The organism is Klebsiella sp. OBRC7 (assembly GCF_000293135.1).
GTDB lineage: Bacteria > Pseudomonadota > Gammaproteobacteria > Enterobacterales > Enterobacteriaceae > Klebsiella > Klebsiella michiganensis.
Genome location: NZ_ALNJ01000085.1, coordinates 282753 through 330885, shown reverse-complemented (window position 1 = coordinate 330885; position 48133 = coordinate 282753). Strand labels below are relative to the sequence as shown.

The window sequence follows — 48133 nt, the reverse complement described above, 5'->3', positions numbered from 1 at the left end:
CCCGCCACGTCAAACTGAACGCCGCCGATATCAAAGTTCTTCACCCCGGCGCCCTGGCCGTCGTGGTTCATCCAGAAGTAGTCGTTGATCCCCTGCTGCGGGCGCTGATGGAAGTCGCGGCCGGCCCAGATATAGGCGTTGGGGTTAGACTCCAGCACGTTGGTGACGCCGACGTAGGCTTTTTTCAGGTTAACTTCATCGCTCCAGTGGTCAAACATGACGTTGATATCCCAGATAGCGCCTTTACTGCTCTTGAAGGCTTTGGTTATCTGGAATTCGCCGCCGTTGCCTTCGTTGCCTAAACGGCCGATCGCCGAAGCGCCGTTATAGGAGCCATCCACGCCGACAAACTTCTGATCGCCGGTCTGGAACTGCGCGCCGTAGCGGGCGTAGCCGCTGAACTTCAGGCCGAAGGGGATCGCCATATCCGGCGTGGCCGCGGTGGTCTGCGGATTGGTGATAACATCCACTTTTTTATCAGCCGCGGCGTCGATTTTCGCCTGGCGTTCGGCCAGGGCTTTATCGACGGCTTTCGCCACAATGGCGTCTATCTGTTCTTGAGTGAACTCTTGGGCGACTGCAGAGGTAAATGGGAAAAGCGCGGCGATAACCGCCATGGGTAATGGAAGTTTTTTTATCATTGTCATAATTATCTCAATATAGGTTAATTTTATTCAGATAATAACAATCCCATTCTGGGCAATCAGAATATGTCGCTATCATAAGAACAATTTAATTTTTATTTTGTACGTCAACAGAGGCTTTACACTATTAGGGTTATCCGATCTCCATAGTTGTTGTTTAAGAATTAGCGCAGCCCGGGTGAATTATCACTTTGGATAGTTTCCCGGCCAGCAGTGAATTCGTTGAATGCGCTGGGGCATACGCCGAAATTAACGCCGTGGTTTAAAACGATGGCGACGTCCTCCCTACTCACAGCATCACGTTTTGCCCCCCAGACGGTGGGTAGCGTTCAGGGCGCTAACGCTTTGCCCTGCATCCCCGGTACACAGGGTCCGGCCGCTGCCAGCTGCCGCCCCGGCACCGCCGCATGGGTGAGTCAAACCGTTGGCAGCGCCCCGCTCAGCACAAGATGGCATGATGAATCCCATAATTTATGAAGCGAAAAATTAACAACTGTGACACATCCTGTATTCTCCTGGCCGGTTGCTCAATTACGTTATTTCACTCCGTGATTAAGAAAATGCTCAAACGTGAGCCATCTCGCAAATATTCGCGCCATTTACTCAGCGCGCGGATAACCCTGTAGAGTACATTTTCTGGAGTGGCCAGAGTAAAAAAACAATAAAACAAAATGCCGGTTTTGCGGCGTTTTAAATCTACCGGGGTATAGCTTGTAAAGCGTTAATCAACAAGTGAAATGGAGGGTCCGGAGGAGGCTTTGCTTCGATGATCACAGAAGTAAAAAAACATAATAAATTAATTTAAAAACGTAATAGATTCTTCGAGATCATTTATGTCAGAAATTGTTACACATCCACACAACACACCGGAGTCTGCTCAGAATGAGTAAAAACATAATGCAAAGCCGCCATGATGAATATCATAAATTAACGCGTGGAGAACGTATTGGTTATGGTATGGGCGACTTTGCTCAAAACCTGGTTTTTGGCACAATAGGCGGCTTTCTGGCTCTTCACATGCTGACGGTTAATACCATCAGCACGGCAACGGCAGGGTTTATATTTCTTTTTGTCCGAATCATCAATGTCTTTTGGGATCCGATGGTCGGCACGTATGTTGACAAAAGAACGTCAAAAGCAGGTAAATATCGCCCCTGGCTGTTAAGAGCCGGCGTACCGCTGGTGATTCTCTCCGCCTTACTTTTTGCTCCCATTCCTGGGGTCAGAGGCTCGGTACCTTTTGCCTTCATCGTTTATTTGGCTCTGGATTTAGTTTATTCCGTAGTGAATATTCCTTATGGTTCGCTTAATGCGTCCCTGACCCGGGATCCGGAATCGATTGATAAACTCACCAGTACCCGAATGATGCTGGCCAATAGCGCCAATCTTCTTGTCTATACCCTGTTCCCGATGTTTGTACAGATGGCTTCACCAAAAGATCGCAGCCTTAAGGACACCGGTTTTTTCGGCATTGAGCTCAATCTGGGAAACTATACCGATCCATCAGCCAACTACGCCTGGTTCGGTGTCTACTCCGTGTATATGCTAATCGGCGCGGTGGCGCTTTTCATCTGCTATAAATTTACGAAAGAACGCGTTGTCGCGACGGCAGAACAGACCGCCAACGTCAAAACGACCGATCTGTTCCTTGAACTCAAACATAACCGCCCGCTGGTTATTCTCGGGCTGTTTTTCATGCTGGCCTTCACGTTCATGTTTTTCATGAACACGGTTAACGGCTTTTTCAATCAGTACGTTGTCGGTCATTCAGAATGGATGGGCGCCGTAGGCCTTGTCGCCTCCATACCGGGCATCGCATTCCCTATTTTTTGGCCCAAACTCAAGAAAATTTTTGGTAAAAAAGGCTTCTTCCATATTTTTCTGGCCATGTTTATTGTCGGCGAGCTACTGACTTACGTCTGGTCACGCGAGGGCATGCACGATGCGCTTTGGCTTGCTTACATCGCCACCTTCATTAAACAATGGGGCTTAACGTCCGCGACCGGCTTTATGTGGGCGCTGGTTCCTGAAGTGATTGCGTATGGCGAATTAAAATCCGGCAAGCGAAATGCGGCAATCATTAATGCGATTATGGGCCTCTTTTTCAAAATCGGCTTTACCATCGGCGGCGCGATTCCCCTGTGGTTACTGGCCGTTTATGGCTTTAATGAAACCGGCGCCCAGCAAAGCGCCAGCGCTATCGACGGGATCATTATGACCGCGGTGTGGATCCCTATCGCGTTAGCCATCGTATCGATGATCATCATGCAGGTTTATCCCATCTCTGACAAAAACGTGACCGATATCAACCGTCAGCTTGATGAAGTCCGCGTGTAGTTAAAAATATAAATTAAATGCATTTGGAACATTTAAATAAAAAGGTGTAATGATATGTCACTTATTCAAAACCCTATTTTACGTGGGTTTAATGCCGACCCCAGCATTATCCGTGTCGAGGACACCTACTATATCGCCAACTCTACGTTTGAGTGGTTCCCTGGCGTTCGTTTACATGAGTCAAAAGACCTGGAGCACTGGAATCTTCTCCCTGCGCCCCTGTCAACCACCACCCTGCTGGATATGAAAGGCAACCCCTCATCAGGCGGTATTTGGGCGCCGGCGCTCTCTTATGCCGACGGTCAATTCTGGCTAGTGTATACCGACGTCAAAGTCACCGAAGGCGCCTTTAAAGACATGACAAACTATCTGACCACCGCAACCGATATCCGCGGCCCGTGGTCAGACCCCATTAAGCTTAATGGCGTAGGTTTTGATGCTTCTCTCTTCCACGACGATGATGGCCGGAAATATATCGTGCAGCAAACCTGGGACCATCGCGAATATCACCATCCCTTTGACGGCATCACGTTAACTGAACTGGATACAAAAAACCTGAAATTAATGCCAGAGACCGCGCGTACCGTTTATCGTGGGACCGCCGTTGGGCTCGTTGAAGGGCCGCATCTCTATAAACTGAACGGATATTATTATCTTTTTGCCGCCCAGGGGGGCACCGTATTTACGCACCAGGAAGTGGTTGCGCGTTCTAAAACCTTAGACGCCAACAGCTTTGAAACGGAGCCGGGTGAGGTCTTCTTAACCAACGTCGATACGCCAGACAACTACATCCAAAAGCAAGGGCACGGCGCGTTGGTTTCCACCCCCGGCGGCGAATGGTACTACGCCTCACTCTGCGCGCGTCCGTGGAATCGCCCGGGTGAGTCAGTCTACGATCCTCGCGGCTGGTCAACGCTGGGCAGAGAAACGGCTATCCAGAAGGTGTACTGGGATGAAGGCGGCTGGCCGCGTATTGAAGGCGGTCACGGCGGAAAGACGTTTGTCGAAGGCCCGAAAGATGCCATTGATACCGAAAGTCCGGAAGACCGTAGCCAGCACGACGAATTTACAACGGCGACACTCGATGGTAACTGGAACACACTGCGGGTGCCGTTTACAGAAAAAATGGGTACCACCGGCGATGGCAAGTTAACGTTAATTGGCCAGGGATCTTTAGCGAATACCCATGACCTGTCGCTGATTGCCCGACGCTGGCAAGCCTTTTATTTTGATGCGAAAGTTAAAGTTAAATTTAATCCATTTAACTACCAGCAAATGGCCGGATTAACGAATTACTATAACGATCGTCACTGGAGTTTTGTGTTCATTACCTGGAATGAAATTAACGGTAAGGTCATTGAAATAGGTGAGAATAACCGAGGGCGGTATACATCATATTTAAAAGATGAAGCCATCAAGGTCCCGGAGCACGTTGAATATGTCTGGTTCCGGACGAAAGTCAGGAAGGAAACGTATAGCTATGAATATAGCTTTGATGGGGTTGAGTTCACTGAAATCCCTGTGAAGCTAGATGCTGCGATCCTTTCGGATGATTATGTCCTGCAAAGCTATGGCGGATTCTTTACCGGAGCGTTTGTTGGCCTTGCGGCAGTCGACTACTCCGGTTATGGCGCCCGCGCTGAGTTTTATCATTTCGATTATCAGGAGCTTGGCGACACGTTAATCGCCAGGGACGCGTATAGCTGGGAAGCCAGTGAATTACGGCGTTATTAGATAGCCCTGTCTGGGGAAATTAAACGCTGAAAGGAAGCACCGGCGCGACAGGCGCGCCGGTGCCGGGTGTGGCGGGGTTATTCCGCCGTTTTTTGTTTCAGCACAGCATAGCGGGCAATCAGTTGTTGCAGATGCTGCTCCGTCTGGTTCTGCTGTGCCGCAGACCCTGGCTGATTGTGCGGCTGTGCGGAGAGTTGCCGCAGCTGCTCTTCCGCCGGAACGGTACGGCTGAGCGACTGCGTTATGGCAAACACCGCTGACTTCAGCTCACTCACCGTGATATACCGCCCCTTCTGTTCATCCAGCGCGTTAAGCCGGTTCGTCAACTGCTGTAGCTGCGTCATTCCCTGGTGCCAACCGCTGAGATTCTCCACGGGAAGCGCGGCGGCGCTGACCTGCTGTTGCCATTGTTGCGCCAGCGGTTTCGCCTGTTCTGGCCATAGTGTCAGCGCCTGCTGCGCCAGATGAGTGCCATAACTCAAAGCCCAGTCCGGTTTTAGCTGTAAAAGCTGCGCCAGCTGCTGCTGAGTCTGTTTTATCCCCGTCTCGGCCGAGGGGGATTGTTGTCGCAGCATCTGTAACTGCTCAGCGGAAAGCACCGTAGGTAATGTAGAGAGCCGGGCGGGAAACCGCATCTGCCCCGAATCGGACGGGTGCGTTGCCCGCCATCCTCCCGCCGCGGCCCCGGCCAGCGCCAGCATAGTCAGCATCCCGGCGACAAACGGCCTCCAGGGCTTCGCGGGCGCCGGGAATGCCGTCACAACGTCAGTATTCGGCCGCGATGCCGGTTCGGCGACATAGACCCATTTCACCTGCGCGGTCGGTTCAGGGAGGCTGGAAGGGGCCGGTTCAGGCGCGGGCGGTTGCGGCGCGGTCTCCTCTTTATTTTCGCTGCTCTCCAGCCGCACCGCCGCGTTGTGCAGTAGGATAGACAGGGCATCAAGCTGGCCGGCATGTTTGAGTTCCATACGCTGCAGGACGTCATCCAGCGCCGTCAGATGCGCTGCTGCCTGGTAAAGCTGGCTCAGGTCGATATGGGTCAGCGACAGCGTGCGCATCGCCTGCTGCAGCCGTTTACTGAGCGAACTGAGTATTTTGATTCGCGCAGTCGTCGGCTGCGGCCACACATTGCCCCACTGCCGGGAGACCAGCGCGACCAGTATGGCCAGCCCTTCATTCATGCCGTATAGCCCCGCCAGATGCGTGCGGATAAGCGTATACCAGGCGGCAGTTTGTAGCTCCACGCCGTTGTGCTCAAACAGCGACAGGCAGAGTTTTTCCGCGAGCCGCCAGTTGACATCCGGGCGCGCCGGATGGGTCAGTTTGTTCATTTCATCGCGAAGGCGCGCGTAATCCGCAAGCGTACGCGGATCGCCGCCGGTTTTCAGGCAACATTTAGAAGGAGTCGTCATGATAGTTTCAGCCAGAATAAAAACTAGATTGAGGAGCGGACTTCCAGGTACTGCTGCTGTTTGAGGTGGCGGATAAGCACCCTGCCCTCGGGCATAAATTCGGTGCCGTAGCGCACCAGGCCTACGCCCTTCAGCTCCGCGTCAATGGCGTAACGCAGCTCTCCGGGAATAGTCTGCTCGAGCAGAACCACGTCAATTTTCTGCAGCCGCGGTTCATATTTAAGCAATACGGCCGACAGGATGCCCATCAGCTCATGGGCCGTACCCGGCATCCCCTGGAGGATTTTAGTCATATCCGGCAGGCCGTAATCGGGCAGGTGCGCCAGCGTCCCGGCGCGACAGTTGAGGACGCGCTGCATATTATCCAGCACCGACAGAATAACCTGGTTTTCCTCACTGACCTGATGCAGGTCGAGTCTGCCGGTAAAGTTGCCGTACAGCATTTCATACAGCGAGGGGGCGTTATGGCGTGTGGGCATCTCAGTCATCCTTCAGGGGTTTCAGCGTCAGGCGGTTATGGCTGGCTTCAATAATGCGCGGTTTGTCGGGATCGAGATCATCGCGCCTCAGCACCAGCTTCCAGTCATTCTTCACCATATCCGGCGCCCGGAATAACCCCACCACCGCGATAAACTGCGCCTTCTCGTCCATCGGCATATCCAGGCTGACGTCAGCGCCGGGTTTTACCACCAGGCTACGGCTGGCAAGCCGTTCGTCTCCGTCGGCCTCCTCGCTTTCCGTGACCAGATGCTGATAGACCCGTTTATCGAACGCCTTGCGGTCACTGAGCTGGTAGACCCACACCATCACCGGCTGGGAGAGCGAGCTGTTCTCCCGCTCATCGGTGTTCAGTTCCGCCCGGGCGGTAACGTTCAGATGCAGGACGTTTACCTGCTTATAAAACACCGATTTCACCGCCGATGAGGTGCTGTCGCTAATTTTCTGCGTCAGGCCACAGCCTGTCAGCAGTAAAGGCATAAGAAGTAAACTCCATCGTTTAGTCGAAGTGGTATGCAACACGCTGGTTTCCTTGTTGTAAAGTTGCAGACGGCATTCCGCAATAGCCGCCAGGCTCAATAGTAAAGGTGGAGGGGATATCGGGCGGGCTCTCCTCTCCCTCCACGCCCAGTATCCCCGTCATGCCGAGCATAAAGGGTGATTGCCCATCACCCCGGCACTGATATCGCCCACGGCGTTAACGGCAACGTTTTTCGACGCCGTCATCTGCAAATGCTCCCCGCTGGTCAGCGCCATCCCTTCCGGCGCCGAGAAAAGCACCGCTTCATTAAGCAGTTTCAGCCGCTGCTCAAACATCTCTAGCTGGCTGTCAACATCCGGTACGGCAGGTCAATATCACCGTTGCTGTACGCAATCGCCACTTCGGTGCCATCGATGAGCGGCGTATGCCAGCCCAGCGTTTCACCGGCATACGGTTTCGCCATCCGCAGCTACAGATACCCGTAACCGGGTTCCGTCCCCTCCCGGTCGAAGTCGAGCCTCACCCGGTAGCGACCCTGCTCGTCCTGATGAGCGTAGATATCGTTTTTCTCCCGGCTCTCACCCCGGGCCGGAAGCGTGCCGTGAATTTTCGGACGCAAGATTTCCGCCAGGCGGAAACAGTAACGTTCGGTGTATGGCAGGCCCCAGACCGACTCTGCCGCGCCGTCAAACAGACCCGATGGCTCGCGGTACGGCAGGCGCACGTCAAACTGGTAGTTAAGCTGGCTGTCGGCAAAAATGTACGTATCCAGACCGCGCACATCGTCCATCATCGTGCGCCAGTAAATTCCCACCTCAGACAGAATGCGCCGGATAAACTCAAGGTCCGTTTCCCGCCACTGGGTGATAATTTCACGCGGCGGGTAGGTGCGCTCCAGTCTGAATTCAAAATCAGGACCTTCCAGACCGTGTTTACGCAGCACCGGCTCAACCACCTCAGGAACGGACTGGTTCTGAAACACGACGCACTGCCGGGTGTATCCCAGCAGCGCCAGGCGCGAACTGAGCGTAAGCCGGTAGTGAAACTGGTCCTTTGAGGTGGAAAGCCATTCCAGGCGGGTCACCATGCCGTGCACACTTTTACCGCTCCGCATCCGGAAAGAGGCATATTTCATCAGCACCTCTTCCGGGGGGATGTTCGCCTGCAGCGTGGTGAACTCGATGTCCCAGCTGAAGGGTTCGCTCAGTGCTTCCCTGCCGTAAAAGCGCAGAACATCCGGCTTCACCGAGCTGTCATTGATATCCAGAAAGTATCGGGTCTGTCCGTCGAAAAGCGCTGACCAGTTATCCATTACGTCACTCCTTTAAGCCTTGCTACCGGGCAGACTTTCCAGGCATCATTGCTTTCATGGGCAAACCGGATAGTGAAATTAAACCGGGCAACGGCCATGGATTCTTCTTCAGAGCCAAAGGCATCCTGCAAAGTCACCCATTCTTCACGATAACGAAGCGGCCGGTCTGGAGTGACGCCTTCCTGTTCCACGTTGGCAACACCTGGCTGCATGTGAGGCAGTGCGATAACGACGGTTACCGCATCACGACCTGCCAGCTGGCCGGCATCTCACTCACGTGGTGCCGGAGGCAGATCGCTCCTTTGCGCGTCGGAGAACGAGGCGCTGGTCCACAGGTATTTCTCATGGTCCGGGCCTTTCACCTGCTCGACGTAGTTGAAGCTGCGCACCGGCACGGTGTCCGGACCATACGGCAGGCGGCCCAGCACGCGCGGCATCACCAGGCCGATATAGCGTGCGTCGTCGGTGTCGCGGAAGGATTTCCATTTGATGTACTCTGCGCGGTCGAAGTAGTTGCCGATATCCTTGATGGCGGCAACCTCTTCCATGGACTCTTTCAGAAAGAAGGCAGGACCCACGGCGCCGATAAACGGCATATGGGCCGCGGCGGAGACGCCGGAGATATTGCGCAGCAGCGCCACGTCCTGCGGGCTGGCGTCGAACTCATACGCGGAAATCACCGAGCCGATCGGCTCGCCGCCCGGGGTGTCGTACTCGGCGGTGTAGGTGTGCCAGTAGAGGCCGCTCTGAATCAGCTCCGGCGCGTCTTCGAAGTCCTGGCGCAGATCGTCTTTGGAGACGTCCAGAATTTCGGTTTTGACGTTCTGGCGGTAGTCGGTGCTGTCCACCAGCTGCTTCAGGCCGCGCCACAGGGATTCCACCTTCTGGAACTCAGGATGGTGCATCACCGCGTCCAGCTGGCGGCTGATTTGATAGTCCAGCTCCGCGATATGGTGGTCAATCAGGGTCTTGTCGAGCTTCTCCACGCTCTTTCCGGACTGACGGATGCAGTCCATAAATACCTGCATCGCCGCCGTCAGTCGTTCGCCCGCCGGGGCGTCGGACAGCGCGGCATCATCCAGAAAGTCGTTAATATCGCCCAGGCGGGACGCCGGGGTCAGGTTGATTTTGGCAAACAGGGAGGCGTAAACGCTCTCTTTTTCCAGTACAGCGGTCTGCCCCTGCGCGGGGGTGGTTTCAGTATTTACAGACATCAGCATATTCCCGGTTAATCCATTAAATAACGCACGCCGTTTATTTCGGGGCCAGCGCGCTCATTTCGTCGCGTAATTCCTGCGTCAGCGCCGGATCTTTCAGGATTTTTTCGAGCTCTTTTCTGAAAATGGCGTTATCAAGCAGGTTGGATTTGAGGTCGCGTAATAAATTCCGCATCGCCAGCATGGCGCGGAGCTGGGGGATTTGGCGGGCCACCTGCTCCGGTTCGAAATCTTTCATATCGGCGAAGCGGAGCTGAATATTTTCTTCGGCGCCATCGCCGGCCAGCGTGTTCTGTACCGTGAGGCTGATTTCCGGACTGAATTCCGAAAGTACGCTGTTGAAGTTATTTTTATTGACGTTGATTTTTGCACTTTCCGATAATGGCCGGTCTTCTTTGCCATTACTGAAATCACCGATGGCGAGGAGTTTCAGCGGCAGCTCGACTTTCTTCTGCACGCCTCCAGTATGCAGAGCCAGCTTTAAATTAATGCGTGCCTTGGGCACCTCATTCTGGAACGTATCAGCCATAGCAGTCCCTTCCCGTGAGGAATAATGTGTTAAAGATAACGGTGTGTGATGACCAGAATATAGTAGAGCAAAGCGCTAAAAAAAATATCAGCCTGCCGGTTGCAAAGTCCATTATAAGACTTTCCTCAGACATCTTAAGGCAAATGTAAAAATGAAACGCATCAGACAAACAAAGCCGGTATGTAATAACAACCATTTGCTTACAATAAAGGCAGAATGTATACCTCATGAAGCAACACGAATTAAATTCATATCTGAATACACAGAGTTGATTGATGCAAATCAGTATGAAACGCAAATACTTGTCATTCCGGATACTGAAACGTGCGCGAACAGGGGCGTAAGAAATAAATTATTATTTACTCTTCACAGAACATGAAAAATCCCGGTGCCAGGCATGGATATGGTTATAATTAATGACTGACAGGATTAATATAGAACTTACAAATAATACGTTTCATATATCCGGTATCGATGGTTAAACCGGACCACGTATAGCCTTGCGCTGAGCGTAAAAGAAACAGCGGCATTTCATTCAGCGGATATATTAAAACGGTGCTTACAATAATACCTCTCGCTCATTAATACCTGCCTGGCGCCGGGTAAAGCGGGTTTACCGGTTAAAGGTCCGGCCGGCAGAGATTGCCAGCGCCCGTTCGAAAGCAACGCGTCCTGTTCCCGTCAGCCGTCCATCATCCACAGGTTCGCTTTCCCTCTCCCGCCAGGCTATATCTTAGACACCTTTCTTCATACAGGAGTGAATAAGATGGGCAAAAAGATTCTGATGCTGGTGGGCGATTACGCCGAAGATTACGAAACTATGGTGCCGTTTCAGGCATTACAAATGATCGGTCATCAGGTTGATGCGGTCTGTCCAGATAAAACAAAAGGCGACTTCATTATGACCGCGATCCATGATTTTGACGGCGCCCAGACCTACAGTGAGAAACCCGGGCACCGCTTTGTTCTCAACGCCGATTTTACAACGGTGAAAGAACAGGATTACGACGCACTATTAATCCCCGGCGGCCGGGCGCCAGAATATCTGCGCCTGAATGCGGAAGTGCTTAAACTGGTGCAGGCATTTGATGCAGCGCGTAAACCTATTGCTGCCGTTTGCCACGGCCCTCAGCTGTTGGCGGCTGCGGGGGTATTAAAAGGCCGCACCTGCAGCGCCTATCCGGCCTGCGCGCCGGAAGTGCGGCTCAGTGGCGGACATTTTGCCGACATCGGTATCGATCGGGCGCATGTGGATGGCAATCTGGTGACTGCCCCCGCCTGGCCCGCTCATCCGCAATGGCTGGCGAAATTTGCTGAATTGTTGCAGTAGCAAGCCTGACAAATATAAAAGGCCGGAACGGATCATCGGGGACTACCGTCTGAAGGCGATGCTGGCGCTAAAAATCGCGCCAGCATCGGTTTTAATGGCAGTTAAAAAAGATTATCGGCAATGCCATACCATCAGTGCTTCACAATATACATTGTGCGGCTATAGGCCACGTCCTCCGGATTGGCTATCGGATACCCTTTCAGCCACGGTTTAATCAGACGCCCGTTGGTGTACTGATAAATCGGCGCGATGGGCGCTTTCGCCATAATAATTTTTTCCGCCGCGTTGTAATCGTCATTGCGCGCCTTTTCCGACGTTTCCAGCGCCGCCTGGGTCAGAATTTTGTCGTAGGCCGGATCGTTGAAACGGGAGATATTACCGCTGTGGGTCGAGGTGAGCAGCGACAGGAACGTCGACGGCTCGTTGTAATCCCCGACCCATGAGGCGCGAATCACATCGAAGTTGCCGGTATTGCGGCTGTCGATATAAGTTTTCCACTCCTGATTTTGCAGCTTCACGTCGACGCCCAGATTTTTCTTCCACATGGAAGCCACCGCAATCGCGATTTTCTGATGGTTCTCCGAGGTGTTGTACAGCAGCGTCAGCTTCAGCGGACGGTTCGGACCGTAGCCCGCCGCCTGCAGCAGCGCTTTGGCCTGGGCATTCAGCTCGGCCTGGCTCATGCTCTCGATTTGCGTCGGCTGCGGGGTAAAGCCTGCGGTCACGTCCGGGGTAAAGCGCCAGGCCGGTTTCTCGCCGGTACCCAGAATTTTCTCCGCCATCAGACGGCGATCGATAGTCATGCTGAGCGCCAGGCGGACGCGCTCATCGGCGGTTGGCCCTTTCTGCGTGTTAAACGCGTAATAATAAGTGCCCAGCTGCGGCGGGGTATAGACCTGCCCCGGAATATCCTTCAGCAGCTTCTGGTACAGATTTTTCGGGAACGACTCGGTGATATCGATATCGCCGGCCAGATAACGTTTGGTGGCCGCCGATTCCTGGTTAATGGGCGTAAATGTGACCTGCTGGATCACCGTTTTACCGTTATCCCAGTAGTGCGTATTGGGAACCACCACCAGCTTTTCATTCACCACGCGATCTTTTAAGACATACGCGCCGTTGCCAATCAGGCTTCCCGGACGGGTCCAGTTGTCGCCGCTCTCCACGTTAGCCTTCTGCACCGGATAGAAAGCAAAGCTCGCCGTCAGATTGCTGAACCACGGCAGCGGTTTATCCAGCTGCACGCGCAAGGTACGCGCGTCCACGGCGGTAACGCCGAGGGTATCCGGCGCGGCTTTACCATCAATAATATTTTGCGCATTAGCGATTCCGGCCAGCGCAGCAAACCAGGCAAACGGGGACGTGGTTTTGGGATCAACCAGCCGCCGCCAGCTATAGACGAAATCCTCCGCCGTTACCGGCGTTCCGTCGGACCAGCGGGCGTTATCGCGCAGGGTAAACGTCCAGACGCGATTATCATTGCTCTGCCAGCGAGTCGCCACACCAGGGATCAGATTGCCTTTCTCATCCTGATTGACTAAACCTTCAAAAAGATCGCGGATAACCTGAATTTCAGGCAGACCGACGGCTTTGGCGGGATCTAAGGAGGCGGGTTCATCTTTAATGTGCCGCACCAGCACCTGTTTTTCGGCTAATACGGTGCCCGGCGGGACATCGGCCGCCCAGGCAAGAGAAGAGACGCTGGCTAACCACAGCGCGCCGCATGTCAATGTGACAGGATACTTCATAAGATCCCCTTTAAAATAAAAAAACCAGAGCTGGCAGTGCGATAATTATTTGTTTCATCACCTGAAATTGCAAACGGCTTGTGAAAGAAAGTTGACATATATGCTGATTTCGTCCTCGCTGGAAACTATTTGATTCCGGGACGGTTTTACACAACACTGCTGAAAAATAACCTGACAACAGGATGCCCTATGCCCGTTTCTCGTCCTCGCCCTCAGCGCGGTGATTTTCCGCCCGGCACACAACGCTATGGCCAGTCTCACCTCGGCGCGCCGCTGCTGTGGTTCCCTGCACCGCTGGCCGACAGCCGCAGCGGCCTGATCCTTGCCGGTACCCACGGCGATGAAAACGCATCGATTGTCACCCTCTCCTGCGCGCTACGTACGCTCAAACCCGAGCTGCGCCGCCATCATGTCGTGCTGGCGGTCAACCCGGACGGTTGCCAGCTGGGGCTGCGCGCCAACGCGCGCGGCATCGACCTGAACCGGAATTTTCCGGCGGCAAACTGGAAAGAAGGTGAAACGGTTTATCGCTGGAACAGCGCGGCGGAACAGCGCGATGTGGTTCTGCTCACCGGCGAAAAACCCGGTTCAGAACCGGAAACCCAGGCGCTTTGCCAGCTGATCCACCAGATCCATCCCGCGTGGGTGGTCTCGTTTCACGATCCGCTGGCCTGTATTGAAGACCCCGGCCACAGCGCGCTGGGGCAGTGGCTTGCCGGGGCGTTCAGCCTGCCGCTGGTGGGCAGCGTCGGCTATGAAACGCCCGGCTCCTTTGGCAGCTGGTGCGCGGATATCGGCCTGCCCTGCATCACCGCCGAATTCCCGCCGATATCCGCCGACGAGGCGACGGATAAATACCTTCAGGCGATGACGGACCTGCTGCACTGGCATCCTCAAAGATGAAGCACGCCGGTGCTGAAATGCAGCGCCGGCTCAACGTCTACCGCCAGCCAGGTCGGGCCATCGAGGTCGGCAAAACGGGCCAGCGGCGCCAACGGCAGCGCCGCGCTGATGGCTCTTGAGGTACACAGCATGCAGCCCAGCATCCGCGCAAATCCCAGGCGCTCCGCCTCCTCAGCCAATAACAGCGCTTCGGTCAGACCGCCGGTCTTATCCAGTTTGATATTGACCATCTCATAGCGGCCGCGCAGCGCCGCCAGGCTGTCGCGCGTATGACAGCTCTCATCGGCACAAATGGGCAGCGGGTGGATAAAATTCTCCAGCGCTTCATCGGCCCCAGCCGGAAGCGGCTGTTCCAGCATCGCCACGCCGATATCCGCCAGCAGCTGACAGCGTTCGGCCAGGCCATCGCTGCGCCAGGCTTCGTTGGCATCGACGATGAGCGTTGCCTGTGGAACCGCTTCACGAATGGCAATCAACCGCTCGCTAATCAGATGATCGTCGAGCTTCACTTTCAGCAACGTGGCCCCTTTTTCCCACAGCGCCGCCGCGCTGGCCGCCATCTGGTCCGGCGTGCCGATAACCACCGTTTGCGCCGTAACCACCCGGTTGGGCAGCGTCACGCCCAACAGCTGCGCGATGCTCTTACCCGCGCTGCGCGCCTGACAGTCCCAGAGCGCGCAGTCCACGGCGTTACGCGCGGCCCCGGGGGGCAGCAGGTGCTGAATCTGCTCACGAGAGACGCCGCGTTCAATCTGTTCGCCAATCGCCATAATCTGCGCCATCACCGAGGCTATACTCTCTCCGTAACGAGGATAGGGCGTGCACTCACCTGTCCCCTTGACGCCATTCTCTTCAATCTCCACCACCACGACTTTTGCCTCGCTGCGGCTGCCGCGGGCGATCACAAACGGAGTATGTAACGGCCAGGCTTCTTCATAGACTCGCAGATTTCGCATTCCCTGAACCTCGCAGGTAAGTATTAAAAGGATTTGCCGTGCTGATGACGGATGTCATACACTAGCCGCGACGTTAACTATATGTAAACAGGAAGATAACCATGTCACAAACCGTGCATTTCCAGGGCAACCCCGTTTCTGTTCAAGGCACCATTCCGCAGGCAGGCGCTAAAGCGCAGCCGTTTACGCTGGTGGCCAAAGATCTCTCTGACGTCGCGCTGAGCCAGTTCGCCGGCTCCCGTAAAGTGCTGAACATTTTCCCAAGCATCGATACCGGCGTTTGCGCGGCATCGGTACGTAAATTTAACCAGCTGGCGTCTGAACTGGACAACACCGTCGTGCTGTGCATTTCCGCTGACCTGCCGTTCGCGCAGTCTCGCTTCTGCGGCGCTGAAGGCCTGAACAACGTTGTCACTCTGTCCACCCTGCGCGGCGCGCAGTTCCTGGCCGACTACGGCGTCGCTATCTCCGCGGGCCCGCTGGCCGGTCTGGCGGCGCGTGCTGTGGTCGTCATTGATGAAAATGACCAGGTTGTTTACAGCCAGCTGGTGAATGAAATCACCGAAGAGCCGGACTACGACGCAGCCCTGGCCGCGCTGAAAGCGTAATTTCCCCGCCAGGTAATGTAAGCCCTCGTTAAATGGGGGCTTTTTTTATTGCCGCGCCGCATAGCGGGAGATGAAGCGCGCAATCGCCGGGCCGGTCAGCAAGATGGTGAACAGGCGCAGCGTCTGCATTGCCATAATAAACGATATATCCGCCCGCGTACCGGCGGCGATAATCGCTACCGTGTCCAGTCCGCCCGGACTGGTTGCCAGATAGGCGGTCATAAAGTCCAGCGGCAAAATCTGCGTCAGCCCATAAGCCATCAGCGCGCACAGCAGGATCAGGCCGATAATCGATGCCAGGATCTGCGGCAGGGTTTTCAGCGCCAGCAGGAAAATCTGTTTATTAAACTTTAGACCAACGCTCCAGCCAACGGCGGCATAAGCCAGCGCCAGCAGCCACTCGGGGAGTTCAAGCTGCAGCCAACCTTCTCCCTGCACCAGCGCGCCGAGCAGCATCGGGAAAAGCATCGCACCGGACGGAAAGCGCAGACGCAGCCCCAGCCATCCCGCTGCCGCCGTCACCAGCAGCGTAAGCGGTAGCTGCCAGCTTATCGGGGGAAACCAGGCGACCTGCTGAGTCATCTCCTGGGCTTCGCCGCCGAGCGCAACGCGAACCACCAGCGCCGCGGCGCCGGCAACAAAAAGTACGCGCAAATACTGCATCAGCGCCACCAGTCGAACGTCGGCGCCGTACTCCTGGGCCATAATCACCATCGCCGAGGCGCCGCCCGGCGAACTCCCCCACGCTCCGGTGGCGCCGGGCAGATCGCTGTAGCGCCCCAGCAGCCATCCCGCCAGCGCGCTGATAGCGAGCGTGGAAAAGAGAATCAGCAGCACCAGCGCCCAGTTTGCCAGCAGAACGCCGAAAATGGAGGGCGTCAGGCTGCGGGCAATCATGCAGCCGATAATCGCCTGGGCGGCAATAAAAAAGGGACGGGGAACGCGAATTTCCGCACCGCGTAGGCTCAGGCTGATGCCGGCAATCATCGGCCCCAGCAGCAGCGCGGCGGGAAGGTGAAACCAGAACAGCACAAAAGAGATCGCGCTGGAGAGCGCCAGCAGTTTCATCCATTGAAAAAAATGACTACGCCAGATCCACATGCGTATGCCTGCCATAAAGAGGGTAAAAACGCAGTATATACCGATTCATTTGACGCCAGCCCCCCTCCCTTTTCTGGAAATGCCGGCCGGCGGCGCAGGCAGCCGGCCGACGGGCATTACTCATCGCCCTTTTTCTGGCTCAGGCCATATTCACGCAGCTTGTTGGCGATGGCGGTATGCGAGACGCCAAGACGCTTGGCCAGCTTACGCGTGCTGGGGAAGCTGCGATAAAGCTGGGTGAGCACCGAGCGTTCGAAACGGCGGGTAATATCATCCAGCGAGCCTTCCATCGCTTCTTCGCCTACCGCCAGCGAGGAGACATCGTGATCCGGCAGCAGAATATCCTGAGGGCGCAGCTCGAAACCGTCCAGCTGCGTCAGCGCGCGATAGATCGCATTTTTGAGCTGGCGCACGTTGCCCGGCCAGCTGTAGCGCATCAAAACGCTGTTCAAATCAGCGGAGAGTTTCGGCCGCGGGATGCCCTGCTCATCGGCAAAACGCGCCACGAACAGCTCGGTCAGCGGCATGATGTCCTGCGGGCAATCGCGCAGCGGCGGCAGATACAGGGTCAGGACGTTAAGACGATAGTAGAGGTCCTCGCGGAACAGCCCTTTTTGCACCAGCTCCACCAGGTTTTTCTGGGTAGCGCAGATCACCCGGACATCAACGTGGACTTCATGATCTTCACCAACGCGGCGGAAAGTTCCATCGTTAAGGAAGCGCAGCAGTTTAGTCTGCATGCGCGGCGACATTTCGCCAATTTCATCCAGCAAAACCGAGCCGCCGTTAGCCTGCTCGAAGAAGCCTTTCTTGCCCTGAACGGCGTCGCCGAAAAGCTCGCTTTCCACCGCGTCTTCCGGGATGGAGCCGCAGTTCAGCGCCAGATAAGGTTTCCCCGCGCGCGGGCTGGCCAGATGGCAGGCGTGGGCCAGCAAATCTTTCCCTGTGCCGGTATCACCGACGATCAGCAGCGGCGCGCTGAGCATGGCCAGCTTACGGGCCTGCTCGACAACGTGGCGCATTTTCGGGCCTATGGCGAGGATCTGGCTAAAGGCGCTGGTGTCCTGAATGGTCATCGTTTGCAGCTGGCGCCCCATACGAACCGTCGAACGCAGCATCGCTACCGCGCCGGTCAGTACCTTCTCGCCGTGTTCGCCTTCGAGATAAACCGGGGTGATCTCCAGCAGGAAGTTTTGTCCGTTAACCACCACGTGCTCGGCGTGGGACTCCTGCGGACTGTTTTCCAGCCAGCGCTGGACGTTAAAATCGGTAATCAGCTGCGCGACCGGGTGGCTGCGCAGCTTCTCCTGACTCTGGCCAAACAGCTGGCAGCTGGCCGGGTTAGCCAGTTCGACTTTTCCTTTGGTGTCGAGAGACAGCACCGGCTCAGGCATCGCCACCAGCAGCGCGCTGAGCGCCAGATGTTCGCGCTCTGACGGCATCCACGCCACGGTGCGCACGTCGGTGACGCCGGCGATACGACGAATTTCCGCCATCAGGCTGCTGAAGCTGGCGAAATCCAGCTCGGCGAAGTTGAGATAAATTCGGCCAATAGGGTCAATATCGATGCCCCGCAGGTCGATACCGCGCAGCACCAGTAAATCGAGCAATTCACGAGTCAGACCAAGACGGTCTTCACAAAAGACTTCAAGACGCATAGGCGTTTTCACCCTAAAGAGGCCAATAACCGATGAATAATAGGACAGTTATTTGCTGGCGTGAAGATAGCTGTCAACAATTATTGACAGTATGGCGGAAAAATGGCCTTTCTGCCGTAAAGTTAGGCGCTCAGAGGAAAAATGACGATGAGATAAGCGGCTATCATCGCTTCTGCTTTTCTCCCCGGCTTGCGCTTCGCGTAGCCGGGCTACAGGTTACAGCCTTCTGTGAAACGGTAGCCCGGCTAAGGCGTTCACGCCGCAAGCCGGGAATGCTTAAACGACTTATTTTTCCGCGCCGCTTTTGCTCTTCTGCAACGTCTCTTTTAGCTGGCCGATCAGCTCGCGGCGAAAATCCCCCAGCCGCGGTTTATCGTCGGCGATCCACGGCAGCGGACGGCACAGCTCCATCGCCTTAATACCCAGCCGCGCCGTCAGCAGACCGGCGCCAATTCCCTGCGCCGCGCGCGCCGATAGCCTGGCCGCGAGGTCCTGCGACATCCAGTCCATCCCGACTTCCCGCACCAGCTCGCTGGCGCCGGCAAAAGCGATATTCAACAGCACCAGACGGAACAGGCGCAGGCGGCTGTAATAGCCCAGTTCAATACCGTACAGAGTGGCGATGCGGTTGATCAGACGTAAATTACGCCAGGCGATAAACGCCATATCCACCAGCGCCAGCGGGCTGACGGCAATCATCAGCGTCGATTCCGCCGCCGAACGGCTAATCTCACGCCGCGCCTGCGCATCCAGTACCGGCTGCACGATCTGCGCGTACAGGCTCACCACTTCACGGTCGTTTTGCGTTTCATGGATCGCCGCATACCAGCGCTGCAGCGCCGGGTGCGAGTGATCCAGCCCCGCCTGCCGGGCCAGCTTTTCGCAAAAGGCGCGCCCTTTGCCAACCGCATGGCTGTGCATCAGGTCCCGCGCCTCATCGCGCTCGTGGGCGCGCTGGCGTAGCCGCCACAGCCGGCGCCATTCGGTCGCCACCGAACCGACGCCCGCGCCGACGATCAGCGCGCCGGCAGCACAGCCGCCGAGGGCTATCCAGTCCTGCGTTTGCCAGGCGGTCATCGTCCACTGCACCCCCTGCGCCACGACGCTGACACCAAAAATCGCCAGCCCGGCGCTGACCATCTTTCGCCACAGGCTGCGCTTAGGTCGCAGCACCGATTCCACCACCGCTTCCGCCGCACCCTCTTCTTCTTCCAGCGCGTCGAGCCGCACAGGAGCGAACTTCTCCGCATCGGCGCCGTCAAAAGCGCGCGCGGATTTCAGAATTTGCGCCTTTTCCACCTCCAGCGGGCCATCGAAATCGATACGCGGTTTTAAAGGTTCGGTCATCGCAATTTATCTCCGATCAAAAATTCCAGCGCCGCGTCGAGGCGAATATGCGGCAGCGGTTTATCAACGTCCATCACCTGCGGGCGAAAGTTTTCAAACTGAAAGCCCTGCTGCTCCCAGAAGGTCTGACCCGGCAGGCGCGCGGGCACTTCGCCGGGATAGACGGTCAGCGGCTGTCCGTCGCTTAGCCGATGCCCCCGCAGCGCAGGGATCTTCTCGCCGTTCACCTCGATAAGGCCGCTCTGCGTCGCCTGAATCGACGCCAGCCCCAGACAATCCATGCTGATGCCTTCAAACGCCGCGTTCTGCCAGGCATCCTGAATCAGCTGCTGCAGCAGCGACACCATATTGCTGTGCTGATCGACGGTGACGTGATCGGCTTTGGTCGCGGCGAACAGCAGCTTATCGATAACCGGTGAGAACAGGCGACGAAACAGCGTGCGCTGCCCGTAGTGGAAGCTTTGCATCAGCTGCGTCAGCGCGAGACGCATGTCGTTAAACGCCTGCGGCCCGCTATTAAGCGGCTGCAGGCAATCCACCAGCACGATCTGCCGATCGAAGCGCAGGAAGTGATCTTTGTAGAAGCCCTTAACCACTTTCTCGCAGTAGTATTTAAAACGCTCGCGCAGCATTCCGGCATTGGTCTGTTTGTCCGCCTGCGCCAGCTTAGCTTCACCGGCGGCATCAACGTCCGGCCAGGGGAAGAACTGCAGCGCCGGCGCGCCGGCCATTTCGCCGGGCAGCACAAAGCGCCCCGGCTGAATGAAGTGCATCCCTTCGCGCTTACAGGTATGCAGATAGTCGGTCCACGCCGCGGCGATCTCTGCCAGACGGGTTTCATCGGCGGGCGCCAGCGGATCCAGTCCTTCGCATAGCTGCCGCCAGCGCGCTGACCACTCCGCCCTCTGCCCCTGCAGTAATCCGGTCATCTGCCGTGACCAGGTCAGATAGTCCTGGGCCAGCATCGGCAGATCCAGCAGCCACTCGCCGGGATAGTCGACAATCTCCAGGTAGAGGGTCGAGGTCTCTTTAAAATGGCGCAGCAGCGAATCGTTGGAGCGATAGCGCAGAGCGAGGCGGATTTCGCTAACGCCGCGGGTGGGCGTCGGCCAGACCGGCGGCTGACCGTACAGCTGGGCCAGCCCTTCGTCATAGGTAAAACGCGGAATGCCGAAATCCCGCTGCGGGACGCGCTTAACGCCCAGCAGGCGTTCTTCACGCGCTGCGCTGAGCAGCGGCAGCCGCGCCCCGGCGTGAATATTGAGCAGTTGATTCACCAGCGCGGTGATAAAGGCGGTCTTGCCGCTGCGGCTAAGGCCGGTGACGGCCAGGCGGAGATGCCGGTCAACCCCACGATTCACCAGCGCATTAAATTCTGTTTTGAGTCGCTTCATCGCCATCCTGTTGAGCCTGAAGAACGAGGGAAATAGACATGAGGGCTAATTATAAAGTGCAATAGCCCCGCTGCGACGGGGCTGAAGATTATTTGCTGGCGCTTTTCGACCTGGCGATCTGACTGAGGCCGCCGGCATTCACCACCTGCGTGTAGCCCATTTCGCTCAGCATCTGCTGAGCCTGGCCAGATTGCCGGCCAACGTTGCAATAGACGTGAATGGTATCGTTTTTATCCGGTACTTCAGCCGCAATCCGCGTTTTTAAATCCGCCAGCGGAATATTCACCGCCCCGTCGACGTGTTCTTTTTGGTACTGCTGCGGAACGCGGACGTCAATCCAGTGCTCCGCCGCGAAGGCGGGTAAGGCCATGGCCAGCGCTAAACCCAAAAGCAGTTTTCGCATTTTATCATCCTGATAGAGTGAGTTTTTAGGCACTCATAACATACGCCATCCGCGACGTTTAGAAAACCGCTGCGCCGCCCGGCTGAGTATCGGTTCCAGAACAAGCATCAGCAGCATTTTCAGCGGCCGACGCGCGACGGATTTTACCGCCCAGCCAGCGACGCCCGCCGGGCCGTAGCGCAGCGCGGTGAGCAGCACCAGCTTGCCTGCGATTTTCAGACCCGGTTTGACTTTTTGCCCGGCCTGCTGCCATTTCATGTTCATCATTAACCTCAAACCTCAATTTTCAGTTATAGCTGGCGAAAACGACTGCGTAGCGAAAAGGTGTCGGAAGTGACGTAGCGCTCCATTTCACGCAGACGACGCTCCCCTGCTGCCAGCTCCTTATCCGCGGCGGCCAACAGCTCTCCGCTGCTCGGTGTTTTTTCACCATACAGCTCGCTTTCCGGCATCGGATCCAGCGCAAACGAGAGAATGATGTAGGCCACCACCACAAACAGGAACAGGCCAAAAATCATTGCCAGTACGGTAATCAGTCGCACCAGCTTAACCGGCACGTCCAGGTACTGCGCAATGCCGGCGCAAACCCCTTTCACCATGCCCTGCTGCGGAATGCGCCACAGTTTTTTACTCAGATCCAGTCCGCTCATTATTTCTCTCTCCAGTTCGGATGTTCAGCGTCAAGAATCGCCTCCAGCGCCTGAATACGCTCGCGCATGCGCTTTGCGTCATCGGTCAGCTGCAGCAGGCGCTGCTGTTCATTCTGCGATAAGCTGCCGCTGGCGGTGCGGTTGTTGTAATGCAGCCAGAGCCAGACCGGCAAAACAAACAGCACAAACAACGTCAAAGGGATGGCGAGAAAAAGCATGCTCATGTGAACTCCTTGCTGATGGCGGCGGCACGTCTTGGTGCCGCCCGAAGACATTACTGGTTATTTTGATTCATTTTGGCTTTCAACGCCGCCAGCTGCTCGCTGATTTCATCGTCCGCTTTCAGATCGGCGAACTGCTGATCCAGCGATTTATCTTTACCGAAGCGGTGGCTTTCGGCTTCGGCTCCCATATGATCGATACGGCGTTCAAACGATTCAAAACGCGCCATCGCCTCGTCAATCTTGCCGCTGTCCAGCTGACGGCGAACGTCGCGGGAGGAGCTCGCGGCCTGATGACGCAGCATCAGCGCCTGCTGACGGGCGCGGGTTTCGCTGAGTTTGTTTTCCAGCTCGCCAATCTCTTTTTTCATCCGCGCCAGCGTTTCATCAACCAGCTGCGCTTCGTTTTCCAGGCTGCCGATAAGGTCGGTCAGCTTCTGCTTTTCGATCAGCGCCGCACGGGCCAGATCCTCTTTCTCTTTACGCAGCGCCAGTTCGGCTTTTTCCTGCCATTCCGCCTGCTGGGCAACGGCCTGTTCAATACGACGGCTCAGCTGTTTCTTTTCAGCCAACGCCCGCGCCGAGGTCGAACGGACTTCAACCAGCGTGTCTTCCATCTCCTGGATCATCAGCCGAACCAGCTTCTGCGGATCTTCCGCTTTCTCCAGCAGAGAGTTAATGTTGGCGTTCACGATGTCGGCAAAACGAGAAAAAATACCCATAATTTCAATCCTCATAGTTCTGGTGTCAGGCACCGGCCTGTGCCATGACTAATACAAATGCCGTGCCAAGTTTTTATCTTATTGATTTTAATGGAAGTGGTTGTTATCTGGCCAGCGCATTGCTAAAGTGACCTGGTGAATCACACTACTAAATGGCGAAATTCATCATGGCGGATTACAAGGACAACCTGCTCGGCGAGGCCAATAGCTTTCTTGAGGTGCTGGAGCAGGTCTCAAGACTGGCGCCGCTCGATAAACCGGTGCTGGTGATTGGCGAGCGCGGAACCGGCAAGGAGCTGATCGCCAGCCGTCTGCACTTCCTCTCTTCCCGCTGGCAGGGGCCGTTTATCTCCCTGAACTGCGCGGCGCTCAATGAAAATCTGCTCGATTCGGAGCTGTTCGGGCATGAGGCCGGCGCCTTTACGGGGGCCAGTAAACGTCACCCGGGGCGCTTCGAGCGCGCCGACGGCGGTACCCTGTTTCTCGATGAGCTGGCCACCGCGCCGATGCTGGTACAGGAAAAACTGCTGCGCGTGATTGAGTATGGCGAACTGGAGCGCGTCGGCGGCAGCCAGCCGCTACAGGTTAACGTCCGCCTGGTGTGTGCGACCAACGCCGATCTGCCGCAAATGGTGGAAGACGGACTTTTTCGCGCCGACCTTCTCGACCGTCTGGCCTTTGATGTGGTGCAGCTGCCGCCGCTGCGCGAGCGCCAGAGCGACATCATGCTGCTCGCCACCCAGTTTGCTATCCAGATGTGCCGCGAGCTCGGACTGCCGCTGTTTCCCGGCTTTAGCGAACGTGCCGCCGTGACGCTGCAGAACTACCGCTGGCCGGGGAATATCCGTGAATTAAAAAACGTGGTTGAACGCTCGGTCTACCGCCACGGCAGCAGCGAGCGCGAGCTGGATAATATTATTATTAACCCCTTCCGCCAGCAGCACACGGCAACGCCCGTCGAAGTGGAGAAGACGCCTGGCCCCACGCTGCCGCTCAATTTACGCGCTTTCCAGCAGGAGCAAGAAAAAAGCCTGCTCGAGAGAAGCCTCGAACAGGCGAAGTACAATCAAAAGCAGGCGGCCGAACTGCTGGGGCTAACCTACCACCAGCTGCGGGCGCTGCTGAAAAAGCATCAGCTTTGACCTGTACGCGGAAGCAGCAGCGCGCTCACCGCCATTGAACCCAGGCAGAGCGCGGCGTTAAACCACAGCGCATACCGCGCCGCGCTGGCCATGCCGAGCGGTAAAAACAGCGCAAAAAGTGACGCTGTCACCGCAATGCCCATCGCCCCGCCGAGCGAACTGCCCATCTTATAGATCCCTGAGGCCACGCCTACCTTATTCTCGGGAGCGTTAACCACCGCGGTATCCGTGGACGGGGTGGCGTAGCAGCCCAGGCCGAAGCCAAACAGCACGTTGCTGAAAAAGACCGTAACGATATAGGTCGATTTATCGAGAAAGGTGCAGGAGATAAGAAGAATACCGACCGCGGTAAAGACCGGGCCGCTCATCATCGGCAAACGCGCGCCGTAGCGTTGCAACAGCTTCTCGCCCACCCGAATCATCGCCAGCACGGTAACCAGATAGCCGAGCGTCATCATTCCGCTCTCCAGCGGGCTCAGATGATGCCCCTGCTGGAGCCAGATGCTGGCAATCATCATCGTACCGATGGCGCCGTTGAGCATAAAGTTCGACAACACCGCGGCGCTGTAGGCCCGGTTGCGAAACAGCGCGAAATCAATCAGCGCCGCGTCGCCCTTACGCTGGCCGCTGCGGATAAAAAACAGCCCCGATGCCAGCGCGCCGGCCAGCATCGCCAGCGAGGTTGCGCTGGTCCAGCCCCAGCCGTGGCCTTTGCTGATAAACAGATTTAACAGCACCAGCGCAAGGATCAGGCTGAGCAGACCGCTGATGTCCAGCTTATGCTGCTGCGCGCTGGCGCTGCGACTTTCCGGCGTACCGCGCAGCAAAAACAGCGCCGCCAGCGCTACCGCGATGGAGAAAACAAAGATCCAGCGCCAGCCCAGACCGGTGGCGATCGCCCCGCCGACAAACGAGCACAGACCGCTGCCGCCCCACGAGCCGATGACCCAGAAGCTGACCGCCCGCTGGCGCGCTTTGCCTTCATACCAGGTTTTAATTAACGCCAGCGTCGCCGGCATGATGCAGGCGGCCGACAGCCCCTGTAAAACGCGCCCGGCCAGGAACAGCGCGGGTCCCTGAGAGAGCACCAGCATTGCGCTACCGACAATGCTGAGGATCAGGCCCAGGGTAGTCATGCGCATGCGGCCGAATTTATCCGCCAGCCCGCCGCTGACGACCACGAAGCAGCCGCTGAATAAGGCGCTCAGGCTCACCGCCAGGGTCAGGGTTTCCAGCGAAATATCGAGGCTGCTCTTCATCGCCGGAACCACGTTAATCACCGACTGGGCAAACAGCCAGAAGGTCAGAACGCTCAATACAATACCCGCCAGCAGACGATCGGTGCCGACGAACTGCGCTTCGCTTAGCGATACAGAACTCATAGCAGGGTCCTCTTCGTTGCGGACATTAACGCAAATAGTGTTCCGTCAGAGCGCACCACAGCGCGGCACCTTTCAGCAACAGCGCATCGTTGAAGTCGTATCCCGGGTTATGCACCATGCAGCGATCCGCTTCGTCCCCGGCCCCGATGGTGAAATAGCAGCCGTTCGGATTGCGCTCGAGCATAAAAGCAAAATCTTCGCTGCCCATAAACGGCTTCACCTCGCCGACCTGCGCCTCGCCAAACAGCGCGGTCGCCACCGTGCGGACCATCTCATTGGCAGCCGGATCGTTCCTTAAAACCGGGCTGCCGTTAACGTGGGTTAAGGCGGCGCTGGCGTTAAAGCTCTCGGCCTGAGCAACGGCGATATCGTGAATGCGCTGCAGGACGGTCTCGCGAACCTGTTCGTTTAAGGTGCGCACCGTGAGCTTCATTAACACCTTGTCGTTGATAATGTTCGGGGCGTGCCCGGCCTGAATACTGCCCACGGTTACGACCGCTGGTTCAAACGGCGTGATGTTTCGGGAAACAATGGATTGCAGCGCCAGGGTGATATGACAGGCAACCAGCGTGGCGTCGACGGTATGCTCCGGTACCGCGCCGTGTCCGCCCACCCCTTTGACTTCAATATGGAGAGTGTCCGAGGAGGCCATCATCGCCCCATCGTGCAGGCCGATTCTGCCTAACGGCTGCCCCGGCATATTATGCAGTCCAAAAATGGCATCGCAGGGGAACTGGTCAAACAGGCCGTCTTCCAGCATGACCCGACCGCCGTAGAGCAACTCCTCAGCAGGCTGAAAGATTAGCTGCAGGGTGCCGTTAAACTGCCGGGTGCGCGCCAGATATTCCGCGGCGTACAATAGCGTGGTGGTATGGCCGTCGTGGCCGCAGCCGTGAAAACGACCGTCGACCCGGCTGGCCCACGCTTTGCCGCTCAACTCCTGCATCGGCAGCGCGTCCATATCCGCCCGTAGCCCCAACCGTTTTTTACCCTCGCCGACGCGTAAAGTACCGACCACGCCGGTGCCCGCCAGACCGCGGTGAACCTGATAGCCCCATTCGCCGAGCAGGCGGGCAACCTCTTCGCTGGTTTTATGCTCTTCAAAACCAATTTCCGGCTGCTGATGGAAACGTCGGCGAAGCGCGACAAACTGCGCCTCGTTAACCTGTAATGCCTCAATAATCGGGTGTGTCATTTTTATTATTCCTGTGTTGTGTTTGCACGACACTTTCGAGTTTATGCATCCCTGTTGGCTTTAAAATGCGCTTTTTTGTTTTATAGTGACGGATTATTAATGAGTGTTTTTCATACAAAACGGTTATGACAAAAAATGACGTGCTGTTTTTTGTCTTCAGGAGGCGACGGTGGAGCATCATTCAGGCGACTTTCAGGTTGTGGTTCGCGATATCCGGCAGCTGAGCCAGCAGGAAAACGATGCTCTGACGCTGCTATGGCTGCTTGAGGGCAGCGTCGAACTCCGCGATGGCGAGATGGGTCGGTACCTGCAGGCCGATGAACTGGCGATCGTAAATCGTCATCGCCGCTGGAGCCTGCACAGCAAGACGGCGAACGTCGTGATGGCGCTGTCGCTGAACGCCGGATGGCTGACCCGCCTCGACGGCGATTTTTTTGCCTCCGCCTACCAGAGCAGCAGCGAAACCCGCGATGCCGAAGACACCCTGCGCTACCTGATGCGCCAGCTGCTGGTCCTCGGTCTGGTCAATCCGCAGGCCCACTACCGGCTTGAGGCCAACCGCTGGCTTAGCGAAATTGCTCTCCTGCTGGCATCACGCTTCAGCCGTCCCCTCAGCGCCCAGGCGCCTCGCGGAGCCGAACGCTGGAGCCAGCGAATAAACAGAGTGGTGGCGCGAATCGACGCCAACTATCAACGGCGCCTGTCGCTGCAGGAGATAGCCGCCGCGGAGTTTGTTTCTGAGGCCTGGCTCTCGCGTCTGTTCCGCAAAGAGGTGGGAGTCAGCTTTATGCAGTACATCACCGGGCTGCGCCTGCGCAAAGCCGCGGAGCAGCTGACGACGACGCGTCAATCGATACAGCAGATCGCTCAGCAGCAGGGCTTTGCGAGCAGCCGGGTGATGAGCGACCTGTTTAAACGTGAGCACGGCCTGACGCCGCGCCAGTTCCGCCAGCAGCACCCACAGACGGCGGTCGAATCTCCCCGCCCGCACCTACAGCAGACCGAACGATGGCAGCCGGTGTCAATCGATCGGCTGTACGCCCGGCTAAACGCGCCGCAAACCTACGGTCTGGATAGCCCGCCTCTGCGGCTCAGCCCCCAACAAACCCGCCATCTCGATGTTCGCGAACTCCCGGCGCGCGGCGCGCCGCTGCGTCACACCCGAATGGTGATTACCGTTCGTGAACTGGACGACCTGTTGCGCGAGGATGTCCGCCGCGAACTTGAACAGCTGCACGACGCGCTGCCGATATTCGCCATCGATATTCACGATCCGTTTCTCAGCAGCCGCCTGTTCGGCACCGGCTGGGACGATCCGCAAATGGCCGGGTATGCCTGCTGGTATAACCTGCAGCGCATTTTTAGCTGGCTGGCGACCCAGGGCTGGGCGGTGATACTGCATACCGGACTCACCACCCGCGGCGACCTGCTGCAACGTTTTCTCTCTCTGTCCGCTAACCATTTTCCGCCGGCAACCCTCGCCAGCTGGCACTTCGTCTGGCACTGGTCCCCTCAGGCCAGCGACGAGGCCCGCCAGCACGCCTGGCGGCAACAAAAGGCGATCCTGCAGAGGCTATCGCCGCAGTCGGCGCTGGGGATCTGGCACCGTTTTCCTCAACAGGTGGAGGACGATCCCCTTCTGCGTTCACCGCTGCTGGTCGAGGCGGATTTTCTGGCCTGCCAGGCCGATGCTAATGAACTGCTGGATCTCGCGCAGGTGGATAGCCAGAAACTGGCCGCCAGCGAAAACTATCCGGTACACAAATTGCGCAAACTTCATAGCGCGCTGCGCCAGCGGCAGCTCCTGCTGCCGCTTTGGCTGCTCTCGTGGAATACCCTCACCGGCGATACCCGCGAAACCAACGGCCGTTTCTTTCGCGGCGCGCTGCTGATGGAAAATCTGCTGGGACTGGCGGATCAGGTTTGGCTCGCGGGGTTCTGGCTGAATTCAGGGCTGCAGGGGGAAGCCCGCGCCAACGGCAAGCTGGATACTTCCAGCCTGGCGCTGCACTATCTCCACGGTCTGCCGCGACCGGTCTACTGGGTGCTATGGCTGTGGCGAAGGCTGCGGGGCGAGGTGGTGATCAACGACAAGAACTTGCTGCTGCTGCGCCATAACGGCCATTATCAGCTACTGCTGCGCAATACCGTGGTTTTCAATCCCTGGCTTTCCAGCGAGGAGGCGTTTATCCAGCGCTTTAGTCAGCCCTGGAGCGTGCGGCTGCTCGGCCTTGAAGGACGCTGGCGAATCAAACATCATCTGTTCGATCGGCACCATGGCGCGCTCTTCCCGCTGTTTGAGGCCTTTCGCAGCCAAAGCGGGCCGGACGATGAGGACTATCGCTGGCTGATGCACAGAGCGCGTCCGGCGCTGCGCGTCAGTGAAGAGACGCCCGATAGCGACCGCTGGCAGCTTGTCGATTCCCTGGAGAGCAATGCGCTGGCGCTTTATGAATTCACGCCGCTCGGCGATTAAAAAGTGACAGCGTCACCGCCCTGCTTCTTTCTGCAGGCGGCCTGTGCCGTGAAAAATAGCTTTTGCTTGCGCGGCAGCCCGTTCGCATGCGGTTAAAAAATTGTAACTAGCAAGATATCCTCATGTGAACTATCATCAGCGCATCATGACTCAATGGACTGAAAATAAAGATGATTCCGGTTAATCCTTCAACGCTCGGCCGCTATGCGGCGCACGTCAGCCTGGTCCATACCATGAAAAGCCACCGCGCGCCGGCGCTCTCGGTCATGATGATCTTTTCGGACCTGCTTATCCGCTCAACCGAAGATGCATATCGTCAACAGGGCTGGACAATTACGCCGCAAAACAGCGGCCTGGTACTGCGTACTTATGTTGCCCACCATCACGATGGCGAAAAGCTGGAAATTAATCCCAAAGATTATATCGCCCGCTATAACCGACTCCTTCCCCTGTAGCGCCTCGACCCCAGCCAGCATTGCAGCCACGGCTGGCTGGAGAAACCGCCAATAAAAAGATACCATGTGGCGGATATCGGGGCTTCGACGCAAATAAGCGCCATGCTCAACACCCATAGCTTCCTCAAGCCGTGCGGCAGATGAATCGAAAATACGCTTTGCTCAACCCCTCGCTTGCCTGATGACAAACGTCGGATGATTTACGAGGTATACTCGAAGTTAATAAGCGGTATGAATTTGAATCAGTTGGTCAAATAACCGACGCAGCCCTCGCTTATATTATCTCCATGACCAAGAAGGTGGTGGTAAATGTTATTTAATATTAATAAGATAGAGCCTTGCTCTATAATCAAAAAGAAACTATGCGCCTGAAATTGTCTTCTCTCCTGGCAGCGGTATGTATGCTGTACGGGCAAGCTTTTGCCGCGCCAGCGCTGCCTGCGCATGCGGATATTCGCGATAGCGGCTTCGTTTATTGCGTGAGCGGTCAGGTCAACACTTTCAACCCGCAAAAGGTCAGCAGCGGCCTGATTGTCGATACCCTGGCCGCCCAGCTCTACGACCGGTTGCTTGACGTCGATCCCTATACTTATCGCCTGGTTCCCGAACTGGCAGAAAGCTGGGAGGTGCTGGACAACGGCGCAACCTACCGCTTCCACCTGCGCAACAACGTGCCTTTTCAGACCACCGCCTGGTTCAAACCGACCCGCAATTTTAATGCCGATGACGTCATTTTCACCTTTGGCCGAATATTTAATCGCGACCACCCGTGGCACAACGTTAACGGCAGCAGCTTTCCCTATTTCGATAGCTTACAGTTTGCCGACAGCGTGGAAAGCGTGCGTAAGCTGGATAGTCACACCGTCGAGTTTCGCCTCAAACGCCCGGACGCCTCGTTCCTGTGGCACCTGGCCACCCACTACGCCTCGGTGATGTCGGCAGAGTATGCCGCGAAGCTGGCGCAGAACGATCGCCAGGAACTGATAGACCGGCAACCGGTCGGCACCGGTCCGTTCCAGTTGGAGGAGTATCGCAGCGGTCAGTACATTCGCCTGCAGCGCCATCCGGCCTACTGGCGCGGTAAACCGCTGATGCCACAGGTGGTGGTCGATCTTGGCTCCGGCGGTACCGGCCGCTTGTCAAAACTGCTGACCGGCGAGTGCGACGTGCTGGCCTGGCCCGCCGCAAGCCAGCTCTCTATTCTGCGTGACGACCCGCGTCTGCGCCTGACCCTGCGCCCGGGAATGAACATCGCCTGGCTGGCGTTTAACACCGCTAAGCCGCCGCTCGATAATCCTGAGGTACGCCATGCGCTGGCGCTGGCCATCAATAATCAGCGCCTGATGCAGTCGATCTACTACGGCACGGCGGAAACCGCCGCGTCTATGCTACCTCGCGCCTCCTGGGCCTACGATAACGACGCCAGGATCACCGAATATAACCCCACGGAAGCCCGAGCCCGGCTGAAAGCCCTGGGGCTGGAAAATCTAACGCTTAAGCTGTGGGTGCCAACCAGCTCGCAGGCCTGGAATCCCAGCCCGCTGAAAACCGCCGAGCTTATTCAGGCGGATATGGCGCAAATTGGCGTGAAGGTGATTATTGTGCCGGTCGAAGGCCGGTTCCAGGAGGCCAGATTAATGGATATGAGTCATGACCTGACGCTGTCCGGCTGGGCAACGGACAGTAACGATCCGGACAGCTTTTTCCGTCCGCTTTTGAGCTGCGCGGCGATTACCTCGCAAACCAACTATGCTCACTGGTGTCATCGCGAATTCGACGAGGTGCTGCAAAAGGCGCTCACTTCGCAGCAGCTGGCCTCGCGCATTGAGGCCTATAAAGAGGCGCAGCGCATTCTAGCCAATGAACTGCCGGTGCTGCCGCTGGCCTCCTCCCTGCGTTTGCAGGCCTATCGTTACGACATGAAAGGCCTGGTGCTGAGCCCGTTTGGCAACGCCTCTTTCGCAGGCGTCTCGCGGGAAAAAGAAGACGAGGTGAAAAAACCATGATTATTTTTACTCTGCGTCGCCTGCTGCTGCTGCTGATTACCCTCTTCCTGCTGACCTTTGTCGGATTTAGCCTGAGCTATTTTACGCCCCACGCGCCGCTACAGGGCGCCTCGCTGTGGAACGCCTGGCTATTCTGGTTTGAGGGCGTGCTGCACTGGGATTTCGGCGTTTCCAGCATCAACGGTCAGTTGATTTCCGAGCAGCTTAAAGAGGTCTTTCCCGCCACCATGGAGCTCTGTATCCTCGCCTTCGGCTTCGCGCTGGTGGTCGGGATCCCCGTAGGTATGCTGGCGGGCATTATGCGCAACAAATGGCAAGATACCCTGATCAGCGCCCTGGCGCTGCTGGGCTTTTCGATTCCCGTCTTCTGGCTGGCGCTGCTGCTGACCCTGTTTTTCTCCCTTACCCTGGGCTGGTTTCCGGTCTCCGGGCGTTTCGATCTGCTGTATGAAGTGAAATCGGTCACCGGCTTTGCGCTGATCGACGCATGGCTATCCGACTCCCCGTGGCGCCATGAAATGATCGTCAGCGCGGCGCGTCACATGGTGCTGCCGGTGCTAACCCTGGCGGTAGCGCCGACGACGGAAGTGATCCGTTTGATGCGTATCAGCACCAGCGAAGTGTACGACACCAACTATGTCAAAGCCGCCGCCACCCGCGGCGTATCGCGGCGGACGATTTTACACCGCCACGTCCTGCACAACGCCCTGCCGCCGGTGATCCCGCGCCTGGGATTGCAGTTTTCCACCATGCTAACGCTGGCGATGATTACCGAAATGGTCTTTAGCTGGCCGGGGCTGGGCCGCTGGCTGATTAACGCGATTCGCCAACAGGACTACGCCGCGATCTCAGCCGGCGTGATGGTCATCGGCGCGCTGGTGATTATTGTGAACGTGATATCCGATATTCTGGGTGCTATGGCTAACCCACTGAAACATAAGGAATGGTATGCCCTACGATAACACTTATAAAAGTCAACTATAAACCATTTAAAATCATATTGTTAAATGGGAAAAGTTTCGGTTGTTAATTGGTTTTAATACACAAATTTGTACACATTGTTTTAGTTGTTCGCTCCGACAGTCGTTTGTTATGTGACTGTCGGAGCTATCCCCTCCATTTGAGCCATACCTTCTATACTTTCAGTCTGAAGACCGGAGGTAACCATGTGCGGACGCTTTGCTCAATCACAAATCCGTGAAGTATATCCGGGCTGCCTGGCCGAAGAGTCCGAGTGCGATCTCCCCTTTAACCCGTATCATGACAACGTGGCGCCGGGTACTAAAGTTTTGCTGCTGGGGTAGCGGCACCGGCTTAAATCGGCCGGAGAGCTGATATGAAATTTGATTGTATCAAACGACCGGCCAATCTTAATTTAATAGTGAAACATCAATATTCACGGCTTGATTCATCACTCCCCCCATGACTGACGTACAATATAAAGTCACAGGCAATCCTGAACTTTCAGCACCTGAGTAAATCATGGGAATGTTTTCCCGTAAATTTGTCGTTGCAGGTCCCGATACCCATCCGCCAGCACCGACAATGGCACGTGTTACTCGCACATCGTTAGTATTATCCGTTATGCTGAAACCATAGCTATGAGATTGATTACCCGTCGCATCCGTTACCATTATTGAGAATAAATGCTCACCAGCCTGCCTTCCTCCAATGGTGAAAGGAAATACAACAGTCTGGCCACTTAAAATGGCTTGAGAGTTCCACGTTCTTGAGTTTGAATTTTGAGCAACGTCTACCACGGCTACCCGATTGGTCAGATTTTGAAAACGAATATTCAGGCGAAGAGAGTGTGGAGCCGGAGCTCTATCTGCTATTGTTCCGGCAAGCGACAAAGTGCTACTTACAATCCCCATTGCGGCAGAAACAAGTGAAACTAGCGGCCCAATAATCATCGGATTTTTTTCTGCAGAAACTCTGGATTTATTCAAAAATCGCCATGCAGAGCGAGCGACCTCAGCCGTTCTATTCCTGTTATTTGCAGCAAAAAAAGTTTCAGGTTTCATTTTTAACTCCATTACATCGATTAACTTTACAGATTTTCATGAGCGGACATTTAACGGCGTAAAAACTATTTTTGTACTCATCGTTGTGGATGCCGCTGTTGCAATCTGCGTTTCCATTAGTGCGATACCAAATGATGGTAGATTGGTTCCCGCTGCCGCGCGAAAACCAACGTAATTCAATGAACGTCCTGACACGTTATTGACGCCAACGTTCAGTTCGAAAACCTCATGATTCGTTGAGATAAAACCATGGACTCTTTCCAGGAAAACGGTGTTAGCATTTCTGCCAACAAACACTTCGAAGTTAAAGACCCCGGCCTGTGAAGCGTTTGTAGTTACTGGCAGAATACTTTCATCAGTAGATATTGCGCTAAAGGAAAAACTCAGCCTTTGTGTACTATTTGCATTCGGTAAATGACTTTCACTAAATGAGCTGGACTCTCCGGGAAACATGATCTTTGGCACTTCATTATAATTGTAAGCGTTTGGAACGTTTACCTGCCCAGGTACAACTATCATATCCGCGTCATTTTTGAACATTATATTATGTTTAACGCGCCCAGGTACTGCAGTCGCAAAAGACAAAGCTGAGTCAGCTATATCGATGATCCCACCGATCAAATCTAAAACCCCAGAAACCCCCGCTATTGCTACTCCCGGTGGAATTTTATGAGTTTCAGCATCTTCTAAACTCATTGGTTCAATCATACCAATGGTATTTTGGCGAAGCGCATATCCCTGGCCAATCTCTCGCGCCGCGTCACTGGGAAAATGAAATCGATATAGCAGACCTGTATTAGGAATAATTCTTGAACCAATGAAATTATTATTTACATTAGCAAGGTTATTTTTCTTTTCACTCATTTAGATGAGGACCTCTCTGGTTAACAAAAAAAAGCCATCCGTCACTTTTCAAACGATGACATTAATAATAAAATTAGCCGACGCACCATGATTCATTCTTGCGTCAGGGTTGTTCAATAACTATAAATACCAGAACTTCAATAAATGCTTTTCAATAAAATACAAGTATCATCGCTTAGAAATCAAAAGTGAACTTAAAGTGCCATAAAAATAACGGGCAGTGCAATTGTTAGTTTCTATGGTAGTGAACATTTCAATAGGGTCGAGCTATGGCGCAATAATAACTGGCGGGCAAAATTGACTTTAGTCAAAGTTATTTTCAAAAGCGTTAAATCAAAATTAAACGCGGTATCAAAAATAATTAATACCACCAGAGATAAATATAGAGTTCCTTACAAAACAAAAGGTTTATTCTCGCGAAATATCCAACAAATAGTGGATGGCAACTAAATCAATAAACTCTCGACCTCTTACCAGTGGCCGCTCAGATAATCAAATTTCTATCAACCCGCAAAAGTCGTCTTAAAACGTACGCACCTGAAGCAGGGGGATATCAACCGGCCAGACATCTGAAGCGCCAACGAGCAGAACAGACTAAGTTGAAAAGTCCCGTAACCTCACCTCTTTTAAAATCAGGTTTACAATCCCTTCAGGGATGCAGTAAACGATGGCATCTTTGGCGGTGAAAGCATCGTTTTTTTCTGTTGCCTGAAGAGCGCCTGGCGTCCTGAGTCACCCCCTTCCGCCAGCCAGAGTCAACATTGCAGCCCCTGCTCTCTTGAGTAAGATAATGAAGCGAACGGATAATCGCCAATCGCCAGCTGTACGGCTTTGCCGTTCCATCTGTACCAATAAAAGAATGTTATACTGCCGTTTATGGATAGTCTGACGGCCCGTCCATGAGAATCTGAAATAACTTCAACTTTGTTTCTTTTCTCACCAAGAGCTTTCATACCTGGTGTCAGTCACCATGCGTACATTCCAGGGCGATATGCGCCTGAATGTACACATTTTGGTAAATTGGGTATCTTCAAGGCAAGTCGGATTAGACAGTTTGGCAGCTTGAATGAGCGGTAAACCCGCACAGTGAGCGGATACATTAAAAAGAAGTCAGCATGATTAACAAACATAAAACAGGTTCATATGCCCTACGATAGCGTCTATCTGGAGAAGCGCCCGCCGGGTGCGCTGCGCACCGTATGGCGAAAATTCTACGGCGATACGACCGCCATGATCGGCCTGTACGGCTGTGCGGCGCTGGCGCTGCTGTGCGTTTTCGGCGGCTGGTTCGCTCCTTACGGCATCGACCAGCAGTTTCTCGGCTACCAGCTGCTGCCGCCGTCCTGGTCGCGGTACGGCGAAGTGTCGTTCTTTCTCGGTACCGACGATCTCGGTCGCGACGTCCTGAGCCGCCTGCTGAGCGGCGCGGCGCCGACGGTCGGCGGCGCGTTTGTGGTGACGCTTGGCGCCGCCTTGCTGGGACTGGTGCTTGGCGTGATTGCCGGTTCTACCCACGGCCTGCGGTCGGCGGTGATGAACCATATTCTTGACACGCTGCTGTCGATCCCGTCCCTGCTGCTGGCCATTATCGTGGTCGCCTTCGCCGGGCCGCACCTCAGCCACGCGATGTTCGCCGTCTGGCTGGCGCTTCTGCCGCGGATGGTGCGTTCGGTCTACAGCATGGTGCATGACGAACTGGAAAAAGAGTACGTTATCGCCGCCCGCCTTGACGGGGCCTCGACGCTGAATATTTTATGGTTCGCGGTGCTGCCGAATATTACCTCAGGCCTGGTCACCGAGATCACCCGCGCGCTGTCGATGGCGATCCTGGATATTGCTGCGCTGGGCTTCCTCGATCTCGGCGCTCAACTGCCTTCCCCCGAATGGGGAGCGATGCTCGGCGACGCGCTGGAGCTGATTTACGTGGCGCCGTGGACGGTGATGCTGCCGGGTGCGGCTATCATGATAAGCGTCCTGCTGGTTAATCTGCTGGGCGACGGGATCCGCCGCGCCATCATCGCCGGGGTGGAATAATGCCGTTACTCGACATCCGTAATTTAACCATTGAATTCAAGACCAACGAAGGCTGGGTGAAAGCCGTCGATCGCATCAGCCTGACTCTCGCCGAGGGGGAAATACGCGGCCTCGTTGGGGAGTCCGGCTCCGGCAAAAGCTTAATAGCTAAAGCGATATGCGGCGTCACCAAGGACAACTGGCGGGTAACCGCCGACCGCATGCGCTTTGACGACATCGACCTGCTGCGTCTGTCGGTGCGCGAGCGGCGTAAGCTGGTGGGCCACAACGTCTCGATGATTTTTCAGGAGCCGCAATCCTGTCTCGATCCTTCCGAACGCATCGGCCAGCAATTAACGCAGAATATCCCCGGCTGGACCTTTAAAGGACGCTGGTGGCAGCGCCTGGGCTGGCGCAAGCGGCGCGCCATCGAGCTCCTGCACCGCGTGGGGATTAAAGACCATAAAGATGCGATGCGCAGCTTCCCCTACGAGCTGACGGACGGAGAGTGCCAGAAGGTCATGATCGCCATCGCGCTGGCTAACCAGCCGCGGCTGCTGATCGCCGATGAGCCGACCAACGCCATGGAGGCCACGACGCAGGCGCAAATCATCCGCCTGCTGACGCGGTTAAACCAAAACAATAACACCACCATTTTGCTGATCAGTCACGATATGCAGATGCTCAGTAAATGGGCGGACAAAATCAACGTGATGTACTGCGGGCAGACGGTGGAAACCGCGCCGAGCGAAGAGCTGGTGACGATTCCTCATCACCCTTACACGCAGGCGCTGATTCGGGCGATTCCCGATTTCGGCAGCGCCATGCCCCACAAGAGTCGGCTCAACACCTTGCCGGGGGCGATCCCCTTGCTCGAACAGCTGCCCATCGGCTGCCGGCTCGGGCCGCGCTGCCCCTATGCCCAGCGCGAATGTATCGAAACGCCCCGGCTGGTGGGCGCCCGTAACCACCTCTATGCCTGTCATTTCCCGCTGAACATGGAGAAAGAGTGAAATGGTCGAAACATTGCTTGAAGTGCGCAATCTGAGTAAGACCTTTCGCTACCGCACCGGCTGGTTTCATCGACAAACGGTGGAAGCGGTTAAGCCGTTAAGCTTTACCCTGCGCGAGCGCCAGACGCTGGCGATTATCGGCGAGAACGGCTCCGGCAAGTCAACGCTGGCAAAAATGCTCGCCGGAATGGTCGAACCCAGCACCGGCGAACTGCTGATTGACGATCGCCCGCTGGCGTTTGGCGATTACTCTTTCCGCAGCCAGAAGATTCGCATGATCTTTCAGGATCCGTCGACCTCGCTCAATCCGCGGCAGCGTATTTCGCAAATCCTCGATTTTCCGCTGCGCCTGAATACCGACCTTGAACCCGAGGCGCGGCAGAAGCAGATTATCGAAACGTTGCGAATGGTTGGCCTGCTGCCGGACCACGTTAGCTACTATCCGCATATGCTGGCACCGGGACAGAAACAGCGTCTGGGCCTGGCGCGCGCGCTGATCCTGCGTCCGAAGGTCATCGTCTGCGATGAAGCGCTGGCGTCGCTGGATATGTCAATGCGCTCGCAGCTTATAAACCTGATGCTGGAGCTGCAGGAAAAACAGGGTATCTCCTACATTTACGTGACTCAGCATCTGGGCATGATGAAGCACATCAGCGATCAGGTGCTGGTGATGCATCAGGGCGAGGTGGTCGAACGCGGCAGCACCGCCGACGTTCTGGCGTCTCCGCTGCACGAGCTGACAAAACGCCTGATTGCCGGCCATTTCGGCGAGGCGCTGACTGCCGATGCCTGGCGTAAAGACGGTAAATAAACGGAGGCGTAAATTGCACGGCGCTAGCGCCAGGTCGCCGTCATATCCGATGGTATACTCTTGTATACACGGTAGCCAAAGCGCGATATGACGTGGCGAATGGCAGAAAAATATCGTGACACAAGGGGTCGTCAGTGGGATATAATTCCCGGCTAAATTTGAGTTATTTTGAAATAACAATGCTAACCAAATGATTGTTAAAGTAAAAATACGCAATAACGATAAGGATTAAAAGCTATGGGTTTTCTTTCCGGTAAGCGCATTCTGTTGACTGGCCTTGCCAGCAAACTGTCCATCGCCTACGGCATCGCGCAAGCCATGCACCGTGAAGGGGCTGAACTGGCGTTCACCTATCAGAACGAAAAACTGAAAGGTCGTGTGGAAGAATTTGCCGCCGCGCTGGGCTCTAATATCGTCCTGCCGTGCGATGTCGCGGAAGATGAGAGCATCGAGTCTCTGTTCACCGAACTGGCAAAAGTGTGGCCGAAGTTCGACGGTTTCGTCCACTCTATCGGCTTTGCGCCGGCAGACCAGCTGGACGGCGACTACGTTAACGCGGTGACTCGCGAAGGTTTCAAAATTGCTCACGATATCAGCGCCTACAGCTTTGTGGCGATGGCGAAAGCCTGCCGCGGTATGCTGAACCCGGGCTCAGCCCTGCTGACGCTCTCCTACCTGGGCGCAGAGCGCGCCATCCCGAACTACAACGTGATGGGTCTGGCGAAAGCCTCTCTTGAAGCTAACGTGCGCTACATGGCGAACGCCATGGGCCCGGAAGGCGTTCGCGTTAACGCCATCTCTGCCGGTCCGATCCGTACCCTGGCGGCTTCCGGTATTAAAGATCTCCGTAAGATGCTGGCGCACTGCGAAGCGGTTACCCCGATTCGTCGCACCGTCACCACTGAAGACGTGGGCAACAGCGCAGCATTCCTGTGCTCCGACCTGTCTGCCGGCATCTCCGGCGAAGTCGTTCACGTTGACGGCGGCTTCAGCATCGCCGCCATGAACGAGCTGGAACTGAAATAAGTTCGTTACCCTCCTCGCGCCCGTGAGGAGGGGTATTTCCCCCGCGCTTTCCTTCTGTTATTCCAATCCGCTATTTGTTAGCACGGATCAATATTTTCTCCCACTCCAGGGTTAAGCCAGGATAGTTCCGCATAGCATGACCGCGAAACGGCGGTTTGCCACATACCGAACAAGGAACGCCCATGGAGCAACGCCGCGTTAACGGCAAAAACCACTGGTATCATGAGACCCAGTCAACAATCTGCCCGGTGGATGTATTGCCGCTCGTCCCTGAAGCCGCCCATGTCGAAGATCGTTTTCTACTCGATCTGACTCTCCCCCGGGAGCTGCTCGAGGCGCATGCGCGCTGGCTTACGCCCGCCCGTCGGCTGGCAGATGCCCTCTTTCCTGCGTCAGTGACGGTTAACCGTCTACAGACATTTAGCGCCTATGACCGGCTAAGTACGGCGCTGACCGTCGCCCAGGTTTATGGCGTACAGCGCCTGTGTAATCACTACGCCGCCCGCCTGGCGCCGCTTCCTGGCCCTGACTCCTCGCGTGAGAGCAACCGTCGTCTGGCGCAAATTACCCAGTATGCGCGTCAGCTCGCGAGCTCTCCTTCGCTGATCAACGCGCTCGCCCGCAGCCAGCTGGACGAAGTCGGCCTGACCAGTCGCGATATTATCCTTATCAATCAGATTATTGGCTTTGTCAGCTTCCAGGCCCGCGCTATCGCCGCCTTCCATGCCGCGCTGGGTTACCCGGTGCGCTGGATCCCCGGCATGCCGCAGCAGGAAGATGCCCCGGAAGCGCTTTTCGTCGCGAGGGAGAGTGACTGGCAGCCAGGGCTTGACGACGCGGACTTACGCTATGCCGACGATGAGCGCCAGTCTCTTATAGCGAACTGGCGAAAACATCCGGGTCTGTCTGAACTGGCCCCGCTGCTGGCGGCTCAGGAACCTCCGCTGGCTCTGCAGGAACAGCTCCTGACCCACCTCAGCGATCGGCAACCGTTTGCCGCGCAGGTGGCGCTGATCGCTGCGCGGATTAATGGCAGCATCAGCTGCTTTAACGCATGGGCCTCGCGATGTCCAGATTTAGCCGATCTCACGGACGCTTTGCGTGGTAATGAATCCGGCGTCCAGCCATGGGGAGACAACCCGTCAATGGAACGCCAGCTTTTACAATCCGTACAGCTTTTGACCCGCGCGCCCGACCGCTTTAGCGCCGCCCAGCTAACTCCCCTCACAGATTACGGGCTTTCCCGTAGCGCGGCTATCGATCTACTCGCCTGGTGCGGGCTGTGCGGTTGGATGAATCGGCTAAAAATCGCCCTCGGGAATGTACGTCAGGAGACGTAAAATGCTGAAACAGCGCTTGCTGCGGCAGGCATATTCGCGTAAAAATGTCAGCCGCTCTTTTAGCCACGAAAATACGAAATTATGTTTCAGGACAACCCGCTGCTAGCGCAGCTTAAACAGCAATTGCATTCCCAGACTCCGCGCGTTGAAGGGGTCGTTAAGGGGACGGAAAAAGGATTTGGCTTCCTCGAAGTCGACTCGCAGAAAAGCTATTTCATTCCGCCGCCGCAAATGAAAAAAGTGATGCATGGCGATCGTATTATCGCCGTGGTCAATACTGAAAAGGAACGCGAAAGCGCTGAGCCTGAAGAACTGGTTGAGCCGTTCCTGACGCGTTTTGTCGGCAAAGTTCATAAGAAAGACGATCGTCTTTCCATCGTTCCTGACCATCCGCTGCTGAAAGATGCCATTCCTTGCCGCGCCGCGCGCGGCGTAGAGCATGATTTTAAAGAGGGTGACTGGGCCGTTGCCGAAATGCGCCGTCATCCGCTGAAAGGCGACCGCGGTTTCTACGCTGAGCTCACCCAGTACATTACCTACGGCGACGATCATTTCGTTCCATGGTGGGTCACCCTGGCGCGTCATAATCTTGAGAAAGAAGCACCGGACGGCGTGGCGACCGAGATGCTTGATGAAGGTCTGGAACGCCGTGATTTAACGGCCCTGGCTTTCGTGACCATCGACAGCGCCAGCACCGAAGATATGGACGATGCGCTGTACGTTGAGCAAACCGCTGACGGCAAGCTGCATCTGACCGTCGCTATCGCCGATCCGACCGCGTGGATTGCCGAAGGCAGCAAGCTGGACAACACGGCGAAAATTCGCGCCTTTACCAACTATCTGCCGGGCTTCAACATTCCGATGCTGCCGCGCGAGCTCTCGGACGACCTCTGCTCTCTGCGCCCCAACGAGGTTCGCCCGGTTCTGGCCTGCCGCATGATCCTCGCGGATGACGGCACCATCGAAGATGATATTCAGTTCTTCGCGGCGACCATCGAGTCGAAAGCGAAGCTGGCCTATGAAGATGTTTCCGACTGGCTGGAAAATAACGGTGGCTGGCAGCCGGGAAGCGAGACTATCGCCCAGCAAATTAAGCTGCTGCAGGAGGCCTGCCTGCGTCGTAGCGAATGGCGTAAAAACCACGCGCTGGTATTCAAAGACCGCCCGGATTACCGCTTTGTGCTTGGCGACAAAGGTGAAGTGCTGGATATCGTCGCCGAACCGCGTCGTATCGCCAACCGCATCGTTGAAGAGTCAATGATTGCCGCCAATATCTGTGCCGCCCGCGTGCTGCGCGACAAACTCGGTTTCGGTGTTTATAACGTCCACACCGGTTTCGATCCGGCCAACACCGAGCAGCTCGCGGCCTTACTGAAGACTCACGATGTGCACGTCGACCCGGTGGAAGTGCTGACGCTGGAAGGCTTCTGCAAGCTACGTCGCGAGCTGGACGCCCAGCCGTCTGGTTTCCTCGATAGCCGTATTCGTCGCTTCCAGTCGTTTGCGGAAATCAGCACCGAGCCGGGCCCGCACTTCGGCCTGGGTCTTGAGGCCTATGCGACCTGGACGTCCCCGATCCGTAAGTACGGCGATATGATTAACCATCGTCTGCTGAAAGCGATTATCAAAGGGGAAGCGATCTCCCGTCCGCAGGATGACGTTGCGATCCAAATGGCTGAACGCCGTCGCCTCAACCGCATGGCGGAGCGCGATGTTGGAGACTGGCTGTACGCCCGCTATCTGAATCCGCAGGCCGGCACCACTACGCGTTTTGCAGCTGAGATTATCGATGTCAGCCGCGGCGGCATGCGCGTACGTCTTGTTGATAACGGCGCGGTTGCTTTTATCCCGGCGCCATTCCTTCACGCCGTGCGCGATGAACTGGTGTGCAGCCAGGAAAACGGCACCGTGCAGATCAAAGGCGAAGTCGTCTACAAAGTCACGGATGTTATCGACGTCACGATTGCCGAAGTGCGCATGGAGACCCGTAGCGTTATTGCGCGTCCAGCCGCCTGATAGTTCACCTGTGCGGCTCCCTTATATGGAGCCGCATTTTAGCCCTTCCCGTTGTTTTTCTGCGCGTTGCCCACGAATCATTATGGATGAGTTAGTTTGTGCGTTTTTTTCGCTTCTCTTTTTCATCCGTTTTTAGCATCATTGATTTTATTCACATTTGTAACCAGGATAACGCCATGTCAGATCTGAATGCCCGCCTGCTTGCCCAACGAATCGATACCGTGCTGGATATTCTGGTTGCCGGGGATTATCACTCCGCAATCCATAATCTGGAAATTCTGAAAGCTGAACTGCAGGCGCTTTCCAGCGACGAGCAGGAAAATAAACCCGGTCAGCCTAAAGCGCCGTGGGAAATTTGATAATCTTCATCGTCGCCATCGGCCATCCAGGGCCGATCGCGCCCAAATAGCCCTTAACTGCGAAGTTGCTATGAACGCCCGACAACAAAGTATTTTGCAAATGGTCATCGATAAAGGCCGTATGAGCGTGGCCGATCTCGCGAAGATGACCGGTGTCTCTGAAGTCACCATTCGCCAGGATCTGAATTCACTCGAGAAACAGAGCTACCTGCGGCGTACCCACGGCTTCGCCGTTCCGCTGGATAGTGAAGATGTGGAAACCCGCATGATGACCAACTTCGCGATTAAGCGAGAGCTGGCTGCGCGGGCCGCTACGCTCGTTTCGTCCGGGGAAACGGTGTTTATCGAAAACGGGAGCTGCAACGCCCTGCTCGCCCGTACGCTTGCCGAGCGCGGCGATATCACTATCATCACCGTCAGCAGCTATATTGCGCATCTCCTGAAAGAGACGCCCGGAGAAGTCATCCTGCTGGGCGGGATCTATCAAAAGCGCAGTGAAAGCATGGTGGGTCCGCTAACCCGCCAGTTTATTCAGCAGGTCCACTTCAGCAAGGCCTTTATTGGTATTGACGGCTGGCAGGCTGAAACCGGATTTACAGGACGGGATATGATGCGTGCTGACGTGGTCAACGCGGTGCTTGAAAAGAGCTGTGAAGCGATTGTGCTCAGCGATAGCTCGAAATTCAACGTGGTCCATCCCTATCCACTCGGCCCGATAGGGCGCTTCAACCGCATTATCACCGATGATAATCTTAATGATGCCGTGCACAACCAGTTAACCCAGTGCGGTTTAACCGTCGATATCGTTAATCATCCCTGATCCTTATTTCTGCCTTACCGCCGCTTTGCCGGGCTCTCCCCGGCATCGCCCTGGTCTGAGACTTTTCTGACACCTGAATTCAGACTTTTTACCTGCCTGAAAAATTTATAGAAAGTAGAATTAATGTTAGCGATATAACAGGAAGTAACTATCACCTGCGTGAATAGAGCAACACCTGCGCAACTAAAGCTTCATGGAATACCCCCCGGGCTGGCGTAACAAGCTATGCTTAAGGGAAGTTGTATCCATGAATAGATTATTCAGGAGAAAAAAAATGATGACTTCAATGAACAAAAAAATGGCCGCTGTGGTTCTGGCCGTCACTGTTGCAATGTCTCTGAGCGCTTGTTCTAACTGGTCTAAACGCGACCGTAACACCGCTATTGGCGCAGGTGCCGGTGCACTGGGCGGCGCAGTATTAACGGACGGCAGCACCCTGGGTACCCTCGGCGGCGCGGCAGTCGGCGGGATTATCGGCCACCAGGTGGGTAAATAATATTAACCACGAACAATAAAACGAAAGTTTATATTTGCTGACCAGTACACCAGCACAAAAATAAAGGCCACGATATTTATCGTGGCCTTATTATTAATCAACCGCCAGCCAGCTTAACCTTCATGCCTTTGGCTTCCAGAAGCGATTTGAGCAAGTCACGCTTATCGCCCTGAATCTCAATCACGCCATCCTTTACCGCCCCGCCGCAGCCGCATTTCTTTTTCAGCTCGGCAGCCAGCTTAGCCAGCGCGTCGTCACTTTCATCTATTCCGCTAATCAGACACACGCCCTTCCCCTTGCGCCCGCTGGTCTGGCGCTGGATACGTACGATACCGTCCCCTTTCGGACGCGCCTGTACCGCTTTGGGCTCATCAATACGACCGCTGTCCGTTGAATAAACCAGACGACTGTTGGAATCGTTCATCATACCCCCTTATTCAACGATGCGTTAATACCGCGCAGGGTGGCGGCCGGATCGGCAGACTGCGTTACCGGACGACCGATCACCATGTAATCTACCCCCGCCGCCTGCGCCTGTTCCGGCGTCATAATGCGCCGCTGGTCACCCGCGTCGCTACCTTGCGGACGAATGCCAGGCGTCACCAGCTTGAACGCCTCGCCCAGCTCTTGTTTAAAGCGAACCGCCTCCTGCGCCGAACAGACAACGCCATCCAGCCCGCAGCGCTGGGTCAGCGCCGCCAGCTTCGCGGCGTGGTCCGCCGGGGAAAGCGTGATGCCCAGATCCTGCAGATCGCTGGCTTCCATGCTGGTTAACACCGTTACCGCAATTAATAGCGGCGCATCTTTTCCGAAAGGTAGCAGGGCCTCACGTGCGGCGGTCATCATCCGCGCGCCGCCGGAGGCATGAACGTTAACCATCCAGACGCCAAGCTCTGCCGCTGCGGCGACCGCACGCGCCGTGGTATTCGGGATATCGTGAAACTTTAGATCGAGGAAAATCTCAAAACCGCGCTGGTGCAGGTCGCGAACAAACTGCGGCCCCAGCAGGGTAAACATCTCTTTACCAACCTTGAGCCGGCAGTCGCGCGGGTCGATACGGTCGACAAACGCCAGCGCTTTATCACGGTTATCATAATCGAGAGCAACGACGATGGGAGAGGATGTGACAACGCGAGAAGAAGATGTAGCAGTAGACGTCATGACCGGACCTTAATTGTTGATGAGCGCCGGTTCGGCGCAAAAAAGGTAAACGGGCAGCATTCTACCTGCGATAAGCCGAAAATAACAGGCTGCATTTCCCTCCCTGCCGGACGCCTTAATAGCCGTAGCCGGAGGAGACGGATATAATATATCCATAAGTATGTTGTAACTAAAGTGCGGCTTTTTTTTAAAATTACTGCCCGTCGAGTCCGCGAATGGGCTTAATAGTTGACCACGACCGGCAGGATGGACAGTGCCAGTACAGCGTATGGGCGGTAAAGCCGCATTTCTGGCAGCGGTAGCGCGGCTTGCTGCGGACCTGCTCGCCCACCATGTGGCGCAGCACGCCCAGGCTCTCCTTCGCACGCCCCTCTTCGGCTTCATTGATGTGGTAATCAATTAGCTTATGGAAAACGCGCATCGTCGGATGGCGCTCCAGCTGACGAGTCACATAGTTTTGCGCGGCGTCAACCCCTTCCCGCTGTTCGAGGATCTGCGCCAGCATCAGATCGGCCGTCGCGCCGGTATTTTCCTCCGCGCAGCGGCGCAAAAATGCTTCCCACTCGTCGGTTTTCCCTAACTGCTGGTAACAGGTTTGCAGCATCTCCAGGGTTTCACCCACCAGTTCTTTATCCTGCTCAATCACCCGCTCCAGGCTCTCTACCGCTTTGGCATAGTCGCCCTTCTCCATCCATACCCGACCCATCATGATGGAGACGCGAGCGCTGTTGCGATCCGCCGCGGCGCCTTTTTTCAGCAGCGCCATCGCCTTATCCAGATCGTTGCCCGCCATTTGCTGCAGCGCCAGTTCACACCAGAAATTGGCGATTTCGCCGCGATGTTTCTCTTTCCCCAGCTTAACCAGACGCTCGGCCACTTCTATCGCCGACTGCCAGTCGCTGGTTGCCTGATAAATTTGCAGCAGCTGCTGCAGGGCGCTCAGGCGGAAATCCGTTTCATCCACCAGCTGTTTGAACATCCCCTCCGCCCGATCGTAGAGCCCGGCGGCCATATAATCGCGCCCCAGTTGCTGAACCGCCAGCAGGCGCTGGTCGTAAGTCAGCGAGGCGCTTTCCATTAAGCTCTGGTGGATGCGGATAGCGCGGTCAACTTCACCGCGCGAGCGGAACAGGTTGCCCAGCGTCAGATGGGCTTCGACGGTTCCGGTATCCTCTTTCAGCATATCGAGGAACAGATCGACGGCTTTATCTTGCTGATTACTCAGCAGGAAGTTGACCCCTGTAACGTAGTCACGCGACAGACGGCTCGCATCGTCCTGTTTGGACTGTTGTGCACTTCTGCGCCCCATGTACCAGCCATACGCTGCGGCAACGGGCAAAAGCAGAAACAACAACTCCAGCATAAATGATTATTCCTTCACCGCAGGAACACCGGCTTCTGCAGGCGTAGCGCTGGCTGGCGCAATCTGTTGCTCCAGACGCTTAATTTTACGCTCAGCGCGCGCCAGAGAGACGCGAACGCGCAGCCAGAAAAGACCGCAGATCAGCCAGCCGATAGCAAAACCGGCAGCAAAAAGCACGGCCAGCAGCGTCGAAATACGGAACTGACCCTGCGCGAGGAGATAGTTGAACGTGACCACCTGGTCATTCTGCGCGCCCAGCGTCACTGAAATGACGAAGATGGCTAACACCAGTAAGAAAATAAGAAAATATTTCACATGACTTCCCGTTCTGTGGGTTGCGCGAAAAAATCCCGCGTTCAGCCCTATAAAGTACCATTTTCGCCGCAGCGGTGAAATGGAAATGCATGACACCAGTACAGGATATGCGGCCTGATAGGGGTAATATCAACATTATTCCGGCGCTGCCGCCCTTTTTTTGATATCCTGCGCCTCTTCTCCCGGCGGCGATAGCGGGCCGCAGAACCGCTGGGCAAGCCAGGTCGCCAGGGTCACCAGTAGCCAGGAAATCAGCGTTGCGACGATCAGATCCTGCGGCCAGTGCATGCCCAGCGCCAGGCGGCTGCCCATCACCGCCGTCGCCCACGTTAGCAGCAGCGCCAGGGTGACCCAGCGACGCCGCGGCCACAGCAAACCAACGCCGAGCAGCGCCCAGCTGGCAGCGAACATCGTATGGCCAGATGGGAAAGCGAAGCCGGTCTCTTTTTGCCAGTGCTTGCGCAAAAATCCTGGGATTTGCTGCTCTTGCGCCAGCTGCTCATGCACCAGTTTAGCGCGTTCTTTGCGTTTCAACGCGTAGAATTGCGTGACCGGCACCTGCTGCGTCTGCTCCAGCCAGATGACAAAGGGACGAGGCTCCTGAACGCGGCTTTTAATCCACGTCTTCATTCCCTGCCCAACCAGTATCGC

General features: G+C 55.9%; 45 protein-coding genes and 3 pseudogenes (1 of these 48 running past the window's edge). 20 read left to right on the top strand and 28 right to left on the bottom strand.

What is annotated here, in order from left to right; translation table 11 throughout:
• Positions 1 to 647: carbohydrate porin (locus HMPREF1144_RS17700; protein WP_009653420.1), on the bottom strand; the 647-nt coding region annotated here is incomplete at its 3' end.
• A gap of 894 nt (positions 648 to 1541) precedes the next feature.
• Here HMPREF1144_RS17700 and HMPREF1144_RS17695 point away from each other — a divergent pair.
• Both HMPREF1144_RS17695 and HMPREF1144_RS17690 read left to right on the top strand, forming a co-directional pair.
• Entirely contained in the window at positions 1542 to 2981 is a 1440-nt protein-coding gene (locus tag HMPREF1144_RS17695) for an MFS transporter (protein ID WP_162557807.1), read from the top strand.
• A 54-nt stretch (positions 2982 to 3035) separates the two neighbouring features.
• Positions 3036 to 4715 carry a glycoside hydrolase family 43 protein gene (locus tag HMPREF1144_RS17690; protein WP_009653401.1) on the top strand — a complete coding sequence of 560 codons (1680 nt, stop codon included), beginning with the start codon at positions 3036 to 3038 and terminating at the stop codon, positions 4713 to 4715.
• Positions 4716 to 4792: 77 nt separating this feature from the next.
• Here HMPREF1144_RS17690 and HMPREF1144_RS17685 read toward each other — a convergent pair whose 3' ends face one another.
• The 7 genes and pseudogenes from HMPREF1144_RS17685 to tssB form a co-directional block, all read right to left on the bottom strand.
• Positions 4793 to 6127, bottom strand: coding sequence for a VasL domain-containing protein (locus HMPREF1144_RS17685; protein WP_009653403.1), 1335 nt, complete (start codon positions 6125 to 6127; stop codon positions 4793 to 4795).
• 23 nt (positions 6128 to 6150) lie between these two features.
• Positions 6151 to 6606: a type VI secretion system baseplate subunit TssE gene (gene tssE, locus HMPREF1144_RS17680; protein WP_004850246.1), complete on the bottom strand. Its 456-nt coding sequence runs from the start codon at positions 6604 to 6606 to the stop codon at positions 6151 to 6153.
• 1 nt (position 6607) lies between these two features.
• Positions 6608 to 7147 carry a type VI secretion system lipoprotein TssJ gene (gene tssJ, locus HMPREF1144_RS17675; protein ID WP_157214912.1) on the bottom strand — a complete coding sequence of 180 codons (540 nt, stop codon included), beginning with the start codon at positions 7145 to 7147 and terminating at the stop codon, positions 6608 to 6610.
• Between the two features lie 138 nt (positions 7148 to 7285).
• Positions 7286 to 8418 (bottom strand): annotated as a pseudogene (locus tag HMPREF1144_RS17665) (contractile injection system protein, VgrG/Pvc8 family); the annotation flags it as partial.
• Positions 8418 to 8675, bottom strand: a complete 258-nt coding sequence (tssK, locus tag HMPREF1144_RS32420) for a type VI secretion system baseplate subunit TssK (RefSeq protein WP_227500446.1) — start codon at positions 8673 to 8675, stop codon at positions 8418 to 8420. The gene tssK and the pseudogene HMPREF1144_RS17665, both read right to left, overlap by 1 nt.
• A gap of 48 nt (positions 8676 to 8723) precedes the next feature.
• Positions 8724 to 9632 (bottom strand): annotated as a pseudogene (gene tssC / locus HMPREF1144_RS17655) (type VI secretion system contractile sheath large subunit); the annotation flags it as partial.
• 40 nt (positions 9633 to 9672) lie between these two features.
• Complete coding sequence (gene tssB, locus HMPREF1144_RS17650; RefSeq protein WP_009653531.1) at positions 9673 to 10164, bottom strand: type VI secretion system contractile sheath small subunit; 492 nt, start codon at positions 10162 to 10164, stop codon at positions 9673 to 9675.
• A gap of 766 nt (positions 10165 to 10930) precedes the next feature.
• On the opposite strand from tssB, the gene HMPREF1144_RS17645 reads away from it, so the two are divergent.
• Positions 10931 to 11494, top strand: coding sequence for a DJ-1/PfpI family protein (locus tag HMPREF1144_RS17645; RefSeq protein ID WP_004850235.1), 564 nt, complete (start codon positions 10931 to 10933; stop codon positions 11492 to 11494).
• Positions 11495 to 11625: 131 nt separating this feature from the next.
• Here HMPREF1144_RS17645 and HMPREF1144_RS17640 read toward each other — a convergent pair whose 3' ends face one another.
• Positions 11626 to 13242, bottom strand: a complete 1617-nt coding sequence (locus HMPREF1144_RS17640; RefSeq protein WP_009653393.1) for a peptide ABC transporter substrate-binding protein — start codon at positions 13240 to 13242, stop codon at positions 11626 to 11628.
• 189 nt (positions 13243 to 13431) lie between these two features.
• Between HMPREF1144_RS17640 and mpaA the strand changes: the two genes are divergently transcribed.
• Positions 13432 to 14145, top strand: a complete 714-nt coding sequence (mpaA, locus tag HMPREF1144_RS17635) for a murein tripeptide amidase MpaA (RefSeq protein ID WP_004850230.1) — start codon at positions 13432 to 13434, stop codon at positions 14143 to 14145.
• Here mpaA and ycjG read toward each other — a convergent pair.
• Entirely contained in the window at positions 14136 to 15101 is a 966-nt protein-coding gene (gene ycjG, locus HMPREF1144_RS17630) for an L-Ala-D/L-Glu epimerase (protein WP_004850227.1), read from the bottom strand. The two genes, mpaA and ycjG, sit on opposite strands and share 10 nt — an antisense overlap.
• Positions 15102 to 15202: 101 nt before the next feature.
• Between ycjG and tpx the strand changes: the two genes are divergently transcribed.
• Positions 15203 to 15709, top strand: coding sequence for a thiol peroxidase (gene tpx / locus HMPREF1144_RS17625; protein WP_004850226.1), 507 nt, complete (start codon positions 15203 to 15205; stop codon positions 15707 to 15709).
• 45 nt (positions 15710 to 15754) lie between these two features.
• On the opposite strand, the gene HMPREF1144_RS17620 is transcribed toward tpx, so the two are convergent.
• The 9 genes from HMPREF1144_RS17620 to pspA form a co-directional block, all read right to left on the bottom strand.
• Positions 15755 to 16810, bottom strand: a complete 1056-nt coding sequence (locus HMPREF1144_RS17620) for an AbrB family transcriptional regulator (protein WP_009653415.1) — start codon at positions 16808 to 16810, stop codon at positions 15755 to 15757.
• Between the two features lie 116 nt (positions 16811 to 16926).
• Entirely contained in the window at positions 16927 to 18468 is a 1542-nt protein-coding gene (gene tyrR, locus HMPREF1144_RS17615) for a transcriptional regulator TyrR (RefSeq protein WP_009653380.1), read from the bottom strand.
• A 285-nt stretch (positions 18469 to 18753) separates the two neighbouring features.
• On the bottom strand, positions 18754 to 19815 hold the full coding sequence (locus tag HMPREF1144_RS17610) for a YcjF family protein (protein ID WP_009653436.1): 1062 nt from the start codon (positions 19813 to 19815) through the stop codon (positions 18754 to 18756).
• The gene (locus HMPREF1144_RS17605) at positions 19812 to 21209 is read right to left on the bottom strand and encodes a YcjX family protein (RefSeq protein ID WP_004850213.1); all 1398 of its coding nucleotides are present in this window, start codon (positions 21207 to 21209) and stop codon (positions 19812 to 19814) included. Before HMPREF1144_RS17605 ends, HMPREF1144_RS17610 begins: the two co-directional genes overlap by 4 nt.
• 88 nt (positions 21210 to 21297) lie before the next feature.
• Positions 21298 to 21612, bottom strand: a complete 315-nt coding sequence (gene pspE, locus HMPREF1144_RS17600; RefSeq protein ID WP_009653511.1) for a thiosulfate sulfurtransferase PspE — start codon at positions 21610 to 21612, stop codon at positions 21298 to 21300.
• Between the two features lie 33 nt (positions 21613 to 21645).
• Positions 21646 to 21876, bottom strand: coding sequence for a phage shock protein PspD (pspD, locus tag HMPREF1144_RS17595; RefSeq protein ID WP_009653377.1), 231 nt, complete (start codon positions 21874 to 21876; stop codon positions 21646 to 21648).
• A gap of 26 nt (positions 21877 to 21902) precedes the next feature.
• Positions 21903 to 22262: an envelope stress response membrane protein PspC gene (gene pspC, locus HMPREF1144_RS17590; RefSeq protein ID WP_004850207.1), complete on the bottom strand. Its 360-nt coding sequence runs from the start codon at positions 22260 to 22262 to the stop codon at positions 21903 to 21905.
• Positions 22262 to 22486, bottom strand: a complete 225-nt coding sequence (gene pspB / locus HMPREF1144_RS17585; RefSeq protein WP_004101459.1) for an envelope stress response membrane protein PspB — start codon at positions 22484 to 22486, stop codon at positions 22262 to 22264. Before pspB ends, pspC begins: the two co-directional genes overlap by 1 nt.
• A gap of 50 nt (positions 22487 to 22536) precedes the next feature.
• Positions 22537 to 23205 carry a phage shock protein PspA gene (pspA, locus tag HMPREF1144_RS17580; RefSeq protein WP_009653478.1) on the bottom strand — a complete coding sequence of 223 codons (669 nt, stop codon included), beginning with the start codon at positions 23203 to 23205 and terminating at the stop codon, positions 22537 to 22539.
• Between the two features lie 152 nt (positions 23206 to 23357).
• Here pspA and pspF point away from each other — a divergent pair, with 152 nt between their 5' ends.
• A complete protein-coding gene (gene pspF, locus HMPREF1144_RS17575; protein WP_009653466.1) occupies positions 23358 to 24347 on the top strand; it encodes a phage shock protein operon transcriptional activator in 990 nt (329 codons plus the stop codon).
• Here the strand turns inward: pspF and HMPREF1144_RS17570 are convergent.
• Both HMPREF1144_RS17570 and HMPREF1144_RS17565 read right to left on the bottom strand, forming a co-directional pair.
• Positions 24338 to 25729, bottom strand: coding sequence for an MFS transporter (locus HMPREF1144_RS17570; protein ID WP_009653438.1), 1392 nt, complete (start codon positions 25727 to 25729; stop codon positions 24338 to 24340). The two genes, pspF and HMPREF1144_RS17570, sit on opposite strands and share 10 nt — an antisense overlap.
• Positions 25730 to 25754: 25 nt before the next feature.
• Complete coding sequence (locus HMPREF1144_RS17565; protein WP_009653395.1) at positions 25755 to 26924, bottom strand: M20 aminoacylase family protein; 1170 nt, start codon at positions 26922 to 26924, stop codon at positions 25755 to 25757.
• A 169-nt stretch (positions 26925 to 27093) separates the two neighbouring features.
• Between HMPREF1144_RS17565 and HMPREF1144_RS17560 the strand changes: the two genes are divergently transcribed.
• The 5 genes and pseudogenes from HMPREF1144_RS17560 to HMPREF1144_RS33345 all read left to right on the top strand — a co-directional run.
• Positions 27094 to 29400 (top strand): helix-turn-helix domain-containing protein, encoded by a 2307-nt coding sequence (locus HMPREF1144_RS17560; RefSeq protein WP_009653524.1) that lies wholly within the window; start codon positions 27094 to 27096, stop codon positions 29398 to 29400.
• A gap of 170 nt (positions 29401 to 29570) precedes the next feature.
• The gene (locus tag HMPREF1144_RS17555) at positions 29571 to 29855 is read left to right on the top strand and encodes a hypothetical protein (protein WP_004850195.1); all 285 of its coding nucleotides are present in this window, start codon (positions 29571 to 29573) and stop codon (positions 29853 to 29855) included.
• Positions 29856 to 30217: 362 nt separating this feature from the next.
• On the top strand, positions 30218 to 31861 hold the full coding sequence (sapA, locus tag HMPREF1144_RS17550) for an ABC transporter substrate-binding protein SapA (protein WP_004850192.1): 1644 nt from the start codon (positions 30218 to 30220) through the stop codon (positions 31859 to 31861).
• Positions 31858 to 32823 (top strand): putrescine export ABC transporter permease SapB, encoded by a 966-nt coding sequence (gene sapB / locus HMPREF1144_RS17545; protein ID WP_004850191.1) that lies wholly within the window; start codon positions 31858 to 31860, stop codon positions 32821 to 32823. Before sapA ends, sapB begins: the two co-directional genes overlap by 4 nt.
• A 204-nt stretch (positions 32824 to 33027) precedes the next feature.
• A pseudogene (locus HMPREF1144_RS33345) lies at positions 33028 to 33159 on the top strand (hypothetical protein); the annotation flags it as partial.
• A 72-nt stretch (positions 33160 to 33231) separates the two neighbouring features.
• Here HMPREF1144_RS33345 and HMPREF1144_RS33040 read toward each other — a convergent pair.
• Both HMPREF1144_RS33040 and HMPREF1144_RS17540 read right to left on the bottom strand, forming a co-directional pair.
• Complete coding sequence (locus HMPREF1144_RS33040) at positions 33232 to 33885, bottom strand: hypothetical protein (RefSeq protein ID WP_004850187.1); 654 nt, start codon at positions 33883 to 33885, stop codon at positions 33232 to 33234.
• Positions 33886 to 33921: 36 nt separating this feature from the next.
• Entirely contained in the window at positions 33922 to 34749 is an 828-nt protein-coding gene (locus HMPREF1144_RS17540) for a hypothetical protein (RefSeq protein ID WP_004850186.1), read from the bottom strand.
• A gap of 1143 nt (positions 34750 to 35892) precedes the next feature.
• Here HMPREF1144_RS17540 and sapC point away from each other — a divergent pair.
• The 9 genes from sapC to osmB all read left to right on the top strand — a co-directional run bounded on the left by sapC (position 35893) and on the right by osmB (position 44643).
• A complete protein-coding gene (gene sapC / locus HMPREF1144_RS17535; protein WP_004139490.1) occupies positions 35893 to 36783 on the top strand; it encodes a putrescine export ABC transporter permease SapC in 891 nt (296 codons plus the stop codon).
• The gene (gene sapD / locus HMPREF1144_RS17530) at positions 36783 to 37775 is read left to right on the top strand and encodes a putrescine export ABC transporter ATP-binding protein SapD (RefSeq protein ID WP_009653406.1); all 993 of its coding nucleotides are present in this window, start codon (positions 36783 to 36785) and stop codon (positions 37773 to 37775) included. The genes sapC and sapD overlap by 1 nt, the downstream gene beginning before the upstream one ends.
• Position 37776: 1 nt before the next feature.
• Complete coding sequence (gene sapF / locus HMPREF1144_RS17525; RefSeq protein WP_004850180.1) at positions 37777 to 38586, top strand: putrescine export ABC transporter ATP-binding protein SapF; 810 nt, start codon at positions 37777 to 37779, stop codon at positions 38584 to 38586.
• Positions 38587 to 38823: 237 nt separating this feature from the next.
• Positions 38824 to 39612: an enoyl-ACP reductase FabI gene (gene fabI / locus HMPREF1144_RS17520; protein ID WP_009653492.1), complete on the top strand. Its 789-nt coding sequence runs from the start codon at positions 38824 to 38826 to the stop codon at positions 39610 to 39612.
• 182 nt (positions 39613 to 39794) lie between these two features.
• Positions 39795 to 40952, top strand: coding sequence for a carboxymuconolactone decarboxylase family protein (locus tag HMPREF1144_RS17515; protein ID WP_004850176.1), 1158 nt, complete (start codon positions 39795 to 39797; stop codon positions 40950 to 40952).
• Between the two features lie 81 nt (positions 40953 to 41033).
• Positions 41034 to 42968 (top strand): exoribonuclease II, encoded by a 1935-nt coding sequence (locus HMPREF1144_RS17510; RefSeq protein WP_009653513.1) that lies wholly within the window; start codon positions 41034 to 41036, stop codon positions 42966 to 42968.
• Positions 42969 to 43144: 176 nt separating this feature from the next.
• Positions 43145 to 43327, top strand: coding sequence for a hypothetical protein (locus tag HMPREF1144_RS17505; RefSeq protein WP_004121231.1), 183 nt, complete (start codon positions 43145 to 43147; stop codon positions 43325 to 43327).
• 70 nt (positions 43328 to 43397) lie between these two features.
• Positions 43398 to 44147, top strand: a complete 750-nt coding sequence (locus HMPREF1144_RS17500; RefSeq protein ID WP_009653487.1) for a DNA-binding transcriptional regulator YciT — start codon at positions 43398 to 43400, stop codon at positions 44145 to 44147.
• Between the two features lie 277 nt (positions 44148 to 44424).
• A complete protein-coding gene (gene osmB / locus HMPREF1144_RS17495) occupies positions 44425 to 44643 on the top strand; it encodes an osmotically-inducible lipoprotein OsmB (RefSeq protein ID WP_004139496.1) in 219 nt (72 codons plus the stop codon).
• 97 nt (positions 44644 to 44740) lie between these two features.
• Here the strand turns inward: osmB and yciH are convergent, their stop codons facing one another.
• The 5 genes from yciH to pgpB form a co-directional block, all read right to left on the bottom strand.
• Positions 44741 to 45067: a stress response translation initiation inhibitor YciH gene (gene yciH, locus HMPREF1144_RS17490; protein WP_004850169.1), complete on the bottom strand. Its 327-nt coding sequence runs from the start codon at positions 45065 to 45067 to the stop codon at positions 44741 to 44743.
• Complete coding sequence (gene pyrF / locus HMPREF1144_RS17485) at positions 45067 to 45804, bottom strand: orotidine-5'-phosphate decarboxylase (RefSeq protein ID WP_004850166.1); 738 nt, start codon at positions 45802 to 45804, stop codon at positions 45067 to 45069. The genes yciH and pyrF overlap by 1 nt, the downstream gene beginning before the upstream one ends.
• 193 nt (positions 45805 to 45997) lie before the next feature.
• A complete protein-coding gene (gene lapB / locus HMPREF1144_RS17480; RefSeq protein ID WP_004850164.1) occupies positions 45998 to 47167 on the bottom strand; it encodes a lipopolysaccharide assembly protein LapB in 1170 nt (389 codons plus the stop codon).
• Between the two features lie 6 nt (positions 47168 to 47173).
• A complete protein-coding gene (locus HMPREF1144_RS17475) occupies positions 47174 to 47482 on the bottom strand; it encodes a LapA family protein (RefSeq protein WP_009653449.1) in 309 nt (102 codons plus the stop codon).
• 135 nt (positions 47483 to 47617) lie between these two features.
• Positions 47618 to 48133 carry the 3' portion of a phosphatidylglycerophosphatase B gene (gene pgpB / locus HMPREF1144_RS17470; RefSeq protein WP_004850159.1) on the bottom strand. Its footprint extends 252 nt past the window's final position, so 516 of the gene's 768 nt are visible here — the last part of the coding sequence; its start codon lies beyond the right edge, outside the window; the stop codon is at positions 47618 to 47620.

What these genes read in the sequence shown, in the direction of transcription:
- pspE (WP_009653511.1), bottom strand. Translation starts at nt 21,612, where the DNA reads ATGCGAAAACTGCTTTTGGGTTTAGCGCTGGCCATGGCCTTACCCGCC.
- HMPREF1144_RS17510 (WP_009653513.1), top strand. Translation starts at nt 41,034, where the DNA reads ATGTTTCAGGACAACCCGCTGCTAGCGCAGCTTAAACAGCAATTGCAT.
- HMPREF1144_RS17605 (WP_004850213.1), bottom strand. Translation starts at nt 21,209, where the DNA reads ATGAAGCGACTCAAAACAGAATTTAATGCGCTGGTGAATCGTGGGGTT.
- HMPREF1144_RS17540 (WP_004850186.1), bottom strand. Translation starts at nt 34,749, where the DNA reads ATGAGTGAAAAGAAAAATAACCTTGCTAATGTAAATAATAATTTCATT.
- HMPREF1144_RS17565 (WP_009653395.1), bottom strand. Translation starts at nt 26,924, where the DNA reads ATGACACACCCGATTATTGAGGCATTACAGGTTAACGAGGCGCAGTTT.
- HMPREF1144_RS17685 (WP_009653403.1), bottom strand. Translation starts at nt 6,127, where the DNA reads ATGACGACTCCTTCTAAATGTTGCCTGAAAACCGGCGGCGATCCGCGT.
- HMPREF1144_RS17505 (WP_004121231.1), top strand. Translation starts at nt 43,145, where the DNA reads ATGTCAGATCTGAATGCCCGCCTGCTTGCCCAACGAATCGATACCGTG.
- tyrR (WP_009653380.1), bottom strand. Translation starts at nt 18,468, where the DNA reads ATGCGTCTTGAAGTCTTTTGTGAAGACCGTCTTGGTCTGACTCGTGAA.
- HMPREF1144_RS17695 (WP_162557807.1), top strand. Translation starts at nt 1,542, where the DNA reads ATGCAAAGCCGCCATGATGAATATCATAAATTAACGCGTGGAGAACGT.
- HMPREF1144_RS17640 (WP_009653393.1), bottom strand. Translation starts at nt 13,242, where the DNA reads ATGAAGTATCCTGTCACATTGACATGCGGCGCGCTGTGGTTAGCCAGC.
- HMPREF1144_RS17620 (WP_009653415.1), bottom strand. Translation starts at nt 16,810, where the DNA reads ATGTGGATCTGGCGTAGTCATTTTTTTCAATGGATGAAACTGCTGGCG.
- fabI (WP_009653492.1), top strand. Translation starts at nt 38,824, where the DNA reads ATGGGTTTTCTTTCCGGTAAGCGCATTCTGTTGACTGGCCTTGCCAGC.
- tssE (WP_004850246.1), bottom strand. Translation starts at nt 6,606, where the DNA reads ATGCCCACACGCCATAACGCCCCCTCGCTGTATGAAATGCTGTACGGC.
- osmB (WP_004139496.1), top strand. Translation starts at nt 44,425, where the DNA reads ATGACTTCAATGAACAAAAAAATGGCCGCTGTGGTTCTGGCCGTCACT.
- mpaA (WP_004850230.1), top strand. Translation starts at nt 13,432, where the DNA reads ATGCCCGTTTCTCGTCCTCGCCCTCAGCGCGGTGATTTTCCGCCCGGC.
- pspF (WP_009653466.1), top strand. Translation starts at nt 23,358, where the DNA reads ATGGCGAAATTCATCATGGCGGATTACAAGGACAACCTGCTCGGCGAG.
- HMPREF1144_RS17570 (WP_009653438.1), bottom strand. Translation starts at nt 25,729, where the DNA reads ATGAGTTCTGTATCGCTAAGCGAAGCGCAGTTCGTCGGCACCGATCGT.
- HMPREF1144_RS17610 (WP_009653436.1), bottom strand. Translation starts at nt 19,815, where the DNA reads ATGACCGAACCTTTAAAACCGCGTATCGATTTCGATGGCCCGCTGGAG.
- HMPREF1144_RS17515 (WP_004850176.1), top strand. Translation starts at nt 39,795, where the DNA reads ATGGAGCAACGCCGCGTTAACGGCAAAAACCACTGGTATCATGAGACC.
- ycjG (WP_004850227.1), bottom strand. Translation starts at nt 15,101, where the DNA reads ATGCGAAATCTGCGAGTCTATGAAGAAGCCTGGCCGTTACATACTCCG.
- pspC (WP_004850207.1), bottom strand. Translation starts at nt 22,262, where the DNA reads ATGAGCGGACTGGATCTGAGTAAAAAACTGTGGCGCATTCCGCAGCAG.
- sapC (WP_004139490.1), top strand. Translation starts at nt 35,893, where the DNA reads ATGCCCTACGATAGCGTCTATCTGGAGAAGCGCCCGCCGGGTGCGCTG.
- HMPREF1144_RS17555 (WP_004850195.1), top strand. Translation starts at nt 29,571, where the DNA reads ATGATTCCGGTTAATCCTTCAACGCTCGGCCGCTATGCGGCGCACGTC.
- sapB (WP_004850191.1), top strand. Translation starts at nt 31,858, where the DNA reads ATGATTATTTTTACTCTGCGTCGCCTGCTGCTGCTGCTGATTACCCTC.
- tpx (WP_004850226.1), top strand. Translation starts at nt 15,203, where the DNA reads ATGTCACAAACCGTGCATTTCCAGGGCAACCCCGTTTCTGTTCAAGGC.
- tssB (WP_009653531.1), bottom strand. Translation starts at nt 10,164, where the DNA reads ATGGCTGATACGTTCCAGAATGAGGTGCCCAAGGCACGCATTAATTTA.
- pspB (WP_004101459.1), bottom strand. Translation starts at nt 22,486, where the DNA reads ATGAGCATGCTTTTTCTCGCCATCCCTTTGACGTTGTTTGTGCTGTTT.
- sapF (WP_004850180.1), top strand. Translation starts at nt 37,777, where the DNA reads ATGGTCGAAACATTGCTTGAAGTGCGCAATCTGAGTAAGACCTTTCGC.
- HMPREF1144_RS17645 (WP_004850235.1), top strand. Translation starts at nt 10,931, where the DNA reads ATGGGCAAAAAGATTCTGATGCTGGTGGGCGATTACGCCGAAGATTAC.
- pyrF (WP_004850166.1), bottom strand. Translation starts at nt 45,804, where the DNA reads ATGACGTCTACTGCTACATCTTCTTCTCGCGTTGTCACATCCTCTCCC.
- HMPREF1144_RS17500 (WP_009653487.1), top strand. Translation starts at nt 43,398, where the DNA reads ATGAACGCCCGACAACAAAGTATTTTGCAAATGGTCATCGATAAAGGC.
- sapD (WP_009653406.1), top strand. Translation starts at nt 36,783, where the DNA reads ATGCCGTTACTCGACATCCGTAATTTAACCATTGAATTCAAGACCAAC.
- lapB (WP_004850164.1), bottom strand. Translation starts at nt 47,167, where the DNA reads ATGCTGGAGTTGTTGTTTCTGCTTTTGCCCGTTGCCGCAGCGTATGGC.
- pspD (WP_009653377.1), bottom strand. Translation starts at nt 21,876, where the DNA reads ATGAACATGAAATGGCAGCAGGCCGGGCAAAAAGTCAAACCGGGTCTG.
- HMPREF1144_RS17690 (WP_009653401.1), top strand. Translation starts at nt 3,036, where the DNA reads ATGTCACTTATTCAAAACCCTATTTTACGTGGGTTTAATGCCGACCCC.
- HMPREF1144_RS33040 (WP_004850187.1), bottom strand. Translation starts at nt 33,885, where the DNA reads ATGAAACCTGAAACTTTTTTTGCTGCAAATAACAGGAATAGAACGGCT.
- sapA (WP_004850192.1), top strand. Translation starts at nt 30,218, where the DNA reads ATGCGCCTGAAATTGTCTTCTCTCCTGGCAGCGGTATGTATGCTGTAC.
- yciH (WP_004850169.1), bottom strand. Translation starts at nt 45,067, where the DNA reads ATGAACGATTCCAACAGTCGTCTGGTTTATTCAACGGACAGCGGTCGT.
- pspA (WP_009653478.1), bottom strand. Translation starts at nt 23,205, where the DNA reads ATGGGTATTTTTTCTCGTTTTGCCGACATCGTGAACGCCAACATTAAC.